The 56427-nt window shown below is 57.6% G+C and carries 54 protein-coding genes and 1 pseudogene (1 of these 55 only partly in view); 25 read left to right on the forward strand and 30 right to left on the reverse strand.

Going from position 1 to position 56427, the window contains the following annotated elements; genetic code table 11:
- The coding region (locus tag GIW48_RS18620) for a GNAT family N-acetyltransferase (RefSeq protein ID WP_236472965.1) at positions 1-444 on the reverse strand (444 nt) is incomplete at its 3' end.
- Between the two features lie 148 nt (positions 445-592).
- Here GIW48_RS18620 and GIW48_RS18625 point away from each other — a divergent pair.
- Genes GIW48_RS18625 through GIW48_RS18640 form a run of 4 tightly spaced genes read left to right on the forward strand, consistent with a single transcriptional unit; the run spans position 593 to position 3131 of the window.
- Positions 593-1012, forward strand: a complete 420-nt coding sequence (locus GIW48_RS18625; protein WP_099550465.1) for a YybH family protein — start codon at positions 593-595, stop codon at positions 1010-1012.
- A 42-nt stretch (positions 1013-1054) separates the two neighbouring features.
- On the forward strand, positions 1055-1399 hold the full coding sequence (locus tag GIW48_RS18630; RefSeq protein WP_017135434.1) for a YciI family protein: 345 nt from the start codon (positions 1055-1057) through the stop codon (positions 1397-1399).
- A gap of 35 nt (positions 1400-1434) precedes the next feature.
- Positions 1435-1911, forward strand: coding sequence for an SRPBCC family protein (locus GIW48_RS18635; protein ID WP_017135435.1), 477 nt, complete (start codon positions 1435-1437; stop codon positions 1909-1911).
- On the forward strand, positions 1908-3131 hold the full coding sequence (locus GIW48_RS18640) for an RNA polymerase sigma factor (RefSeq protein WP_236472964.1): 1224 nt from the start codon (positions 1908-1910) through the stop codon (positions 3129-3131). Before GIW48_RS18635 ends, GIW48_RS18640 begins: the two co-directional genes overlap by 4 nt.
- A gap of 123 nt (positions 3132-3254) precedes the next feature.
- Here the strand turns inward: GIW48_RS18640 and GIW48_RS18645 are convergent, their stop codons facing one another.
- On the reverse strand, positions 3255-4109 hold the full coding sequence (locus GIW48_RS18645; protein ID WP_099550467.1) for a LysR family transcriptional regulator: 855 nt from the start codon (positions 4107-4109) through the stop codon (positions 3255-3257).
- A gap of 88 nt (positions 4110-4197) precedes the next feature.
- On the opposite strand from GIW48_RS18645, the gene GIW48_RS18650 reads away from it, so the two are divergent.
- Entirely contained in the window at positions 4198-4638 is a 441-nt protein-coding gene (locus tag GIW48_RS18650) for a multidrug/biocide efflux PACE transporter (RefSeq protein WP_177033286.1), read from the forward strand.
- On the opposite strand, the gene GIW48_RS18655 is transcribed toward GIW48_RS18650, so the two are convergent.
- Both GIW48_RS18655 and GIW48_RS18660 read right to left on the reverse strand, forming a co-directional pair.
- Entirely contained in the window at positions 4625-5530 is a 906-nt protein-coding gene (locus GIW48_RS18655) for a LysR family transcriptional regulator (RefSeq protein WP_236462561.1), read from the reverse strand. The two genes, GIW48_RS18650 and GIW48_RS18655, sit on opposite strands and share 14 nt — an antisense overlap.
- Before the next feature lie 50 nt (positions 5531-5580).
- Positions 5581-6339: an SDR family NAD(P)-dependent oxidoreductase gene (locus GIW48_RS18660; RefSeq protein WP_236462564.1), complete on the reverse strand. Its 759-nt coding sequence runs from the start codon at positions 6337-6339 to the stop codon at positions 5581-5583.
- 106 nt (positions 6340-6445) lie between these two features.
- On the opposite strand from GIW48_RS18660, the gene GIW48_RS18665 reads away from it, so the two are divergent.
- Entirely contained in the window at positions 6446-7342 is an 897-nt protein-coding gene (locus GIW48_RS18665) for a LysR family transcriptional regulator (RefSeq protein WP_236462567.1), read from the forward strand.
- Here GIW48_RS18665 and GIW48_RS18670 read toward each other — a convergent pair.
- Entirely contained in the window at positions 7339-8256 is a 918-nt protein-coding gene (locus GIW48_RS18670) for a LysR family transcriptional regulator (RefSeq protein WP_017137886.1), read from the reverse strand. The two genes, GIW48_RS18665 and GIW48_RS18670, sit on opposite strands and share 4 nt — an antisense overlap.
- A gap of 222 nt (positions 8257-8478) precedes the next feature.
- Here GIW48_RS18670 and GIW48_RS18675 point away from each other — a divergent pair, with 222 nt between their 5' ends.
- The 3 genes from GIW48_RS18675 to GIW48_RS18685 all read left to right on the forward strand — a co-directional run bounded on the left by GIW48_RS18675 (position 8479) and on the right by GIW48_RS18685 (position 11157).
- Positions 8479-9237, forward strand: coding sequence for a 5-oxoprolinase subunit PxpA (locus GIW48_RS18675; RefSeq protein WP_017137885.1), 759 nt, complete (start codon positions 8479-8481; stop codon positions 9235-9237).
- A 70-nt stretch (positions 9238-9307) separates the two neighbouring features.
- Positions 9308-10186 carry a 5-oxoprolinase subunit B family protein gene (locus tag GIW48_RS18680; protein WP_236462570.1) on the forward strand — a complete coding sequence of 293 codons (879 nt, stop codon included), beginning with the start codon at positions 9308-9310 and terminating at the stop codon, positions 10184-10186.
- Positions 10183-11157: a biotin-dependent carboxyltransferase family protein gene (locus GIW48_RS18685; RefSeq protein ID WP_236462574.1), complete on the forward strand. Its 975-nt coding sequence runs from the start codon at positions 10183-10185 to the stop codon at positions 11155-11157. The genes GIW48_RS18680 and GIW48_RS18685 overlap by 4 nt, the downstream gene beginning before the upstream one ends.
- 123 nt (positions 11158-11280) lie before the next feature.
- Here the strand turns inward: GIW48_RS18685 and GIW48_RS18690 are convergent, their stop codons facing one another.
- From GIW48_RS18690 to GIW48_RS18705, 4 genes are all read right to left on the reverse strand, one after another.
- Positions 11281-12897, reverse strand: coding sequence for an inorganic phosphate transporter (locus tag GIW48_RS18690; RefSeq protein ID WP_017137882.1), 1617 nt, complete (start codon positions 12895-12897; stop codon positions 11281-11283).
- Between the two features lie 469 nt (positions 12898-13366).
- Positions 13367-14389 carry a transporter gene (locus GIW48_RS18695; RefSeq protein WP_017137881.1) on the reverse strand — a complete coding sequence of 341 codons (1023 nt, stop codon included), beginning with the start codon at positions 14387-14389 and terminating at the stop codon, positions 13367-13369.
- A 227-nt stretch (positions 14390-14616) separates the two neighbouring features.
- Complete coding sequence (locus tag GIW48_RS18700) at positions 14617-14922, reverse strand: PepSY domain-containing protein (protein ID WP_017137880.1); 306 nt, start codon at positions 14920-14922, stop codon at positions 14617-14619.
- Between the two features lie 96 nt (positions 14923-15018).
- Positions 15019-16146: a glycerophosphodiester phosphodiesterase gene (locus GIW48_RS18705; RefSeq protein WP_017137879.1), complete on the reverse strand. Its 1128-nt coding sequence runs from the start codon at positions 16144-16146 to the stop codon at positions 15019-15021.
- A 232-nt stretch (positions 16147-16378) separates the two neighbouring features.
- Between GIW48_RS18705 and GIW48_RS18710 the strand changes: the two genes are divergently transcribed.
- Positions 16379-16702, forward strand: coding sequence for a DUF2025 family protein (locus GIW48_RS18710; protein WP_017137878.1), 324 nt, complete (start codon positions 16379-16381; stop codon positions 16700-16702).
- Positions 16703-16908: 206 nt separating this feature from the next.
- Here the strand turns inward: GIW48_RS18710 and GIW48_RS18715 are convergent, their stop codons facing one another.
- Both GIW48_RS18715 and GIW48_RS18720 read right to left on the reverse strand, forming a co-directional pair.
- Entirely contained in the window at positions 16909-17229 is a 321-nt protein-coding gene (locus tag GIW48_RS18715) for an antibiotic biosynthesis monooxygenase family protein (RefSeq protein ID WP_236490676.1), read from the reverse strand.
- Positions 17226-17933: a CTP synthase C-terminal region-related (seleno)protein gene (locus GIW48_RS18720; protein WP_236462577.1), complete on the reverse strand. Its 708-nt coding sequence runs from the start codon at positions 17931-17933 to the stop codon at positions 17226-17228. The genes GIW48_RS18715 and GIW48_RS18720 overlap by 4 nt, the downstream gene beginning before the upstream one ends.
- An 80-nt stretch (positions 17934-18013) precedes the next feature.
- Between GIW48_RS18720 and GIW48_RS18725 the strand changes: the two genes are divergently transcribed.
- Complete coding sequence (locus GIW48_RS18725) at positions 18014-18892, forward strand: LysR family transcriptional regulator (RefSeq protein ID WP_236462581.1); 879 nt, start codon at positions 18014-18016, stop codon at positions 18890-18892.
- 204 nt (positions 18893-19096) lie between these two features.
- Here GIW48_RS18725 and GIW48_RS18730 read toward each other — a convergent pair whose 3' ends face one another.
- The 5 genes and pseudogenes from GIW48_RS18730 to GIW48_RS18745 form a co-directional block, all read right to left on the reverse strand.
- Positions 19097-19615: a DUF1003 domain-containing protein gene (locus GIW48_RS18730; RefSeq protein ID WP_099550475.1), complete on the reverse strand. Its 519-nt coding sequence runs from the start codon at positions 19613-19615 to the stop codon at positions 19097-19099.
- Positions 19616-19691: 76 nt separating this feature from the next.
- Positions 19692-20240, reverse strand: coding sequence for a methyl-accepting chemotaxis protein (locus GIW48_RS29960; RefSeq protein ID WP_442963558.1), 549 nt, complete (start codon positions 20238-20240; stop codon positions 19692-19694).
- Positions 20241-21050: pseudogene (locus tag GIW48_RS29965) on the reverse strand (PAS domain-containing protein); the annotation flags it as partial.
- Between the two features lie 224 nt (positions 21051-21274).
- A complete protein-coding gene (locus tag GIW48_RS18740) occupies positions 21275-22333 on the reverse strand; it encodes a diguanylate cyclase (protein ID WP_017137872.1) in 1059 nt (352 codons plus the stop codon).
- A 190-nt stretch (positions 22334-22523) separates the two neighbouring features.
- The gene (locus GIW48_RS18745; protein ID WP_099550477.1) at positions 22524-23150 is read right to left on the reverse strand and encodes a TetR/AcrR family transcriptional regulator; all 627 of its coding nucleotides are present in this window, start codon (positions 23148-23150) and stop codon (positions 22524-22526) included.
- Between the two features lie 140 nt (positions 23151-23290).
- Between GIW48_RS18745 and GIW48_RS18750 the strand changes: the two genes are divergently transcribed.
- From GIW48_RS18750 to GIW48_RS18765, 4 genes are all read left to right on the forward strand, one after another.
- Positions 23291-24349, forward strand: a complete 1059-nt coding sequence (locus GIW48_RS18750) for an MBL fold metallo-hydrolase (protein ID WP_236462822.1) — start codon at positions 23291-23293, stop codon at positions 24347-24349.
- A gap of 143 nt (positions 24350-24492) precedes the next feature.
- Positions 24493-25197, forward strand: coding sequence for a hypothetical protein (locus GIW48_RS18755; RefSeq protein WP_026013766.1), 705 nt, complete (start codon positions 24493-24495; stop codon positions 25195-25197).
- Between the two features lie 125 nt (positions 25198-25322).
- A complete protein-coding gene (locus tag GIW48_RS18760; protein ID WP_170039802.1) occupies positions 25323-26837 on the forward strand; it encodes an amidase family protein in 1515 nt (504 codons plus the stop codon).
- Positions 26838-26895: 58 nt separating this feature from the next.
- Positions 26896-27453 (forward strand): AAA family ATPase, encoded by a 558-nt coding sequence (locus GIW48_RS18765; RefSeq protein WP_170039804.1) that lies wholly within the window; start codon positions 26896-26898, stop codon positions 27451-27453.
- On the opposite strand, the gene GIW48_RS18770 is transcribed toward GIW48_RS18765, so the two are convergent.
- The 7 genes from GIW48_RS18770 to argH all read right to left on the reverse strand — a co-directional run bounded on the left by GIW48_RS18770 (position 27383) and on the right by argH (position 34452).
- Positions 27383-27763, reverse strand: a complete 381-nt coding sequence (locus tag GIW48_RS18770) for a hypothetical protein (protein WP_017137866.1) — start codon at positions 27761-27763, stop codon at positions 27383-27385. The genes GIW48_RS18765 and GIW48_RS18770 overlap by 71 nt on opposite strands.
- 105 nt (positions 27764-27868) lie before the next feature.
- On the reverse strand, positions 27869-28816 hold the full coding sequence (locus GIW48_RS18775) for a hypothetical protein (protein WP_236462825.1): 948 nt from the start codon (positions 28814-28816) through the stop codon (positions 27869-27871).
- A 155-nt stretch (positions 28817-28971) separates the two neighbouring features.
- The gene (locus GIW48_RS18780; protein ID WP_236462828.1) at positions 28972-30147 is read right to left on the reverse strand and encodes an MFS transporter; all 1176 of its coding nucleotides are present in this window, start codon (positions 30145-30147) and stop codon (positions 28972-28974) included.
- Positions 30148-30351: 204 nt separating this feature from the next.
- Positions 30352-31173, reverse strand: a complete 822-nt coding sequence (locus GIW48_RS18785) for an ABC transporter substrate-binding protein (protein ID WP_170039808.1) — start codon at positions 31171-31173, stop codon at positions 30352-30354.
- Between the two features lie 25 nt (positions 31174-31198).
- The gene (locus GIW48_RS18790; protein ID WP_017134648.1) at positions 31199-31963 is read right to left on the reverse strand and encodes an amino acid ABC transporter ATP-binding protein; all 765 of its coding nucleotides are present in this window, start codon (positions 31961-31963) and stop codon (positions 31199-31201) included.
- Between the two features lie 24 nt (positions 31964-31987).
- Positions 31988-32866: an amino acid ABC transporter permease gene (locus GIW48_RS18795; protein WP_105695533.1), complete on the reverse strand. Its 879-nt coding sequence runs from the start codon at positions 32864-32866 to the stop codon at positions 31988-31990.
- Between the two features lie 158 nt (positions 32867-33024).
- Positions 33025-34452, reverse strand: coding sequence for an argininosuccinate lyase (gene argH / locus GIW48_RS18800; protein WP_236463017.1), 1428 nt, complete (start codon positions 34450-34452; stop codon positions 33025-33027).
- Between the two features lie 193 nt (positions 34453-34645).
- Between argH and GIW48_RS18805 the strand changes: the two genes are divergently transcribed.
- From GIW48_RS18805 to vapC, 3 genes are all read left to right on the forward strand, one after another.
- The gene (locus GIW48_RS18805) at positions 34646-35605 is read left to right on the forward strand and encodes a LysR family transcriptional regulator (protein WP_169985061.1); all 960 of its coding nucleotides are present in this window, start codon (positions 34646-34648) and stop codon (positions 35603-35605) included.
- A 285-nt stretch (positions 35606-35890) separates the two neighbouring features.
- On the forward strand, positions 35891-36121 hold the full coding sequence (gene vapB / locus GIW48_RS18810) for a type II toxin-antitoxin system VapB family antitoxin (protein WP_017134652.1): 231 nt from the start codon (positions 35891-35893) through the stop codon (positions 36119-36121).
- The gene (gene vapC / locus GIW48_RS18815) at positions 36121-36519 is read left to right on the forward strand and encodes a type II toxin-antitoxin system tRNA(fMet)-specific endonuclease VapC (protein WP_017134653.1); all 399 of its coding nucleotides are present in this window, start codon (positions 36121-36123) and stop codon (positions 36517-36519) included. Before vapB ends, vapC begins: the two co-directional genes overlap by 1 nt.
- 126 nt (positions 36520-36645) lie before the next feature.
- On the opposite strand, the gene GIW48_RS18820 is transcribed toward vapC, so the two are convergent.
- The 6 genes from GIW48_RS18820 to GIW48_RS18845 form a co-directional block, all read right to left on the reverse strand.
- Positions 36646-37290 carry an HAD-IB family hydrolase gene (locus tag GIW48_RS18820; RefSeq protein WP_236472962.1) on the reverse strand — a complete coding sequence of 215 codons (645 nt, stop codon included), beginning with the start codon at positions 37288-37290 and terminating at the stop codon, positions 36646-36648.
- 272 nt (positions 37291-37562) lie between these two features.
- Positions 37563-38087 carry a BRO-N domain-containing protein gene (locus tag GIW48_RS18825; RefSeq protein ID WP_236463090.1) on the reverse strand — a complete coding sequence of 175 codons (525 nt, stop codon included), beginning with the start codon at positions 38085-38087 and terminating at the stop codon, positions 37563-37565.
- 537 nt (positions 38088-38624) lie between these two features.
- Positions 38625-40364 (reverse strand): TrmB family transcriptional regulator, encoded by a 1740-nt coding sequence (locus GIW48_RS18830; protein ID WP_236486579.1) that lies wholly within the window; start codon positions 40362-40364, stop codon positions 38625-38627.
- The gene (locus tag GIW48_RS18835) at positions 40361-43867 is read right to left on the reverse strand and encodes an AAA domain-containing protein (protein ID WP_236462135.1); all 3507 of its coding nucleotides are present in this window, start codon (positions 43865-43867) and stop codon (positions 40361-40363) included. The genes GIW48_RS18830 and GIW48_RS18835 overlap by 4 nt, the downstream gene beginning before the upstream one ends.
- 188 nt (positions 43868-44055) lie before the next feature.
- Positions 44056-45306 (reverse strand): ribonucleotide-diphosphate reductase subunit beta, encoded by a 1251-nt coding sequence (locus tag GIW48_RS18840; RefSeq protein WP_017134657.1) that lies wholly within the window; start codon positions 45304-45306, stop codon positions 44056-44058.
- Between the two features lie 577 nt (positions 45307-45883).
- On the reverse strand, positions 45884-46153 hold the full coding sequence (locus GIW48_RS18845; RefSeq protein ID WP_017138434.1) for a DUF2790 domain-containing protein: 270 nt from the start codon (positions 46151-46153) through the stop codon (positions 45884-45886).
- A gap of 397 nt (positions 46154-46550) precedes the next feature.
- On the opposite strand from GIW48_RS18845, the gene acs reads away from it, so the two are divergent.
- From acs to GIW48_RS18880, 7 genes are all read left to right on the forward strand, one after another.
- Positions 46551-48506 carry an acetate--CoA ligase gene (gene acs / locus GIW48_RS18850; RefSeq protein ID WP_056861684.1) on the forward strand — a complete coding sequence of 652 codons (1956 nt, stop codon included), beginning with the start codon at positions 46551-46553 and terminating at the stop codon, positions 48504-48506.
- A 769-nt stretch (positions 48507-49275) separates the two neighbouring features.
- Positions 49276-50061, forward strand: coding sequence for an ABC transporter substrate-binding protein (locus GIW48_RS18855; RefSeq protein ID WP_017138432.1), 786 nt, complete (start codon positions 49276-49278; stop codon positions 50059-50061).
- A 92-nt stretch (positions 50062-50153) separates the two neighbouring features.
- Complete coding sequence (locus GIW48_RS18860; RefSeq protein WP_017138431.1) at positions 50154-50843, forward strand: ABC transporter permease; 690 nt, start codon at positions 50154-50156, stop codon at positions 50841-50843.
- Positions 50840-51538 (forward strand): ABC transporter permease, encoded by a 699-nt coding sequence (locus GIW48_RS18865; protein WP_099548200.1) that lies wholly within the window; start codon positions 50840-50842, stop codon positions 51536-51538. Before GIW48_RS18860 ends, GIW48_RS18865 begins: the two co-directional genes overlap by 4 nt.
- 1 nt (position 51539) lies before the next feature.
- Positions 51540-52652: a succinylglutamate desuccinylase/aspartoacylase family protein gene (locus GIW48_RS18870; protein WP_236462132.1), complete on the forward strand. Its 1113-nt coding sequence runs from the start codon at positions 51540-51542 to the stop codon at positions 52650-52652.
- A 27-nt stretch (positions 52653-52679) separates the two neighbouring features.
- Positions 52680-53444 carry an ABC transporter ATP-binding protein gene (locus GIW48_RS18875; RefSeq protein WP_003214336.1) on the forward strand — a complete coding sequence of 255 codons (765 nt, stop codon included), beginning with the start codon at positions 52680-52682 and terminating at the stop codon, positions 53442-53444.
- A gap of 245 nt (positions 53445-53689) precedes the next feature.
- Entirely contained in the window at positions 53690-54670 is a 981-nt protein-coding gene (locus GIW48_RS18880; RefSeq protein WP_017138427.1) for a GlxA family transcriptional regulator, read from the forward strand.
- 7 nt (positions 54671-54677) lie between these two features.
- Here GIW48_RS18880 and GIW48_RS18885 read toward each other — a convergent pair whose 3' ends face one another.
- Positions 54678-56427, reverse strand: the 3' portion of a protein-coding gene (locus GIW48_RS18885; protein WP_236462130.1) for a dermonecrotic toxin domain-containing protein. 3287 nt of this gene lie beyond the right edge of the window; 1750 of the gene's 5037 nt are visible here — the last part of the coding sequence; the start codon falls outside the window, past its right edge; the stop codon is at positions 54678-54680.

A 56427-nucleotide genomic window follows, 5' to 3' on the forward strand; every position in this document is an offset into this window, starting at 1 on the left:
ATACGCCTCCCCGCTGTCCACCCACCCAGCCGCCAGATACAACCCCATCGCCGCCACATTGTCCGTGTCCACCGACAACTCCAGCGCCTTGATCTGCGGCCACGCCTGCAGGGCCGCCGCCGGCAATGCCTGCAAACACGCTTTGCCAAACCCGCGCCCTTGCTGGTGCCGGTCCACCTGTAACGCGTGCAGCGTGGCGCTGTGTTCATCGGCCCAATGGGGCAGGCAGGGTGGGCGTTTGAGCAGCAGGAAGGCCACGGGCATTTCGTCGGCCAGTAGTGCAAAGCCTTTGATTGCGCCGGGCTTGGGGTTGACCAGCAGGCTGTTGAGCGCGCAGTAGATATCGCCGGAATATGCCAGTTGCTCGGGGTGCACTTGCAGGGTGTCGAGCTGCTGTTTTTGCACAAGGCTCAGCGTCTCATAGGCGACGAGGCGGGTTTCCATCGGGGGCGCATCCGAAATCCTACAAAGAGGCGTGGATTCTAGCGGGTTTGGCGTAGGCGAAATTATTTTTCAGTGGCGTGTCGATTTCATTCAAGGCCATTCGACCAGGAGTGTCCTTTGTGATTTTCCAACCCCCAGGAGTATCGCCATGAGCACTGCAATCACCACCCTGATCGAGCAATGGAAACAAGCCGTACTTGATCGTGATATCGACAAAATTGTCAGCTATTACGCCGACGATATCGTCTCGTTCGACGCCGTCACTGCGCTGCAATTCAAGGGCAAGGCCGCCTACCGCGCCCATTGGGATGAATGCATGAAGCATTGCCCTGGCCCGGGCATTTTCGAATTTCATGAGCTGCATATCGTTGAGGCGCCCGACAGCGCGTTTGCCCACTGGCTGGCCCACTGCGGCGGCGCCGGGCCGGATGGCGTGGTGAAGGCGTGCTGGATGCGCGTGACTGCCGGCTACCAGCGCATCAACGGGCAGTGGAAGGTGGTGCATGAGCACTGGTCGGCGCCCTTCGACATGGAAAGCGGCACGGCATTGTTCGACCTGAAACCTTGACCGCCACGAACTATAGTCAGTAGTCCGAAAACGGAGACCGCCATGAAATACCTCTGCCTGATCTACAGCAACGAAGAGGTGTTGCACACCTCGCCCGACAGCCCGGCGGACCCGGAGTGTTTTGCCTACGCCGAGGCCATCCAGGCCAGCGGCCGAATGCTCGCCGCCGAGCCGTTGGAGTCGGTGAGCACCGCCACCACCGTGCGCATGCGCAATGGCAAGCTGTCGATCACCGACGGGCCGTTTGCCGAAACCAAGGAACAGCTCGCCGGGTTTTACCTGATCGAGGCCAAAGACCTGAACGAAGCGATCCAGGTGGCGGGCGGCATACCGGCAGCCCGGGTCGGCAGTGTGGAAGTGCGCCCCGTGCGTGAATTGAATCTCTGAACACAACAACCACAAGATTTTAAGGAGGTTTACCCATGAATACCCAACCCGCTGAATTTGAACTGTCCATCAGCCGTTTGATCGACGCACCGCCAAGCAAGGTGTTTCGCGCCTGGACCACGCCCGAGCTGTTACAGCAATGGTGGGGGCCACACGGCATGACCACGCCGGAGTGCGAAATGAACCTGTGGGTCGGTGGTCTGTTTCGTACCTTGATGCGCGCGCCGGATGGCGCCGAATACCCGACCTCCGGCGTATTCCTGGAAATCAAGGCGCCGAACCGGCTGGTGTTTACCGATGCCTTTGCGCCGGGCTGGGTACCGTCGGGCAAGCCGTTCATGACCGCCGAAGTGACCTTCGAAGCCGTCGACGGCAAGACCCAGTACACCGCCCGCGCCATGCATTGGAGCGAAGCTGACAAGCAGGCCCACGAAGCCATGGGTTTCCATGACGGCTGGGGCCAGAGCCTCGACCGCCTGGTGGCTTTGGTGACCCAGGGCATGCCCGATTGACCCCGCAGGTCGAGGCGATTTACCGCAGCGAATCACGCCGCGTACTGGCGACGCTGATTCGCCTGCTGGGTGATTTCGACATGGCTGAAGAGGCGCTGCACGAGGCGTTTTTTATTGCGCTGCAGCGCTGGCCGCAAGACGGCGTGCCGGATAACCCACGGGCCTGGCTGGTCTCCACCGGCCGCTTCAAAGCCATCGACCGCCTGCGCCGACAGGCACGTTTTACCCCGTTACTGCAGGAGCAGGCCGACGCGCTGGAAGCGGCTGACTGGAGTGAGGAAGACGTGGAAGACGACCGCCTGCGCCTGATCTTCACCTGCTGCCACCCGGCGTTGGCACCCGACGCCCAGGCGGCGCTGACCTTGCGTGAGATCTGCGACCTCACCACCGAAGAAATCGCCCGCGCCTTTCTGGCCACGCCCACCACCATCGCCCAGCGCATCGTGCGCGCCAAGGGCAAGATCCGCGAAGCAAAAATCCCCTACCAGGTGCCAACCCTGGACGCGTTGCCCGAGCGTCTGGACAGCGTGCTGCGCGTGGTTTACCTGGTGTTCAACGAAGGCTATTCGGCGTCCATGGGCGCCGACCTCACCCGCGAAGACCTGACCCGCGAAGCCATTCGTTTGGGGCGTTTGCTGCTGGAGTTGCTGCCAGAGCCGGAGGTCATGGGCTTGCTGGCGCTGATGCTGCTGCATGAGTCGCGCCGAGCAACGCGCACCTCGGCCGACGGTGAGTTGGTGTTATTGCATGAACAGAATCGCGCAGTGTGGGACGCCTCCTTGATTGCTGAAGGCTGCGCACTGGTGGAGCAGGCGTTGAACACACGGCGTTTTGGCCCGTATTGCCTGCAAGCGGCAATTGCGGCAGTGCATGCCGAAGCGCCCCAGGCAGAGGACACGGACTGGCTGCAGATTGTCGGGCTTTACGACGTGTTGCTGCGCGCAGTGCCGTCGCCGGTGATCGAGCTGAACCGCGCTGTGGCGGTGGCGATGGGGCAGGGGCCGTTGGCGGGGTTGCAGTTGGTGGAGGGCATTTTGCAGCGTGGGGAGTTGCGCGATTATCACTTGGCGCATTCGGCGCGCGGGGAGTTTTGTCGGCAGTTGGGGCGGGTTGAAGACGCGCGGGAAGCCTATGAAAAAGCCCTCTCACTCACCCAGCAAACCCCAGAAAAACGCTTCCTCGAACGCCGCCTCGCCGAACTCAAACTTCCCATACAGTGAAAATCAAAACTGTGGGAGCTGGCTTGCCTGCGATAGCGGTGTGTCAGCCGCCAAATTCTAGACTGGCTCACCGCCATCGCAGGCAAGCCAGCTCCCACCTGGAACCTCAGTGTCTGGACAGGATCACTCCAGCATCTTGCCCAGCAACCAACTCCCCGCCGGCCCCGGTGGGTGGTGCCTTGACCAGAGCGCATCCACCGCCACCGAACGTGGCCAACTACGGGCCTTGAGTTCGACCAAGTGGTCGCCACCAAAACGCTCCACCAACCAGCGCGGAATCGGTGCCCAGCCAAACCCCAGCTGTGCCATCTCCATCAACATCAAGTAACTGGGCGCTGACCACACCCGCCCGCTGGGGCGGGTTTCAGTCGGGTTGATGATGCTGGCCAGGCGCAATTCGCGGTGTTGCTGCAAGGTCTGCGCCGGGATGTTCTTCAGCTTGGCCAAGGGGTGCGTGGGCGCCGCGAACAGGGCAATTTCGGTACGTTCTTCGACCGGCGCGCCGGTCAGGTCGGGCGGGTAAGTGTCTTGTTTTTCGATAAACGCAATCTGCGCCCGGCCGCTTTGCACCAGGGCGATCAGGTCTTCGCATTCGGCGATCAGGCATTCCAGCTCAAGGTCCGGGTGGCGCTGTTCGAAGGCCTTGAGGGCGATTTCAAACCGGTCGGACTGGTAAGTATCGGACATGGCGATGGTCAGCTTGGGTTCCAAACCCTGTGACAACTGGCTCGCCGCCAACTCCAGGCGGCTGCTGGCCTCCAGCACCTGCTCGGCGCGTTGCAATAACACATGGCCGGCTGGCGTAAGCGTCGGCTTGCGGCTGCTGCGATCAAACAGCACCACATCCAGATCAATCTCCAGGCTCGCCACCGCCGCGCTGACGGTGGACTGGCTTTTACCCAGCTTGCGCGCCGCCGCCGAAAACGAGCCTTGGGTAGCCGCCTGCACAAACGCCTGCAGCACTTCATTGGAGGCCATGACTATCGCCTATATCGATGGTTATTAGTTATGAAGTATCGAGTCAAAGGGTAATCATGGCAACCATCGTCACTCAAGGAGCCGGGTCGTGAACCCTACCAAGTCGATTACTGAACGTGTTTGCCAGGCCATTGGTTTTGAAGGGCTGGCCTTATTGATCTGTACGCCGCTGCTGGTCTGGATCACCGGCCGGCCGGCCCTGGAAATGGGCGCGGTGACCCTGGGCATCAGCCTGTTGGCACTGAGCTGGAACGTCATTTTCAACAGCCTGTTCGACCGCCTCAAAGCCCGCCTGCAATTGACCAGCGGCGGCTGGACCCGCGTGGTGCATGCGCTGTTGTTCGAAGGCGGCCTGATCATCCTGGCGGTGCCGTTGATTGCCGCGTTGATGAAGATCAGCCTGCTGGAAGCCTTCATCCTCGACATCGGCGTGCTGTTGTTCTTCCTGCCGTACACCTATGTGTACCACTGGGGTTATGACGTGCTGCGGGAAAAAATCGTACAGCAACGGCTGCCTAGCCAAGCTTGAGCGAAGCGACAAACTCCAGAAATGCCCGCACCTTGGCGGCGGGCAAGTGCCGCGACGGGTAATAGGCGTACAACGGGAAACGCTCGTCCGGCCAGTCGGGGAACAGCTCCACCAGGCTGCCGGCCTGGATCGCCGAGTCCAGGCCGAGGTCGAGCATCTGCGCCACGGCATGCCCGTGTTCACACACGCTGTATAAGGTGCTGGCGTCGTTGACCACCAAGCGGCCGCTGGTGCGCACAATCACTTGCTCGCCGGGCCGGTGGAATTCCCAGGCAAACGGGCGACCGGTTTGCGAGTCGCGAAAATCCAGGCACATGTGCCCGGTTTCCAGGTCTTGCGGAATCGCTGGTCGGCCGTATTGTTCAAGGTAAGTGGGAGAGGCCACGGTGAGCACGCGCACTTCCATCAGTTTGCGGGCGATCAGCGAGGAGGACTGTGGGATGCCGAAGCGAATGGCCAAGTCAAAGCCGTCGGCCACCAGGTCGCCGAGTTGGTCACGGGTGTGCAGGTCGAGTTGCAGTTGCGGGTATTGGCGCATGAAGTCGCCGAGTACAGGGCCAAGTACCAGCCGCGAAAAATACGGGTCGATGTTCACCCGCAAACGCCCGCGCACGGTGAGGGCGCTGTCGGCCGCCGAATGGGCGGCCTCCTCCAGCCCGGCCAACAGCGGGGCGATTTGCTGGTAGAAACGTCGCCCTTCGTCGGTCAATTGCACCGAGCGGGTGGTGCGGTCGAACAGGCGAATGCCGAGGCGTTTTTCCAGGCGGGAAATCGCCCGGCTGACCCCCGAAGGCGTCATCTCCAGGCTGTTGGCGGCGCGGGCAAAGCTGCCGCTGTCGACTACGGCGGCCAATACGCCCATGCCGCCGGCCAAGCCTGGATCAAAACTCATCGGTGATTGCCCGTCAGTGATCTGAAGGCATTGATGCTAGCGCAGAATGCTTACAGAAACATGCCGCCCGAGGCTTCGATGCGCTGGCCGGTGATCCAGTTGCTGCCATCGGCCAGCAGAATCGAAATTGCACCGCCAATATCGTCCGGCAAACCGGCACGGCCCAGGGCGGTGTTGTCGGCCACCATCGCATTCACCTGTGGGTTATCGCGCACTGCGCCGCCGCTGAAGTCGGTGGCAATCGCGCCGGGTGCCAGGGTGTTGACGGTGATGCCACGCGGGCCGAGTTCTTTGGCCTGATAACGCGACAGCACTTCCACGGCGCCTTTCATCGACGCGTAGGCCGCGTAGCCCGGCAGGCTGAACCGCGCCAGGCCGCTGGAGATGTTGATGATGCGCCCGCCATCGCTGATCAGCGGCAGCAGTTTTTGGGTGAGGAAAAACGGCGCCTTGAAGTGAATGGCCACCAGTTTGTCGAACTGCTCTTCGGTGGTTTCGGCAAAGCTGGCGTGAGCGCCGATGCCCGCGTTGTTGATCAGGAAATTAAAATTTTGCTGGGCGAAAACGTCTTTGAGCACCGTAGCGATTTGCCCGACAAAAGCATCGAAGCTGCCGCTCTGGCTGACGTCCAGTTGCAGCATGGCGGCGCGGCCGCCCAGCGCTTCAACCTGTGCCACCACCGCTTGGGCCTCAGTGGCGGCGCTGTGGTAGGTGCCGATGATATCCACGCCTTGTGCGGCAAGGTGCAAAGCGGCGCTTTTGCCAAGGCCACGGCTGGCGCCGGTGATGAGTGCGATTTTACGAGTCATGCGGTAGTCCTCATGGGTGATCAGTGGGACTGAGTGTATTTGTCCGCCTATAACGTGATAAACAGGCTGATATCGGAATCACTGGCCGGATAAGGCGAACAATCCCATGAACAAACTTGAGCTACTGCGCACCTTCGTGCGCGTCACCGAGCTGTCGAGTTTCACCCAGGCCGGCGAGAGCCTGGGCCTGCCACGCTCCACCGTGTCCGAGCACGTGCAGGCGCTGGAAGCATTGCTGGGTGCGCGCCTGTTGCAGCGCACCACGCGCACCGTGCAAGCCACCCAGGACGGCCGCGTGTTGTATGAGCGCAGCAAGGATTTGCTCGCGCACATGGAAGAGCTCGAAGGCCTGTTTCGCCAGGATGAAGCGCAATTGGCCGGGCGCATTCGGGTGGATATGCCCAACGCCATGGCGCGCGGCCTGGTGATGCCGCAGCTGCCCTCGTTCATGGCGCGCCACCCGTTGGTGGAGATGGAAATCAGCAGTTCGGATCGCCAGGTCGACGTGATTGCTGAAGGCTTTGATTGCGTGGTGCGCGTGGGCGCGCAACCCGATCAAAGCGTGGTTGCGCGCAAGGTGTGCAGCATGCCGATGGTCAACTGCGTAAGCCCCGCGTACCTGCAACGTTATGGCGTGCCCGAAACCATTGCCGATCTGGCGCAGCATCAACTGGTGCACTACGTGCGCCCGCTCGGTGCGCGCTCGGCCGGGTTTGAATACCTGCTGGGTAACAAGGTGCAGCGCGTGGCCATGGCCGGGCGCGTGACCGTCAGCAGCACCGATGCCTACCAGGCGGCCTGTCTTGGCGGCTTGGGGATTATCCAGGTGCCGCTGCTCGGCATTCGCGATTTATTGGCCAGTGGCGAGTTGGTTTCGGTGTTGGCGGACTACCTCGCACCGCCGCTGGACGTCTCCATGCTCTACGCCGGCCAGCGGCATTTGCCGTTGCGGGTGCGGGTGTTCATGGAGTGGCTGGCCGCTACCTTGCAGGCGCGTATTTAACGCCGAGCCGACAACTGTTGCGGTGCCAGGAAGGCGTCGTGGAAGTAATCGCGGAACGCTTGCATCGCCGGGGTAAACGCGCGCTCGCGGTGCCAGGCCAGGCCGACGCTCATGGGCGTGACGGGGTCGGTGACGGTCAGGGTTTCGATGCGCTTGCCTTCCAGCGACCACGGCCGGTGCACCAGATCCGACAAAATCGCCACGCCGCTGCCATTGGCAACCATGCTGCGCACCGCCTCCACCGAACTGGTGCGCAGCCGCACGTTGGGCGTTTGCCCGGCCTGTTCCCAGTAGCGCATGGCACTGTGCTCAGCTTCGTCGACGGTCAGCAGGATGTAAGGCTCTTGCGCCACATCCGCCAGGCTCACGGCACCGCGCTCGCACAACGGGTGATGGCTGGGCAGCCACAGGCGGCGTTCGGAGTTGAACAGGATTTCCGAGACGATATCCGCGTGAGTCAGGTTGGCGGTGAGCACCACGGCCATGTCGAACTGGCCGTCGAGCAGGCCATGTTCAATGGCCTGGCGCTCCTGCTCGAAGACGTCGATGGTCACGTCCGGGTGCCAGTGTTGCATGCGTTGCAAGTGATGCGGCAGGAAGTAACCCAACACTGTGTAGCTGGCCGCTACCCGCAATACGCCGCTGGCGCGGTAGTCGGGCAGTGGGCTGTTGAGGGCGTCGTCCACGCTGCGCACGATCACATAGGCGCGGTTGAGAAAATGCCGCCCGGCGTCCGTGAGGTTCATGCCCTGGGCCGAGCGCACGAACAACTGCACGCCGAGCATCGCCTCCAGTTCCTTGATCGCGGTGGTCACCGCCGACTGGGAGATGTTCAGGTGAATGGCGGCCTGGGAAATCTGGCCGATTTCGGCGGTGGCGACGAAGTAGCGCACTTGGCGCAAGGTCAGGGACATGGCTTTCTCCGATCGTTCCCACGCTCTGCGTGGTAACGCCTCTTGTGACGCTCTGCGTCACGCTTTGGGACGCGGAGCGTCCTGGGCTGCATTCCCACGCGGAGCGTGGGAACGATCTTTGGGTATCTGATTTTCAGAAGATGGGTCATCTGATAATAGATCTTCCCAAGGGGTCAAGCCCCAGCCTACTTTCAGTCATCTTCTTTTGGCGGAGCGACCTCGATGCAGGCAGTGGATTTCAATTCGGACATGGGCGAAGGCTTCGGCCCCTGGACCATCGGCGATGGCGTCGACTTTGACCTGATGGCCTACATCAGCTCGGCCAATATCGCCACCGGCTTCCACGCCGGCGACCCCGGCACCATGCGCCGCACCGTCGAACGCGCCAAGCAACTGGGTGTGGGCATCGGCGCGCATCCGGGCTTTCGTGACTTGGTGGGGTTCGGCCGTCGGCACATCAACGCACCGGCCCAGGAACTGGTGGATGACATCCTCTACCAACTCGGCGCGCTGCGCGAAATCGCGCGTGCCCAAGGTTTGACATTGCAACATATCAAGCCCCACGGCGCGCTTTATATGCACCTGGCCCGCGACGAAGAAGCGGCGCGGCTGCTGGTGCAGAACCTGCAAATCATCGAGCCGACGCTGTTGCTGTATTGCATGCCCAACTCGGTGATCTGGCGCGTGGCCAAGGAACTGGGGCAACCGGTGGTGCGCGAGTTTTACGCCGACCGTGAGTACGATTTAAGCGGGTCCATTGTGTTTACCCGCAATGTGCGTGCACTGGACCCTGCAACCGTTGCGGCGCGCGTCCTGCGTGCTTGTCAGACTGGCCGGGTGCGAACCGTAGAAGGCGAAGACCTGTTGATCGAATTCGACTCCATCTGCCTGCACAGCGACACGCCCGGCGCGCTGGAACTGGTGGAAGCCACCCGCGAAGCCCTGGATCAGGCCGGGATTGAAGTCAGATCACCTCAATAAGCACCCCAATAAAAATATCGCAACAGCACTTTTTGCCTGCCTTTCTACAATGATTCCAAGAGGAACAGACATGGCTGAAACCACCCCCATCCGCTACAGCTTCGGCGGTGATGAACACCTGTTTGCCGAGGTCAGCGACAGCATGTCCCTGGAGGCCTTTTTCACAGGCATGGCCGTGACCCGCGCCGTGGAGCGCCTGGCGTTGGAGGGCGTGCTGGATGTGTGCCTGGCCAATGCATCGTTCCAGATTCGTTTCGACCCCGACCGTATCGCGCCGCATGTGCTGCTCGACGCCGTGCAAAGCGCCGAAGCCCAGGCCGTGGCCGAGCGCACCTTGCACACGCGCGTCATCGAAATCCCGGTGCTCTACAACGACCCCTGGACCCACGAAACCCTGATGCGCTTTCGCGACCGCCACCAAGACCCCAGCGGCACCGACCTGGAGTACGCCGCACGCATCAACGGCCTGGCCGATGTGGACGCGTTTATCGCCGCCCACAGTGGCGCGCCGTGGTTTGTGTCGATGGTCGGGTTTGTTGCGGGCTTGCCGTTCATGTTCCAGATGGTCGAGCGCGAGCGGCAATTGCAGGTGCCCAAGTACCTGCGTCCGCGCACCGACACGCCCAAACTGACCCTCGGCCATGGCGGCTGTTTCGGTTGCATTTACTCAGTGCGCGGCGCGGGTGGTTACCAGATGTTTGGCGTAACCCCGGCGCCGATCTACGACCCGACGCAGCAGTTGGCGTACCTCAAGGAACACATGGTGTTTTTCCGCCCGGGTGACATCGTGCAGTTCAAACCGATGGACCGCGACGCCTACGATTTGGCGGTGGCCGAAGTGGAGGCTGGGCGTTTTGATTTGCGTATCCGCCCGGTGGAATTTTCCCTGGATGCGTTTCTCGCCGACCCCATCGGCTACCCGAAAACCCTGCAGGAGGCGCTGGCATGATCAAGGTCCTCAAACCCGGCCTCGCCACTTCTGTGCAAGACCTTGGCCGTGAAGGTTATTACCACTTGGGCATTCCGCCTTCGGGCGCTCTGGACCAGTACGCATTGAGTGCGGCCAACCATTTGGTCGGCAACCCAGCCGGTGCGGCGGGCCTGGAGTGCACACTGATCGGCCCTGAACTGGAGTTTCGCCAGGACGCATTGGTGGCGCTCAGTGGTGCGCTGATGTCGCCGCGTCTGGACGGCGAAGTGGTGCATCAAGACACCGCCTTTCAGGTCCGCGCCGGGCAAGTGCTGCGCTTTGAGTTTCCCAAGGCTGGCGCGCGCACGTATCTGGCGGTGGCCGGTGGCATCGACGTGCCGCGGGTGCTCGGCAGCCGCTCGACGTACACCCTTGGTGCGCTCGGTGGGTTTGAAGGGCGACGCTTGCAGGAAGGCAATGAACTGCCGATCGGCGAGGCCAGCGGAACAGGCCGCTCGGGCAATAGCTTACCGATGGCCTTGCGCCGTTCGGTCGGTGGCGACGTGACCCTGCGCGTGGTGCCAGGGCTGTATTACGAGCGCCTGACGGATGCGGCAAAAAGCAGTTTTTTTGCTGAGCCGTGGACGGTGGGCTCCGAGGCGGATCGCATCGGCTATCGCTTCAAGGGCGGCAGCGCCTTGAGTTTTCAACCACGCGAACAACCGTTTGGTGCTGGCTCGGACCCCTCGAATATCGTCGACAGTTGCTACCCGATCGGTTCGATCCAGGTGCCGGCGGGGTTGGAGCCGATTGTGCTGCACCGCGATGCGGTGTCGGGTGGCGGCTACGCGATGATCGGCACAGTGATCAGTGCCGACCTCGACTTGATCGGGCAGATGCAGCCGAACCAGCGGGCGGGGTTTGTGGCGGTGACACTGGAGGAAGCACTGGAGGCGCGGCGGATCTACAAAAAGCGCTTGAAGGCCATGGCTGGATTGTTCAATCACTGACACACCCTAAAACCCATGTGGGAACAGGTTTGTGTGGGAGCTGGCTTGCCTGCGATGCAAGCGCCTCGGTCTGTCAGTTGAACCGAGGTGATGCCATCGCAGGCAAGCCAGCTCCCACCGAGGTCAGAACAGCTTGGTGAACAGCCAGTACAGGCTGCCCGACAGCAAAATCGCCGCCGGCAACGTCAGCACCCAGGCCATCAGCAGATTGCGGATGGTCTTCATCTGCAAGCCACCGCCATTGGCCACCATGGTGCCTGCCACACCCGACGACAACACATGGGTCGTCGACACCGGTAGCCCGAACATATCCGCGGCACCGATGGTCAGCATTGCCACTGTCTCGGCCGAAGCGCCTTGGGCGTAAGTCAGGTGGGTCTTGCCGATCTTCTCGCCCACCGTGACCACGATGCGCTTCCAGCCGACCATGGTGCCCAGCCCGAGCGCGATGGCCACGGCGATCTTCACCCACAGCGGGATAAAGCGTGTGGACGCGTCGATCTGGTCTTTGAACAGTTTCAGCTTGCCTTGGGTGTCGGCGTCGAAGTTGCCGACCTTGCCCTTGTCCATCAAGCGAATGGTTTCACTGGTCAGGTACATGTCGTTGCGCACGTTGCCGACGGCTTCAGCGGGGACTTTGGCCAGGGAGCCGTAGCCTTTTACTTCGTCACCAATCTGGCCGGCGAGGGCGGCGAGGGCCGGCACCAGTTCCGGGGTGGCTTCCTTGGTGCGCACATAGGTCGAGAGAATCGGCCGTGGGTCGCCCGGTAATACTTGTGGTGCGCTTTTCACCAGTGCCACTTGGGTCACTTCAGCCACCGCAGCAAACTGCAAGGACTGCTCGGCCGGCATGGTGCGGTTCAGCGCGTACGCCATCGGCAGCGTCCCCACCAGGATCAGCATGATCAGGCCCATGCCTTTTTGCCCGTCGTTGGAGCCGTGGGCGAACGACACACCGGTGCAGGTGGCGATCAACGCACCGCGAATCCACCATGGCGGCGGGGTGTCGCCCTTGGGGGCCTTGTACAGCGAGCGGTTTTTGACAAAGGCGCGCAGCGCCAGCAACAGCAGGGCGGCAAACGCAAAACCGATCAGCGGCGACAGCAGCAGGGCATAACCGATCTTGGTGGCTTGGCTCCAATCCACACCGCTGGTGCCATCACGGCCGTGCATCAGGGCGTTGGCGACGCCGACGCCGATGATCGAGCCGATCAGGGTGTGCGATGACGAGGCTGGCAAGCCCAGCCACCAGGTGCCGAGGTTCCACAGGATCGCCGCGATCAGCAGCGCAAAGATCATGGCGAAGCCGGCCGAGGAACCGACCTGCAAAATCAGCTCGACCGGCAGCAAGGCGATGATGCCGAACGCCACCGCGCCGCTGGACAGCAGCACGCCGAGGAAGTTGAAAAAGCCCGACCATACCACCGCAAAGTGCGGCGGCAACGAGTTGGTGTAGATCACCGTCGCCACGGCGTTGGCGGTGTCGTGGAAACCATTGACGAACTCAAAGCCCAGGGCAATCAACAGCGCCACGCCCAGCAGCAGGAACGGCGTCCAGGTGGTGACCACGGTGCCCAGTTCGGTCATGTCGTGCATCAGGCTGTAGGCGGTAAACAACAAGCCCATGGCGAGCACGGCGAAGAAAATGATCACCGTGAGCAGGCCGGGTTTTGTATCCAGCCGGGGTTTGGGGTCTGCGTGTGTGGCGGTGTTGGAAGCGGTCAGGGAAGGGGTGGCCATGCCGGAGCATCCAGTGTGGGGAGGATGGTCTTGATGATCATTGCAGAATGTTACAGAGATGCTGCGGTAGGTCAGTGTTTAAGGAATTGAGCCTACCGCTGATCTATAAAACACCAGAAGGCTAATGTCAGAGTGCAATCAATGTGGGAGCTGGCTTGCCTGCGATAGCCATAGGCATCTACACAACCGGTTAACACGAAGTCTGTGGCAGGTGGGTTGTTGTGGCGAGCAGGCTTGTCCTGCGTTGGGCTGCGGAGCGGCCCCAGTAAGGGCACCGCAATTTTCCTGAAAGTACTCAGTGTTTGGGTTTGGGGCCGCTTCGCAGCCCAACGCAGGACAAGCCTGCTCGCCACAGGAGAATGTGGCGGCCTTCAAAAGGCTGCGATAGCGGTGCATCAGGCAATGAACAGTTGGCTGGTAGATAGCCATCGCAGGCAAGCCAGCTCCCACAATTTGACTGTATTGCAATTCAATAGTCTTTGCGCTTACGGAACGCCCAGCGCCCGGCAATCAGGGTAAACGTCGCCACCAGCGCCACCAGGATCCAGAACCCTTCCGGGTCGGTGGAAAGCGGCACGCCGCCCACGTTCATGCCAAAAAAACCGGCGATGATATTGATCGGCAGCGCCAGCACCGTCACCACGGTGAGGGTAAACAGCGTGCGGTTGCTTTGTTCGTTGAGGTTCGCGGCGATTTCTTCCTGCAACAGCTTGATGCGTTCGCCCAGGGCCGTGAGGTCGTTGATGATCAGCGCAAACTCCTCGGTGGATTTGCGCAACTCCTTCACGTCTTCCTTTTGCAGCCACTGCGGCGGGCGGTTGAGCAGGCGCAGGAGCGAGCCCGGCTCCAGTGCCAGCAGACGTTGCAGGCGCACCAGCACCCGGCGTGCGGCACCCAGTTCGGCGCGGTTGGTGGACAGGCGCGAGGACAGTAACTGGTCTTCGATATGGTCGACGCTGATACTGGTCTTACGCACGATCTGCGTGAGCACCTCACCCTGGTCGCGCAACAGATGCACCAGCAGTTCCAGTGGCGAACGAAAGCGTTCACCGGCCTTCACCGACGAGCGCAATTTATCCACCGAGTGCAGCGGTTGCAGGCGCGCACTCACCAGCAAACGGCTGCGGGCGCAGACCCACAGCGTGGAGATATCCGACGAAACCATGCTGCTGAAGTTGAACACCACGTCGTTGACCACTGCGAGCAAGGCCGAGTCGACGTGTTCGATACGCGTGGAGCGCGAGCCTTCGTGCAGGGCTTCGAAAAACTCGTCGGGCAATGACAGGTTGGCCTGCATCCAGCGCTCGCAGGCGGCGTGGGCCAGGTTCAGGTGCAGCCACAGGAATTCTTCCGGGTCTTGCGGCGCTTTTAACGCGGCCAGCGCGGTCGCTGAATCAATTTGCTCGCCCTTTTCACCGGGCCGAAAACGAAAACCGTAAAGCAAGCCAAACAGATCGGGATCCTGGTGGCTGTGGTCGATGCTGTGGTTCATGGAGGCTCGCAGAGAAAGCGCCTGTAGGACGTTTCACAGGTTCGCGTGGGCGAATCATTGCAAGGCGGGATGACGATTTTGTGACAGTTTGAAAACTCGCTCAGCGGGTTTCCAGGCGCAGGCCTGCGCTTTGTCGGTGTAATTTGATCAACCCTCCGTGATGGCTGGCGAGCAGGCATAAAAAAACCGCGCCACTTTAAACGTGGCGCGGTTTTTTAAACGATGACTCAGGTGTCCAGTTTGTCTTCCAGCACGGCGCCGGTCTTGGCGTCGAGCTTCACTTCAAACCGTTTGCCGGCGGTGTCGGTCAAGTCAACTTCGTATACCAATACACCGTTTTTGTGGTCCAGCTCGGTGTCAGTGATGCTGGCACCGGCGTGTTTGGCCACGGCGGCGGCGTTGAGTTTTTCGAACGGCATCACGGCGCCGGACTTGAGCAAACCTTCAATGTGGTCCGGGCGAACATCCGCCTGGGCCAACCCGGCAGTCAGGGTCAAGGCGGTGGCGGCGAACAGGGCGGTCAGGGTTTTCATGGTGTGTGTCCTTTTTCGGTGAGCTGTTTAAGTGGCGCCAGATTAACCAGCGCAACTTAATTCATCCTTAATGGCGCAATGACACCCACCAATTACTCAGTAGCCGTTGTCCTTGAGCAGGTCCTGCACGCTCGACGAAGGCCAGCGCTTGTAGAACTTCAGCAGTTCGGCGGCGCGGTTGGTGAAGATGCCGTCAACGCCGGCTTTCATGACTTTTTCGAAGTCCACGGGCTCATCGACGGTGTAGACGTGCACCAGCAGGCCTTTGTCGTGGGTCAGCTTGTTCATCTCAGGCTTCACCAGGTCGGTGTAGCTCTGGTCGCCGTGGTTGGTCAGCTCGGCCGAAGGGCCGGTGCCGATGGCGCCGAGGCTCTTGGCTTCGTCCACCCACTTTTCGAACTCGGCGGCGTCTTTTGGCTCTTGCTTGGCGTAGTAGGCGGCCTTGGTGGTTTCGCCGGACTCAGCGAAGGTTTGTGCCGATTTAGGCTCGATGCTGCCTGGGCCAACCCACAACAGCAGGATTTTCGGGGTGTTGGGCATTTCTTTCTGCAGCTCTTTCAAGCTGTCTTTTTCAAACGTCTGCAGCACCACGCGGCCTTTGCCCTGGCCCACGCCGGTGTTGCTCTTGCCCAGCTTGGAACCGGCGGAGCTCAACCAGCCTTTATCAAGCAGCTTGTTTTTCAGGTCGGCTTCGATGCCCGGGAACTGCTTGGGCTCCTTGGTCTCGATGTACAGGCCTGGTTTGTGCTGCGGGTTGCCTTCGGCGATCTTGATGATCTCGTCCAGGCTCTGGATTTTCAGGCCAACAAACGCCGGGCGGGCACGGTCCGGGTAAGCGGCGTTGAACCAGCTGCCGGCGTCCAGGGTGCGCAGTTCGGCCCAGGTGAACTCGTTGGCCGGGGCGTCTTTGCGCTCGGGGAACTTGGTGGCCACGTCGGTGGTGCGTTGCAGGTTGTTGTCGTGCAGGGCGAACAGTACGCCGTCTTTACTGCGCTGCAGGTCCATTTCCAGGTAGTCGGCACCCAGGTCGCGGGCGAGCTTGTAGGACGCCGCGGTGGATTCGGGGGCGTCGTAGGATGCGCCACGGTGAGCAATGACAGCCGGGTACGGAATGCCTTCGTTTGTCGCCAATTCAGCCGGGCTGATCGGGTCGGCAGCCTGTGCCTGACCAAGGCCGAGCATCAGAGCGAGCAGCAGGGCGCTCTTGGTAAACGTGACAGGCATATGCGAAGTCCTTTCGTGGAGGTAACTTTGAGAAGGCGTCCTTTTTAACAATTGATTGCGAAAGGCGCTATCACCAAACCGACATTAAGGTACTCACGAGGCATTTTTGTGGGTTTTTTTGTGCTGTGTTGCAGTATTCTTGGCCAAAGCTGCCCCGTTAGAGGGCAGTAATTTCTGCCACGCGTGTAAACCATCTTTCCAGTCCCTGTGGGACTTTTCAGTGAGGTTTACCATGCGCATCACTTCCGAGCTTATCTGCCAGGCCGCCGACCAACTCCAGGGTTTTGTCGGCCTGAACCGTAAAACCGGCTACTACATCGTGCGTTTCAGCGAAGACGCCTTCGGCATGGACGTGGCCGATGACGGCATCATCCCCACTGCCGAATTTGTCTGGCTGCCGGCCGCCGACCACACCATGACCCTGTCGCGCGAGCGCCTGCAGTTGCTGCTGGACCAGAATATCGATGACCGTATCAACATCACCGAGCCGTTGCGCGTGTATATGCGCCGGGTGGAGATCCCGCAGATCAGTGCGTTGCGCAGTTTGGTGAGCTAGGTCCAGTCAAGTGGAGAGCAACCTGTGGGGCTTGCTCGCTAAGGCGGCCACCTGCTCGATCACCATTGTCCTGAGACACTTCGGTCTAATTGTGGGAGCTGGCTTGCCTGCGATGCAGACACCTTGGTGTATCAGGCACACAGAGTTGATGCTATCGCAGGCAAGCCAGCTCCCACAGGTTTTTGCAGGGGGCTTGAGGCTGTGTTTCAACGCTCGAAGGTGTAAGCCCGCTCGACCTTGCACACGCGGGTGTGAAACGCCGAATACCAACTGGCGCGGCCTTGCTCGCGCACTTGGCTGTGTTCGGTTTGTTGCTTCCAGGCCAAAATCGCCGCTTCGCTTTCCCAGTAGGAAACGGTGATGCCCAAGCCGTCTTCCCGCGCCGACTCAACACCCAGAAACCCCGGTTGTCCGCGCGCCAGTTCCAACATACGGTTGGCGGCCTGGCTATAACCTTGATCGCCTTCGGTACGCAACGAGCTGAAAATCACGGCGTAATGGGGCGGGGGGGGTGTGGTGGCGATCATACCGATTGCGCCTGGCAGGCTTTGAGCAGGGCAACCGCCAGTGGCGGCGTAATTCCTCTAAGTGCCGCGCGTTCGGGCTGAAACAGGGTGGCGACGAAAAACGGATGGCCCAGCAGTTCGACGGCACGCAGATCGCCCGCCGAATCGTGGCCACTGGGGATCAGGTCGCCCTCGAGTAATGCCTGGGCGAACTCGGGGTTGATGCCGTAGCTGCAACGGTAGCCTTCCTCCGTTTCCAGGCTGGCGTAAGCCTCGGCGATACGCGTGTAGGGCACCAGGCGGATGCTGCCGGTGGCTTCGACCAGGGAACACGCAAGCGGCGTGATAACCGCGCGCCTGGCCTCGGGTGCCAGTTCGCCATGCTCCGCATCCGCCCAGCCCAGCACGTTGCGGGCATATTCGATGACCGCGTGTTGAAAACCACCGCAGGTGCCCAGGAATGGGCGTTTTTGCTCGCGGGCAAAACGAATCGCCCGCAGTGCGCCGTCGGCATCACGGTAGGGGCTGGCGGGCACGCACCAGAAGCCGTCGAAGGCATGCAGTTCGGTGGCCGGGGTGATCGAGTCGGTCTCCAGCCAGTGCAACTGCACGTTCAGGCCCAAGGCGCCGGCAGCCTGTTGCAGCGCCACGGGGATGGCCTGGTGGGCCGTTACGTCGGGGTTGTAATCACCGATCAGGGCGAGGTGCAGGGTGGTGGTTTTCATCGTGTACGTCCCATGGCTTGTGGTGTCCTGGGGCGAACTATAGATTGGCGCTCACGCAATCAAAATTGGCGTTTGCCCACATGCTCAATGCAGCCACGCACTATCAGCTCGATTACCCGGACCTGTCGCTGATTCTCGCGCTGGTGCGTGGCGGCACCTTGGCGCGGGCGGCGGCGCTGCTGCGGGTGGATGTGTCCACGGTGTTCCGTGCCGTGCGACGGCTGGAGGCGGCCCTGGGCCAGACCCTGTTCGAAAAGAGCCGTGCCGGCTACCTACCCACCAGTTTGGCCAGCCACCTGGCGCAGCAGGCCGAACAGGCCGAGCAAGCGCTGGAAGCGGCGCGCATCGGGGTGGAGCAGGGTGGTGAAGTAATCAGCGGCACCGTGCGCCTGACCTGCACCGACTCGGTGCTACAGGGGTTGCTGCTACCGGCGCTGGCGCAGTTCATGCCGGCCTACCCGGCGTTGATCCTGGAGTTGAGCACGTCCAATGATTTTGCCAACCTCAGCCGCCGCGACGCGGACATTGCGCTGCGCCTGACCAAGACGCCGCCGGAGCATCTGGTTGGCCGCCGACTGGGCACCGTGGCCTATCAGGTGTGTGCCAGCGCCGGTTATGCCCGCCAAAACCAGGGGCGTGAGTTGTCCGAGCTGGCGTGGATCGCGCCGGATGACTTTTTGCCCGATCACTCCACCGTGGCCTGGCGGCGTGAGCACCTACCGGGTGTGCGTCCCAGTTATCGCTGTAACAGCATGTTATCCGTGGCCGAACTGGTACGCGCAGGGCTGGGCGTGGCGGCGCTGCCGGACTTTCTGTTGGAGGACGGTTTGCAACCACTCGGCCCCGCGCTGGCGGGGCGTGATACGGCGCTATGGCTGCTGACACGCCCGGACTGCCGGGCACTGCGCTCGGTGGTGACCTTGTTTGATGAGTTGGGGCGGCATATTCGGCTGCCTTGAGCATTGTGGCGAACGGGCTTGTTGTGGCGAGCGGGCTTGCCCCGCGTTGGGGCGCGCAGCGGCCCCAAAACCAGACGCCGCGGTTTTTGCTTTAAGTACCGCATCGACTTTACTGGGGCTGCTGCGCAGCCCAACGCGGGGCAAGCCCGCTCGCCACAACAAGCCCGCTTGCCAGCCCCAGGAGAGTTCCTCTGGGTAAACGTCTCAGGGTTTTCGCACAAACTGCTCATGCATTTCGCACGTCAACGTCTCGATACGCTCGGTCAGTTGCTTGGTCATTTCCGTCAGCCGGGTGTTCTGCTCCAGCAATTCCAGTAACTGTTTGGTGGTTTGCGCGGCCTGGGCCTGGCGTTCGGTATTGGCAATGGCCAGGGCTTCGCGGTGTTGCGCATCGGCGTCGGACTGGGCTTTGTCGCGGGCGGCCTGGCGTGTCTGGGCCAGCAGGATCAGCGGCGCGGCGTAAGCCGACTGCAGGCTGAACGCCAGGTTGAGCAGGATGAACGGGTACACGTCAAAATGCGTGACGCCGGTGATGTTGAGCACCACCCACACCACCACGATCGCGGTTTGCGCGCCGAGAAAGGTCGGCGTGCCAAAGAAGCGTGCGAAGGCTTCGGCCTTGAGGGCAAAGGTGTCGTTGCCAAAGGTCGGCGCCAGATGGGCGTGGCCGCGGTGGAAGCGCAGGTGATCGACAGGTACGGCGTCTGGCTTGTCGGGGGTCATGGCGGGCTCGAATCCTAAGCGTTAAGACAAGCTAGCACTATAGACCGCGCCCCCCGACACACACATGAAGAACCGGTCAGGTGTTGCCGCGCTCGTTGGCGAACGCGCTCACCGCTTGCACCGCCTCGGTGGTGCCTTCGCGAATCTGCAGGATCACCGTGCCTGCGCGGTTCGCCAGGTCGACCCCCAGCGCCGCGCGGTCGCGGGTGCTGTCCATGCTCTCGATGGCTTGGCGGGTCTCGTCCTGGATCATCGCGATCATGCTGGAGATTTCCGCCGTCGAGCCGCTGGTGCGGGCTGCCAGTTGCCGCACCTCGTCAGCCACCACGGCAAAACCACGGCCTTGCTCACCCGCGCGTGCCGCCTCGATGGCGGCGTTGAGGGCTAGCAGGTTGGTCTGGTCGGCGATCCCGCGAATGGTGTTGACGATGGCGGTGATCTGCTGCGAACGCTCACCCAGCTTGGCGATCAGTTGCGAGGAGGTGTCGATGTCGGCGGCGATTTCGCGCATGCCACTGGCGGTTTGCTGAATCACGTCGGCGCCTTTTTCGGCCACATCCCGGGTATTCAGGGAAATATGGTAAGCCTGGGCCGCGCTGGCGGCGTCGGCTGCGTGCTGTTGCACCCTGGCGGTGACGTCAGAGGCGAACTTGACCACTTTGCACAGGCGCCCGCTGGCGTCGTACACCGGGTTGTAGTTGGCTTCGAGCCACAGGGTCTGGCCGTGTTTATCAACGCGCTCGAACTGGCCGTTGAACAGTTCGCCCTGGTTCAAGCGTTTCCAGAACTCGGTATACGCCGCGCTGTTGGCCAGCTCCGGTGTGCAGAACATGCGGTGATGTTTGCCCTGGATCTGCGCCAGGCTGTAGCCCATGCGCTGCAGAAAATTGTCATTGGCGGTGATGATGGTGCCGTCGAGGTTGAATTCGATCACTGCCATGGCACGGTCGATGGCGCCCAGCTTGGCGTTGGCTTCGCTTTCGGCCTGCAGGCGCGGGGTGACATCCATGGCGTACTTCACCACTTTGATCACTTGGCCCGTGTCATCGCGCACCGGGTTATAGCTCGCTTCCAACCATACTGACTGGCCATTGCCGGCCAGCCGCTCAAAGGTGCCGGACTGGAAGTGGCCATTGCGCAAGTTCGTCCACAACTGGTTGTACTCGGCGCTGCGGGCGAACGCGGGTGTGCAGAACATCCGGTGTGACTGGCCCAGGATCTGCTCGGCGCGGTAGCCCATGGTCTTGAGGAAGTTGTCATTGGCACGCAGCACGCTGCCTTGCAGGTCAAACTCGATAACGGCCATGGAGCGCTCAATCGCGTCGAGAAGGCTGGCCTGCTGGGCATTGGTGTATTGCAGGGTACTGATGGTTTTTTTATGGGCGTTAAATAGCATGTTCGAGGGCTCGGGGAAGCACGCGTCAGAGGTATCCATGAATAGGCGCCTGACCCCGTATGGCCCTGGGCCTTACGGTTGACTTGCTCATTGTCAGCTTCCTGGTGCTGACAGAGGGGGCGGAACAAGGGGTTCAGAGTGATCAGCCTGCCAAGAAGTTCGCCGTTAGGGCAGGACCATTTTTGGGCAGGCGACCAGTGGCGGCATTATGCTATCGCTGCGAGGCGCGGGCGGAAGATTCAGACGAGGTGTTATCGGACAACTCAAGCGGAATGGGCGACCACGTAATCGCTGACATTCACCCGGTTACGCCCGGTTTCCTTGGCTGTGTACAGCGCACGGTCCGCCGCGTTGAGCCACATCGCGGCATCGCTGAACAGTGGCTGGAAGTCGGCCAGGCCAATGCTCAGGCTCACGCGCAACTCCGGGATCTGGGCATTACGATAGTTGCCGAATGTTTCGCGCATGCGTTCCATGACTTTTGCGGCTTCTTCCAGCGGCATTTGCGGCAAAATCACACAGAACTCATCGCCGCCATAGCGGCCGGCCAAGTCGTTTTCCCGCAGGTGCAGGCGCAACTCTTGGCTGAGTTGGCGCAACACCGCATCACCGACGATATGGCCGTAGGTGTCATTGATCTGCTTGAAGTGGTCGATGTCGATCAGCGCGATAGTGGCGTGGCTGCTTTGCTGCTGGCACTTATGGAACTTGAGGTTCAACAGGTCTTTCCACGAGCCATGGTTGAGCAGGCCGGTGAGGCTGTCGATACGGCTCAGGGCGCTGAGGGCGCGTTTGTGTTCCGAGAGCTTGATCGCCAGTTGGTAGCAGACCATACCGATGGCCATCGGGTAGAGCGTCAGCATCGGCAGGCAGGTGTAGACCTGGCTGAGGCTGACATTGGGGTTGAACTTGACCCCGAACAAACCCCACGCCACCGCGGTACCTGCCGCTTGCGCCAGCAGCCCGCGCAGAAACAGGCGTTTGCCGCCGGCCGCGACATTGTTCATGGTCATCATCGACAGCACGGTCACGGCCGTCAGGGGCGTGAACTGGGTGGCGGCGGCCCAGAAACCACCGAACAACGAGTCATAGAGCAGGTTGCGCTGTTCAGCCTGATAGGGAAACTGCGAACGGGTCGAGAGTTGATACGCCACATGCGCCCAGGCATAGCCATTGAACAGCAGGAACGCCCACACCCAGCCCGGCATCGCCAGGGGGTAAAGGGCGCCGGCCACACTGATACAACCGATACCCAGGCCGATGATCCTTGGCTTGTAGATACGTCTGGCAAATGAAAGCCCTTTGCCTCGTCTGTTTTCCATAGTGTTCCGGGTCAGCTCTGTTTTGCGGGTACGACAACGTGCGTCAGCGGGTAGAACCGTTGATCGGATATTAACGGTGAATATTGTCAGTTATTCGCGTGGGAATAATCAGTGTCCTTCCAGGCCATTTGCGCAGCACAGCGTGGGAATACGCCAAAAGCGACCTGGAATGTCGCGTCTGTAACAGGGTTTACTGCGGCCTTGGTGTGCGCACTTCGTAACCGGCCAGGAACAGGTCGATGGCTGACTCGATCACGCTGGCCTGGCAGGCGGCGTCGAGCACAGGTTGGCCCAGGGTGATCTGCGGCCAGAACGCGAATGCCTTGAGCAGGCTTTGTATCTGGTGGGCGGCGAAGGCGGGGTCGGTGCAGGACAGCCGGCCGTCTTCCTGCGCGGCGCGCACCCACTGGGTGAAGCCTTCTTCGCGCTTGCTCAGGCGGTTGACCATGTCTTGTGCGCGTTCCGGCGAATGGATGGTGGCGGCAATCGCGACACGGGCCAGGTCGAGGAAGTTGGCGTCCGACATCATCAGCATCTTGGCCTCCAGTAGCCCGCGCAATTGCTCGCGCAGCGGGCGGTCGCTGGCGTAGCTCACGTCCAGTTGGGCAACGCTGCTGGCCCACAACTGGTGGAGGATTTCGGCAAACAACTCTTCCTTGCTGGGGAAGTGGTTGTACACCGTGCGCTTGGAAACGCTGGCGGTGGCGGCGATTTTGTCCATGCTGGTGACCTCGAATCCATTCGCGCGAAACTCGGTAATAGCGGCAGCCACAATGGCTTCGCGTTTACGATCGGTGAGGCGCAGAGGTGCAGTCATGGTCGGCTCTAAGGCTCTAAAAGGAAATTACACTCGGTAGTTTACTTGCTCAGGGTTTTGTTGCAATCTAGAAACTACACTGTGCAGTGTAGTTAGTCTTCGCAGTGTCTTTTATGAGCCGACCCCGGAGTCACTCTGCAATGGCCACGATTTCAACCCGTCTCGACCCCGCGCCGGCTGCGCCAAAGGCTGCCGAGCATACGCCAGGGCAATTCAGCAACGATGCTCCAGTGCAGCAGGGTGGTTTTGGCAAAACCTTGCGCATTTTCTGGAACATGCTGTTCAACAAACCACGCAGCACACGCCCGGTAGGCAAGATCCCGGTGCAACCGCTGACGCGTGAGCAGTTGTTGGCAGCACCCGATCACAGTGTGTTTCGCCTGGGGCATTCCACTGTGCTGCTGAAAATGCGCGGCAAGTTCTGGGTCACTGACCCGGTATTTGCCGAACGTGCCTCGCCTTTCAGTTGGGCTGGGCCAAAGCGCTTTCATCAGCCGCCGATCAGCCTTGAAGAGTTACCACCTCTGGAAGCGGTGATTCTTTCCCACAATCACTACGACCATCTTGACCGCAACGCGGTGATCCAACTGGCCGACAAGACCCGCTATTTTCTTGCGCCGCTGGGCGTGGGCGACACGCTGGTCAAGTGGGGTGTGGATGCCAGCAAAGTCCGGCAACTGGATTGGTGGGCAGGCACCGAAGTCGAGGGCATCCGGTTTATCGCCACACCGGCCCAGCATTTTTCCGGGCGTGGCCTGTTTGATGGCAACCAGACCTTGTGGTGTTCCTGGGTGATGATCGACGGCGCGCGGCGGATCTTTTTCAGCGGCGACACCGGTTATTTCGACGGCTTCACACGCATCGGTGAACAATACGGCCCGTTTGATCTGACGCTGATGGAAACAGGTGCTTACAACGTCGACTGGCCCCATGTGCATATGCAGCCTGAGCAAACCCTGCAAGCACACATCGACCTCAATGGCCGTTGGCTGCTACCGATCCACAACGGCACTTTCGACCTGGCCTTCCACGCCTGGCACGAACCGTTTGACCGCATCATGGCCCTGGCCTGGGAGCGCAACGTGGCGATTACCACGCCGGCGATGGGGCAGGCGTTCAGCCTTAGCCAGCCGGAGCGCGGGCATGCGTGGTGGCTGGAGGTGGAAAATCAAGGTGTAAAAGAACACGCAGCGGGTTGAAACGTTGCCGCCTGGAAAAAGGATTTTCAGGGTGTTTCAGGACTGCGACAAACGCCAGATGAGAGTGCGATGATCCCGCGCAATCAATTGTCGGAGGTCGGGTTTTGATGGAAAAAAACTGTAGGGAGCATTGGCGATCAGGGATGCCGTGTCGCCCAGGGCTTTCCTTGCCGGTGACGGAGGAGGCGGGCAGCGTGGAGCCCGCGGCCGAGTCCGTTTATGCTAAACCCGAGAATCTGAGCCGCGCAGGTATCGTCTTCGGCGCGGCGCAAGTGGTTGGCGCGGCGCCCATTCCTGGCTACAACGCGCCGGCCCTACCGGCAAGACCTGCGCGGGATCCCGCGTTATCACTCGCAGCTTTAAGCGGTATCGACCCTACTGGGCCGGTCATGGTGGAAGTCCCCCTGGTACTGAACAACACCAGCTTCACCGCTTCACAGATGCTATCGGGTTGGCGTATCGGGTTCGCTGACCGCTATGTGCAAGGCGGTCATCGCGAGGCCGTCGAACACAGCGAAGCCTTGTGTGCAGCCTTCGACCTTCTGCGCCAGGCCGGTGCGCACTTGGTGCCAGTGGACGCGCGTCGTGAAGACAGCAGCCTGCAATTTTCCCTGCAAAGCAATGAAATCGACGACCTCATGACCGCGCATCGCCTGGATGCGCTGGTTTCTGGCAGCGAGAGCGTGGCGTTTCATCGTGCCTGCATCAGCGGCTATCCGTCGCTTTGCGAACCGTTGGGAGATGGGGCGAAACTGTGGTTTTACGGCGCACAATGGTCGCGTGATGCATTGCCGCTGTTGTTGCATGCCTATCGCCAGGTCAGCGCCTGCGCGTCAAAGAACTCGTAACAACTACAGGAAGTGCTGAACCCTCCTACGATGTGAGCAGAGACTGCCTGAGGGTCTTTAACACCTGGGGTTTTTAGAATGGCGGACTTGATCCCGCATGAATTCTGAACTCAGGAGAGACCTTTATGACGGTTGCTTACGGCATCTATTCGATGATCCGCCAGGCTGCGCAAACCTTGCCGGCGCAGACCTCGCCTGTAGTAGAAACGCCAATGGCTGCAAAGCCCGTGGCGCCAGAGACTGCATACGCAAGCGTTCGCGAGCTGGGCGAACAAATGGCTCGGCCGCACGGGCTTACGGCGGTTGATCTGGTGAACTTCCTGCAAGAGCGTATTCGCACGCTGGACCCTCAACTGTGCTCCGTCATCGAACTCAACCCTGAGGCACTCGAGGTCGCGCGCGAACTGGACCGTGAACGCGCCAGTGGCAAGGTGCGCGGCCCGTTGCATGGCGTACCCATTTTGCTCAAGGACACCATCGAAACGACTGGCATGCAAACCAGTGCAGGTGCGTTTGGTCTTGTGGGGGCGGCTGCCGGCAAGAATGCTGCTCTTGTCGATTACCTCATCCAGCAAGGGGTGGTGATCCTGGGTAAAACCAACATGAGCGAACTGGCCGGCTTTCGCGGTGGCCCCGATGGCTGGAGTAGTCGGGGAGGGCAAACCCTTAACCCTCACCGTGCGGGTGCCGACGTCGGTGGCTCCAGTTCGGGGTCTGCCGCAGCGATAGCGGCCGGGCTGGCACCCCTGGCGGTCGGTGCAGAAACCAATGGTTCGATCATCGTACCGGCGGCGCTCAATGGTGTGGTGGGGCTCAAACCCAGCGTTGGCTTGTTGGATCGCAACGGGATTATTCCCGCCAGCCGCCGACAAGACACACCCGGCCCCATGGCTCGTTCGGTGTATGACGTTGCGTTGATGCTCAATGCCATGTCCGGCAGTGACCCTGGCGATCCCGAAAGCCTGGGCGCCCCTCAAGGCATCGACTACACCAAACTGCTGGTGCCAGGCGCGTTGAAGGGCAAGCGTATCGGTTATCCCGCGACCTTTACGTTCAACGGTGAAAGTTTGCCGGTGGACAACAGCCCGCAATTTAGCAAGACACTGCAAGTACTTCGTGAGCAAGGCGCTACGTTGTTACCGATCAACCTGCGGCTGGCAGATGCTTCACGCTACGACGAACTGTTGCTCTCGGATGTAAGGGAAGAACTGAATGCCTACTTGGCCAAGCGTCCGGGCCTGCCGGTCACATCATTGGCCGAGTTGATAACATTCAATGAAACCCGTGATGGTACTGAGACGGATCACCAATCTGTACTCAAGAAGGTCAACGCAGCCACTCTCACACCGCAGCAACGCAAAACGCTGTGGGACGCGCTTATCCAGGATTTTCGCAGCAGCGTGGATGACCCGATCAAGGAGAAAAACCTGCATGCCATAGTGTCGGACTACGATACCAACAGTTACTTCGGGGTTGCCGCAGCAGGTTACCCAGGGGTCACCGTACCTTCTGGGACGAGTGAGGACGGCCTGCCTACCAGTGCCTACTTCTTCGGTACTCGCTGGTCGGAACCCACCTTGCTGGCAGTGGCTTATGGGTACGAGCAGGCGGCCCAAGCCGGTGTAAAACCCGAGCTTTAAATGACGCGCTGCGTGCTGCAAATCTCGCGTATTACACTCAAAGCCATGGAGAGCAAGCATGGCCTACAAAATACACATTATCGGCGCTGCAGGTGCCGGTACCTCGACCTTGGGCCAGGCTCTGGCCAAACGCTTGGGCGTCGCCTATTTCGACTCTGACTATTTCTACTGGCAACAAACGTCAGAGCCTTTCACGGTCGCCCGGCCCAAGGATGAACGCATCCGCCTGTTGCAGGAACAGAGTGCCGGCCTTGAGGGCTGGGTACTGTCCGGCTCACTGTGCGGCTGGGGCGATGCGATGATCGCGCAGTTCACCCATGTAGTGTTCCTGCGGTTGGACCCACATGTGCGCCTGCACCGCTTGCAACTGCGCGAAGTGCAACGCTACGGCGAACAGATCCTGGAGGGCGGCAGCCGCCACGCCAACAGCATCGCATTCCTGGCCTGGGCCGCCCGTTACGACGGCGGCAACCACAGCCTACGCAGCCTGCGTCGGCATGAAAGCTGGTTGAAACCGCTGACCTGCCCGGTGCTTCGGTTGGACTCTACGCACCATTCGGCTGAGGCGTTGGTGAGTCATTTGATGCCGCTGCTGAGCCCATCAACCGCGAGATGAGGCCAGGTGCCGCGAGCTCGGCAGGGGCGGCTGCAAACTTGCGTGCGCTCATCCCCCAGCCCGGGGCAAACCCTGGAAAAAACACCAGGCCTTCAGCCTCCAGCCGGAACGCGAGGGCTAACCGAGCTTCATCCTCCACCTCACCCAGGCTTTCAAAACGCTGAACCACCTCCACCGCCAGCCCGGCCTGGCGGGCCAGGTCTTCACGACTCCAGCCCAGCATCACGCGGGCCTGTGCGCTGTGTTTGGCGGTAAATTGGTGCAGGACGATCTGCTGTTCTACGAAAGAGCTCATTGCCAGAGAGGACATGGGGTTTCTCCAGGTTCGACGGGGGAAGGCAAACTATACTGTGTTTTTGTACAGTTGTTTGCGCCGTTCATCAACTGGATTTTTTGATGGCTGCCAAGCGAGCCATTACTCCAACCCCGGTGCCTCGCGAATGATTAAGTGGTCCAGGTTCTCGATATTGGCGCTGAACACCCCGAATGTCTGCTCGGGGTTCTTCTTGCTCGGCACCTGTTTGAGCTCCGGCGTCACGCCGTAAAAGAAGCAATACAAGGCCCGTTCGCTGCTCGCTGCCGCCTTGATCTGCTCCAGGAATGCGGTGCGCTTGCGGTAGTTTTCGATGAGTTTTTTACTCAGGTAGACGTTCACCGAGTAGGGCTTTTTGTCGAGCCACACCTTTTTTTCGAAGTCGATGCGAAAGCTGCTGGTGTAATCCTTGATCGCTTTGATCTTGCCCCAGTAGATCAGGCCTTTGTTGTCTTGCAGGTATTCGATCTTCTTGAAAAACGTCCAGTAGGTCGCGGTGTGCTCACCCACCTTCAGCGGCATGGACTTGAGCTTGTCCTTGTCGTCGATATTCGACACATAGCACTCGACCGGGTGTGCGAAGACGCTGGTTTTGTCCGGGGTTGTGTCGCTGCTGATGTGGGATGAACGGGTACTTGTCGAAGGCGCCTTCGCCGAATCTTGTGGGGCGCTTCCCTCGCTGCCGACAAGCGCAGTGTTGCGCTCGTATTGACGCCGCGTCAGTACAAATTCGGATGGGAAGTTGTCCTCGCGCTCGTCGTCGCTTTCACCCGTTGCAGACTTGTGCGTGCTGGCATAGCGGCAGCCGTCGATATGCCGGGTGCTGGTCTTGTTCTTGAAGTGGGGCGTGCGCTGATAATTGACGTTTTTCGCGTTGAACGTGCTCAGCGTATTGCCCGTTTCGAACGCCGCGCGGCATTCATCGTTGGGGCACAGGAAGCTGTCCTTGTCGGAGTCGAAGTCGGCGGTTTCGTCGAAATTCAGGTCTCGAACGTCGTAGATCGACAGCTTGTCGTCGAGACTCAGGCTGTAGGCCGTGTCGAATTTCATGGGGCTCGGGTCCGTGAGATGAATGGCTGGATACTACGCAAATACCAGATATTACGGAGAGCAAAATGTGGGAGCTGGCTTGCCTGCGATAGCGCCGTGCCAGTTTGAACATCCTAACCTGACACACCGCTATCGCAGGCAAGCCAGCTCCCACCTTAGATAAGCGGTGCGCCAGCTACACGGCGGCCGCTCAAGAAACACAAAGTGCCGCCCATCGCAGTCAGTGCACCCAACGCATAGAACATGCTGGTCGGTGCAGCGTTGATCAGCAAATAGCCGCAAATAACCGGGCTCATCGCTCCGCCAAACGCCGCCAGGTTTTGTGCGCCGTAATAACTGCCGCGCAATGCGTCGGGGGCGATGGTGTCGATAAACAGGAATTCCGACGGGTAAATGATCATCTCGCCCAGGGTAAACACGAACATCGCCAGGCACCACGTGAGCAGACTGTGAGCCTGGCTGAAACCGACCAGCCCGGCTATGAACAGCAACGTGCCCAGCACGATCCAGTAACGCAACTGTTCGCGCTTGAGAAACCGGCCAATCTGGTACTGCATCACAATCACCGTAATGGCGTTGCAGGCCAGCACTGCCGACAGAATCTTCAGCGCCTCGGCGGGTTTGTAGGCCACCAGCAAAAACTGCGACAGATACAGGGTGTAGCGCCCGTGGACAATGGTGCTCAACAGGCTGCCACTGGTGAACAGGATCAGTGTGCGGTCACTGCGCAAGGTGCGCAGCGTGCTGAGGAAGCTCAAGGGTTTGTGGCTGTCATCGCGTTGGGTCGGTGGGATGCCGATCATCAGGAACAGGCTGCCAAACGCAATGGCGCTGGCGATCAAGAACGGCGCCAGTTGCATATGCCCGGCAATCACTACACCGATCATCGGCCCAGTGGCGTAGCCAACGTTGGTCAGGGTGTAACGCAGGGAAAACACCTTGGCGCGATCACCCACCGGCAGGTTCTCGCTGATGATGGCTTTGGAGCCAATCAGGAACAGTGCCGAGGCGGCTTCGGTAATGACCAGGGTCAGGGTGGTGAGATAGAGGTTGCTGGCAAACGTCAGCAATAGAAAACCGATGGAGCTGGAGAGCATGGCCAGGATCAGCAGCTTGCGCTTTTCCAGGCGGTCGATGATGTAGCCGCCATACAGGCCCAGCAACGTGGCGATAAACACGGCAATGCCCATCAACAGGCCGATGTCCTGCTGGTTGAGGCCCAGTCGGGTACTCAAGAGCAAGGCCAGCAATGGGCTGGTCATGGCGCGGCTGACCACGATGGTCACCGAGCAGATCATCAGGCGGCGAATTACCAGGGAATAGGTGGCCACGGTGGGGGCGAGCGTCCTTGTTATTGCTTCAAGACAACACAGATAAAGTGTGAAAACAAAGCCAATGTGAACACAGAACCAATGTGAACACAGAGCTAATGTGGGAGCTGGCTTGCCTGCGATAGCGGTGGGTCAGCTTGAATATTTCTTACTGGCCCACCGCTATCGCAGGCAAGCCAGCTCCCACATTTTTAGATCCTGTGTTTATTGGCCGGCATTGATGCTGATTTTTTCCACCGCACCCTGCTCCAGATCCCACTTCTTGAGGATCTTGCCGTAGGTGCCATCCTCAATCATGCCCTGCAGCGCTTCACTGATCGCCGTCACCAGCTCAGTGTTGCTCTTCTCAATCCCCAGCCCCGTAAACTGCTTGGAAATCGCCAGGCCCACCGGCTTGTACTTACCCTTGTCCAGCGCCATCAGATAAGGAATGGTCTCGCTGCCCTGCATCGCCGCATCCAGACGGTTCTGCTGCAACTGCGCGCGCGCATCTGCCGAGCCTTCGGTGCCGATCACCACAATGGCTGGCTTACCGGCCGCTTCGCAGTTTTCCTTGCTCCATGCGGCAATCTCCGACGGCCAGGTGGTACGGCGGCTTGTGCCGACTTTTTTACCGCACAGGTCAGTCAATGCCTGAAGGTCTTCACGCTTGGCCAGGGTGTACAGCTGCGGGCCACTGGTGAAGTAGTCGATGAAGGTCACGGCCTTTTGGCGTTCGGCGGTGTCGCTCATGCCCGACAGCACAATGTCGACGCGCTTGGTGGTCAGGCCGCTGAGCATCTGCTCGAAGCCGGTTTCCTGCCATTTGATCTTCACACCCAGGCGCTCAGCCAGGGCATTGCCCAGGTCAAAGTCCAGGCCGGTGAGTTTATTGGTGGCGGTGTCCTTGAAATCCATCGGCGGGTAGTTCGGCACGATGGCCGCGCTGATCTCGCCTTTTTCCTTGATTGCTGCCGGCAATGCCGCGAATACACAGGTGGAGGCCATCAGGCCTGCGAGCAACGTGGGGATAAACAATTTTTTCATGGGGGCGTTCTCGTTAGTTTTTTAGTTAAGTGCGAACGGCAGAAATAAAGCTTTGGGTACGCGGGTTTTGTGGGCTTATTAGAATTTCTTCGGGGCTGCCGGCTTCCACAATCTGGCCAGCGTCCATAAACACCATGCGGTTGGAGACTTCGCGGGCGAAGCCCAACTCATGGGTGACCACGATCATGGTCATGCCGGTGGTGGCCAAATCACGCATCACCGACAGCACTTCTCCCACAAGCTCCGGGTCGAGGGCTGACGTGGGTTCGTCGAATAACATCAACTTGGGGCGCATCGCCAAGGCGCGAGCAATAGCCACACGTTGTTGCTGGCCGCCGGACAATTCCACCGGGTATGCATTGCGCTTGTCCGCCAGACCCACGCGGGCCAGCAACTCCAGCGCATCTTCGATGGCTTCCTTGGGCGAGCGCTTGAGCACCTGCACCGGGCCTTCGATGATGTTCTGCAACACGGTCATATGCGGGAACAAATTGAAACGCTGGAACACCATGCCGGTGGCCAGGCGCTGGCGGGCAATCTGCGATTCATTCATCTCATGCAGCTTGTTGCCGACCACCCGGTAGCCGACCAGCTCGCCGTCGACCCACAGGCCGCCCTTGTCGATTTTTTCCAACTGGTTGACGCAACGCAGCAGGGTGCTTTTACCCGAGCCGGACGGGCCGATGATGCACATCACTTCGCCTTGCTCGACCTCGATATTGATGTCGCGCAGCGCGTGATACTGGTCGTAATACTTGTTCAGGTTGACGGCCTTGACGATGCTTCTCATGGGGCAAATCTCCTCAACCCAAACTTACGAACGCTTGCCGGCGCCGCGGGCAAAACGACGCTCGAGGCGGCTCTGACCAAATGAAAGAACAGTCACCACCGCCAGGTACCAGATGCCGGCCACAATCAGCAGCTCCATGACCCGCGCGTTGGCGTAGTAGATGTTTTGCGCGTTGTGCAGCAGCTCCGAGTACTGGATCACACTCGCCAGGCTGGTCATTTTCACCATGCTGATGAACTCGTTGCCTACCGGTGGAATGATTACACGCATGGCCTGCGGCAGAATCACCCTACGCAATGCTTGCAGGCTCGGCATACCGATGGATTTGGCGGCTTCATACTGGCCCGTGTCGACCGAGAGCAAACCGGCGCGCACCACTTCGGCGGTGTACGCGCCCTGGTTGATGCTCAGGCCAAGCAGGGCGGCCACGAACGGCGTCATCAGGTCGACGGTGTCGATGCTGAACACGCCGGGAATCGCGATCACCGGGAAAATCAGCGCCAGGTTGAACCACAGCAGCAACTGCAAAATCAGCGGCGTACCGCGGAACAGCCAGGTGTAAGTGATGGCCACATAACGCAGGATCGGGTTGGCCGACATGCGCATGATCGCTGTGATCACCCCGATCACCACACCCAGCGCCATCGCCAAAATCGACATGACAATGGTATTCACCAGCCCCCAGAGGATGGCCTCAGACGTGAGGAACTGGCCGATGTAGGACCATTCGATCTGGCCATTGGCAAATGCGCGCAACAGCGCGGCCAATGCGATCACGATCAACGTGGCAAAAAACATCCGCCCGTAATACCGCCGCGGCACATGCTCGTACTGCGTGATATCGAACTGGTTCTCGGACAACTTGCGCTCGGCTTCCAAGCGCTCCGCCGGGGTTTGGTTCATGGTGCTACTCCAAAAAATATAGGTGTTGCACGATCGTTCCCACGCTCTGCGTGGGAATGCATCCCGTGACGCTCCGCGTCACCATTGCGCAGAATTGGAGCCATGCAACGGGACGCGGAGCGTCCTGGGCGGCATTCCCACGCAGAGCGTGGGAACGATCAGATTCGGAATCCGGTGTAACTCTCAGCCCATTTTTGCTGAGCCGCCAACGCCACCTTCAACCGCCCAATCTGCTCCCGCACCCGCTCCGGCGCCGTCCCACCCCAGCCACTGCGCGCCGCAATCGCGGCCTCCAGGGTCAGGCACTCACGCACTTCAGGCAGCAGCCGCGCATCCACCTGCGCCAACATCGCCGGCGAGGCTTCCCACAACTCAATCTCATGCTGCTCACAGGCCTGCACCAACGCGCCGGTAATCTCATGCGCCTCTTTAAACGGCACGCCACGGGTGGCCAACCAATCCGCCACCTCGGTCGCCAAGGTGAAGCCCATCGGCGCCTGACGTCGCAGCTCCTCGACCTGCACCTTCATGGTCGCCACCATCCCGGCCATCGCCGGCAGCACCAGCAGCAAGGTGTCGACGCTGTCCAACACGCTGTGTTTGTCTTCACTCAAATCGCGGTTGTACGACAGCGGCAAGGATTTAAGCGTCGACATCAACCCGGTCAGGTTGCCAATCAAACGCCCAGCCTTGCCCCGCGCCAGTTCGGCAATGTCCGGGTTCTTTTTCTGCGGCATGATCGAGCTGCCGGTGGCGTAGGCATCGTCCAGCACCACCCAGCGAAACTGGCGCGACGACCACAGGCAAAACTCCTCCGACAGCCGCGAAATATTCACCCCGAGCATGCCCGCCACAAACAGAAACTCCGCCACATGGTCACGGCTGGCCACGGCATCAATGGAGTTTTCGCACGGCCCGGTGTAACCCATTTCCTTGGCCGAATGTTCGGGCTGGCGCGCAATTGCGGAACCGGCCATTGCCGCCGCACCCAACGGCGACAACGCCGTGCGCGCATCCCAATCCACCAACCGTTGCACATCACGCAGCATCGACTGCGCATGGGCGAGCAAGTGATGGGCAAACACAATCGGTTGCGCCTGCTGCAAATGGGTAAAGCCCGGGCAAATGCTGTCGACGTGCTGCTCAGCCTGCTCCACCAGCGCCTGCTGCAAACCCAACACCTCGGTGGTGATGGTGCGCGCATGGTCGCGCAGGAAAAGGCGCAGGTCATTGGCCGTTTGATCGTTACGCGAACGCCCGGCGCGCAACTTGCCGCCCAAGGCGCCCAGGCGCTCGGTCAATACGCGTTCGATAAAGGTGTGTACGTCCTCGTCATCCAGGGTCGGATGCAGGCGCCCGGCGGCGAAATCGTCACCGATACGGTCCAGGGCCTCAAGGGTACGCAAGGTCTCCGACTCATCCAGCAAACCGGCGCGCTGCAACTCACGGGCATGGGCACGCGAACCAGCGAGGTCGTAGGGCGTCAGGCGGAAATAGCGCTCAGGGCAACGCGACAACGCGGCCAAAGCAGCAGACGGGCCGGTCTTGAAACGCGCGCCCCAAAGGCGGTCGGTGGGCTGGGACATCGGTATTCCTCACGCTTGTTTTTAGAAGAGTCGGAGGCAGTAAAAATAAGATTTCAACTAGACTGAACCAGCGTCTGACGCGCCGTATTCAAGGTTGCCAAGGGCGGATGTTTATGTTCATTATCGCCGCCTGGCTATGTTCAAGGATTGGGTTGAAGCCTGTTGAATATGGCACTTGAGGTCAACGCGTATTATGGAAACCCCACTTTCCACTTCTGGAAACATGCCGCCAAAACCCGGCACACGACCGCCGCTGCAACTGAGCGGGCTGGACTTCAAACTGCTGCGCGTGTTCATGGCCGTGGTCGAAGCCGGCGGCTTCAGTGCCGCGCAAAACGAGCTGAATGTGGGCCTGGCGGCCATCAGCAAACAGATCTCCGACCTTGAAATTCGCATCGGCATGCGCCTGTGTACACGGGGCAGGGAAGGCTTTGGCCTGACCGAAGAAGGCAAGTTGGTGTATCAAGCATCCATCGAGCTATTTACCTCGGTGGACAGTTTTCGCGACAAGCTTAGTTCGGCGCAAAACGAGCTTATTGGTGACCTTAGTGTCGGTGTAATTGATAACACCGTGTCCGACGTTAATTCGCCGCTAATTACCGCGTTAGGGAAACTACACAGCGAATCGCCAAAAATTAGATTGCGCCTACATGCCTCGCAACTCGACGAAGTTGAACGCGGCGTGGTGGAAGGGCGGCTGATCGTCGGTATCGTGCCGGTGTACCAGCGCCGTGAAGAATTCGACTACTTCCCCCTCTACGAAGAAAAAGCCCACGCTTACTGCGCCGTAGGACACCCGCTGTTCAACGCGAGTGACATCACCCCAGACGTGCTGCGCCAATACGAAGTGGTCAACCACCGGTACGCGATCCATCGCGACAAAGCCAACTTCGTCACCTACGACAGTCAGTCTGCCTCGGCCTCACAGGTGGAAGCCGTCGCCATCCTGATCCTCACCGGGCGCTTCTTAGGCTTTTTGCCGGAACACTACGCCGCGCCATTGATAAGGGACGGGCGCCTGCGCGCACTGTGCCCGGAACAGGTTCACCTGAGCACCGCGTTCAACCTGATCCTGCGCCACAACGCGCCGAGAAGCCCGATGGTGAAAGCCTTTGCAACAGCGCTGGGCGTGGACCTGAAGACGCCGGCCTAAGCCTCAACAATGTTCAAATGTGGGAGCTCTCGAGCCCCAGCGAGGCAGCGAACGGATCGACTCGGTCAACCTGCCAAACCCATTTACCTGCATCACCTCTCAGTAAGCCATTAACGTTTTTGGCGCGAAGAGTGAATTTTTTATCAAATTCAAATGCTCTTTGGTGTTTTCGTGAATGCAGGGTATGACCAGCGGTTCGACCCGTAACGAAATGTATATCCCGTTGACATATCCAGGCTGTGGTGTAGCGTTGCGATATTAAACGATCACTAGAGGTAGGCCATCATGGACCAAGGTTCTGTATTCCAAAGCAACCGCAGCCAAGCGGTACGTTTGCCAAAAGCTGCTGCCATGCCGGACGATGTAAAGCGCGTAGATGTTATCTCTATCGGAAGAGCCAGAATCATCACCCCAGCCGGTGAGTCATGGGACAGCTGGTTTGATGGCGAGGGGGTCACGCCTGACTTCATGACCGACCGCGAGCAACCAGCGGAACAAGAGCGGGAATCTTTTTAATGCTCAAGTTCATGCTAGATACCAACATTTGCATCTTCACCATCAAAAACAAACCCCAACAGGTGCGTGAAACCTTCAAAAGGCACCATGGCCAACTGGGTATTAGTACAGTGACCCTGATGGAGTTGATTTACGGTGCTGAAAAATCAGCTAACCCGGAGCGAAACCTCGCCGACGTAGAAGGGTTTGCTGCGCGCCTGGAGGTTTTAAAATACGACCAAGACGCCGCGATACATACTGGGCAGCTTCGCGCAGAGCTGGCTAGAGCGGGTACTCCGATAGGTCCCTATGACCAGATGATCGCCGGGCATGCCCGTTCGCAGGGTCTGATTTTGGTCACGAATAATCGACGCGAGTTCGACCGCGTGCCAGGATTGCGGGTAGAAGATTGGGTGTGAGCTGACCTCTTGGCACCCATGCTAAGTGCGTCCAGCCTGACGCCGATCAACCTGTGGGAGCTCTCGAGCCCCAGCGAGGCAGCGATAGGATCGCCTCGGTCCACCCGCCGACCCCACCCACCCGCATCACCGCTGCAACTTGGCGCGCTTCTTCTTCGAATGAAAATGCCGAAAATGCGCATCCTGCGCCGCCGCCAACAACTCCCGATCCCCACGCGTATCGCCCCAGGCCCGTAGCCGATACTCGCCCAAATCCCCATACACCGCCTCAAGCCGCAGCACCTTGTTCTCACAACGGCAATTATTCCCCGTGAGCTTGCCCGTCAACACGCCGTCGACCACCTCAAGCTCAGTGCCAATCAACTTGATGCCCAGCCGATTCGCAAACGGCTGCAACACCAACGCCGGCGACGCCGAACACAGCGTCACCACCGCCCCGGACTTCACCTCATCTTCCACCGACTGCAAGCCCTTGGGGCGCATCAACTTGGTCCAATAGCGCTGACAATACGCCTCAGCCTGCTGCTGCACCCACGCCTTCTCCACGCCCGTCATAAAGGTGCGGATCAACTGCGCCTTCAACTCATCCCGGCTGATTTGCTGCAGCAAAAAACGCAGCCCCGGCACGACGAGTTTGACCATCCGGCCGTAAAACTCGCCGGGGCCAAAGGCGAATTTGAGGAAGGGCACGAAACTGTCGTGGTGGGTGAGGGTGCCGTCGAAGTCAAAGACGGAGAGTACTTTGGCGTCGATGGGGCCGGCTTCGAGCATGTCTGGGTTCACGGGTGGTCCTTGATCGTTTGAAGCGGTTCTCATAACCGTGTGACTGGTGCCCACTGCATGGGTTCAGGCGGATAACGGCTATACAGTTCAGATCAGCCAGATAGTGATCTTGTGCTTTTACTGGCTATGATCAAGGGAGTTTACCCGGTCGGGCATAGGAATGAACGTCGTGAGGCATCCGGCATTGTTACAGCGCGGATTGGGAAATGTGTGTTGGTGATCCGTCCGAGCGTTGGCCCGGACGGGATATCTTCGGGATTTCAGCGTGTGGAATGGCCTGATGGCTGGAAAAACTCTGCCATCTTTTGAAACCAAGTCTTGCTCGGTGACGCCCGTCGGCGAGTCCTGTTGAGCAATAGATATGGCATATCACGTAACCGAATCCAGCCTTCATCCTGCCAATGCAGAAGGCTCAACGACATTTCGGGCCAATCCAGCAAGCTCAGCATCGGGCGGTCTGTAGATCGTGGTTGATGCTTGTCACGTAATGTCGGCACCACTTGATGGGTCAACCATTCACGCAACAGGCGATGCCCTGGTGAGTAGTGGTACACCAGCAATGCATATACGCCGGATTCGCTGATCATCAGCATGTTCTCAGGCTGACCGTGATAGCAGATATCCAGTGTCTGCCGCTGATCCTCATCGAGCTTGCTCACCATTCGCTCAGCCAGATAAAGCCCCATCAGGCGACCAAGGTCGCGAGCACAGAACCATGGTTGGTTCTCCAGCAGCAGGGCATGCATTTGCAGGTTTTGGCGGGTGAAGACGGTAGGTTCATACATGGCACACCTCCGGATTGGAGGGTGTTGGAGAAATGGTGCGGGTACTGCGAATGACCTTCGCAGATGATGCAAAGTATCCAGGCATTTCCGTTACCTCTGGTTGCTTTCTTAGGGCAGGCGTTATGGGTGTCGGGAGCTAAGAAACCCACCAGAGACGGGCCGGACATATTCCCCTTTCGGGTCTTGTATTCGCCCACTCCCGACATAACGGGGATTTTTTCACAGGCGTAGAGAAACCGCTGGCGAAAAAAAGCCGCATGGCTGTCGGGTGCGGAGAACCGCTCTGGTTGAGGCGTTTCTTAGGCGCCGAGTTGAGAGGGTAAAGAGGGGATCTCTGTGGGTCAAGCCCCTAAATTGGTTAAATTAATTTTTAAGGAAATTCCCTCACTCGCGAACCTAAAGTTTTCCTGCTTAAATAGAGAAGCCACAGAATCTATGGCTTCTCCAGTCGACAATATATGAATAAGGTTTTTAAAATAATACTGCGATTTTAAGTTCTAGAGTGTGCTCTCGGGCGGTACAGTCGCAATAAATAGTTTATTTTAATGAGCTTTGATAGTCTAATATAACGCTTTGTGCTTTTGTTCCTATATCTCTGCTCTCGATATAAACGCCAACTTCGTGTAGCGAGTCAGGATGAATTTCAGTGGTTGAAAGCCAGTTCAAACTAGAAACGATTAAATTGTTATAATCCCAGGCTATGATTTTTGCATGGAGGCCTGGTCTATTTACCGCGCTGAGATTAAGACCCATAGCACTTAGGTTTGTGCCTAGTTCTCTAATTTCCCGTTTAGTAAAACCTCCGCTGTTCATTCCATATAATAAATTTATTTTTATATTCGGATTGTTTTGTATTGAGGCGGATAATGGGGCGATTATTGTCGGTTTGGACGCTGCGCTTAGTTTGTTGCTTGTTATTAAAAGTTCAGACTCTACGTTGTCGCGGATGTTTAGGATCATATCGGCATGTTGCGAACCGGTCAAAATTGTTACTTTTGAATTTTGAGGTTTTGCATCTATTGTCGTATATGTCTGCATTTCCGATGCGGCTCGGAGAAGCTCGTTTGTATTTGCGTTCCAGTGATTTTGGGTGATAAGCCGAATGAAAATATTAGTTAGATGGTTGTTTATGGTTGCATCATTTATTAACGTCGTACCTTCGAAGCTGTTAAAAGGAGATGAAAGCCAGTTGCACGAACCAACGGCGGATACAAAAGTTCCATCGGGACCCGAGTCAGAGATTATTAGTTTTGAATGAGATCCTGTAGAGCGAGGAGAGATATAAATAGACTGATTTAATTTTTCTGTTTCTAGAGTCCTGCGTATTTCGGTGACCGATTTCAAGGTTGTGGAGTCGTCGCTCTCTTCTTGTCCCCAATAAATAAAAATTTTTACACCGCGAGCGGATGCAGATCGGAACAATGGAAGTAATATATCGAAGCACTGCTCACGTATAAAGGTTGAATGGATGAAGATCCTAGAAATCGACTTTTCAAGAATATGTGTGAGATAATTCTTGTGGCTTTCTGCGCCTAATAAGATATCGATATCCGATTCGTTAATATTGAAGGAATTTTGGGTGTTTTTCTTCGGGGGCGTAAAAGTTGGTTCTATGGTGTCATGGCTATCAGGGAATTGTCTAACATGTCTTGCTGCGGTTAGAATGCTAACTTCCAATTCTTTGGGCATAGAAGATGGTTGGTTTTCAATTTTTTCATTGATCACGGTGAAAACGGCATATCCACTAAAAGGACGACTTATTATTCCATCAATTCCAACTATTTTTTCGTCATCATGGAGGAATAGTGAGGCTAGTTCATCTGGGTTGTAAGGTGGTGGGTTTATAGGTTTGTTAAGTTTTACCACGTTGTTCAGATTTTTGATTCGGTTGTGGTCATAGAATTGGATTTCGTGATTTTTAAATGTTGTGCCAGAAATTTCATCAATAATAAAGTTTATATTTTTGTTTAATCTTATTACTGAGTTTGGGAGATCTGTTCGGTCGGCAGCAATTCGGCCAGGCAATGTAGCAGAAAATTTAATCGTGGGATGGGAGCTTGTGATCTCTATCCATCCTGCTCTCATCAGCCTAGATAAGCATTCAATTATTATGCTCTTTGGGATACAGGAGGCTTTCTCTAGTTCAGTCGCGGTATAATCATTGTGCGATAGAGATTCCAATATTAGATGTTCTAGCTCACTCCATTGACGACCTTTGTCATAATAGATTCTAGATCTGTTTTTTATAGATGGCACCGCAACTTTTACTGCTTTCATATTTTCCATCCCTGGATAGTCTCATATTTGATGATTGCAATATTTTTCTTTTCGTCTGTGCGAATTAAAGTAAGAAGTTTTTGAATGGACTCTACTTTGTCTTTGTCATCCTCACTGCGAGCCTGAGATAAGCTGGATTCTAAAAAGTCTATGCTTCCAATAATAATAAGTCTGTTTCTAGCTCTGCTTAAAAGTACGTTGGTTCGTCTTGTGTCGGTTAAAAAACCTAGAGAAGACTTTATGGTTGGTGCGCTATTGTTTCGAACAAGAGAAATAATAACTATATCCGCTTCATTTCCTTGGAATGAATCTACGGTAAAGCAAGGTGAGCTAGTTCCAGATATCAAAAAGTTATCAGATAGATGTTTCATTAATTCTGGCTGTGACTCTAAGTGATCACTTATTTTTTTAACTTGTCTCCTGTAGGGTGAAAGGATAGCAATTGATTCCTTTTGCTCTTTCGCGTTATGAAGATTTTCTAAGACTATTTGAACCGCATCCATTTCGTCTTCGTTTGTATATCGAGGTGTGTTCTCACCAATTTTTTTACCCAAGGTCGTTTGCAGCCAAGGCATATCAATCCAAATGATTGGCGGCTGAGGAGTAGTCGAGGGTTTGTGGAAATTTGTTAAAGGAGGAGTGTTGGCACAATGCCGGATTCTCTCCGGTGAAGTCTCTAAGTCTCCGTTGTAAAAGCACTGCGAAACTATTTCTGCTATAGCGGGGTGCATGCGGTGTTGGATGTACAGTGGAGATGCGATTTTATTTTTTGAGTTCGGGTTGTCACGTTGAAATTCAAGTTCGTCTTCTATAAGTTGTTCAAATAAAAATAGCTTGCCAATACTTTTTCTACAGACTTCTGGGAAGTTTACTGTCTCATCAATGTCAGTTTCCTGCGTTGCCTCTGGTATGTTGAAAAGGTCGTTTGCAGTGTTATCTAGCAGCTCTGAACTTATAAGTGGACGTGCGAGCGTTAGCGCTTCTTTAAGGGAATTACTGTTGAGCAATATTGCTCTTGTTTTTTCCGAGTTGAATGGGGGGAGTTGCTTGTGATCACCAATCATTAGGCGTCGGTATGATAGTAGTAATGGGGATACTAGCTCTCCTCCGGTAGCCTTTCCAGCCTCCTCAATAATGGTCCAGTCAAATTGCGCTCTTTCTTCAATCAAACGCTCTAATTCGGAAGAGTTAGTAGTTGCAAATACAAAATTTGCAGATCTTAATAGTAGTCCTTCAAAGGTTCTTGTTGCCGCAGTATGTCTTGGGATATCTGTGGCTGTAGAGGAGTTGGCAGATTGGTACTGTGATTTAAGTGAGATTATTTTTTCTTGAATATGGGTAGAAGCTTTGCTAAAGATTTGACTAGACGCCAGTTTTATTAGAATGTCTGCAGACTCTTTTTTAAGGTCAGGTATTCCATCCTCGGTATCATTTTTGCCACATCGTATAATTAGCGGTTTTTCAGTTGTTAGGAATAGTTCTTTAACTTGTTCTAATAAATGATTTGTGGCGCTGTTACTCTGCGCAGTTAGTAGGAAGCGATCCGTAGGTTCTTCGAAATGCCGACGTCTTACGAGTTCTTTAATTAGCTTTGTCTTCCCAACGCCTGGTGGGCCTTGCACTAAGAAGAGAGGTACAGTTGAAATTAATTTTTTCAATGCTTGTTGCTTCGATGTATCTAGACTCTGATAGAACGAGTCGTCAAAAATATCATCGTGACTATTTTTTATTTTTCCCCTCGGATTGATTAACATTTGGAGCAGCTCATCGTGTTCAGCAAGTGCTTTCAACGATTTAGCCCGGCGCATGAATTGTGTAAGGTTCCCCTTTTGCTCCGAGGATACCAAATAGTAATCACCGTCTTTTGGAATCGAAGAGTCTCCAGAGAACGAATATGAGTCAGATTTTACTTCGTTTACAAAATGCCAGTTTGTATCGTTGCGTCGATTTTTTCCGAGGAATAGCGAATCGGCAATTAACCATGCTGAACTTTTTTCCTCACTATTTAAAATGTCCGATAGCCTAGACGCTGGCGTGTCTTTTATATCGAGGAATTTTGTGAGTGCCTCAATTCGATCGTCTGCCCTTGAAGACACAGTTATTATGATGTTGTCATCTTCAGTAGATGTCGAACTAGTTATCTGTATGGGGTGACAATCGATTATTGAGAAAAGATAATCTATGATTTGTATAAGCCAGAACTCTTGTACGTGACTTGTTTGTTCGGTTTTTAATCCTTTGCGTTTTGGCCGCTGTATGAGTGGTCGCCATGTGTTTATTCTGGCTCTGGGCTTCGCATATTCTCGTCTAGCTTTGGCTAGGCTAAGGAACTCTAAGCTATTTGTCCCGATGGCTGTTGTCTGTGTGCTTTCTTTTATTATTGGTCGTTGTTGCTCTGCCTTTTCGCAATAGGCAATAGACCAGTTTGATCTTGATCTATCTGACGGAGATTCGTAATCTTTTATAAAGTACGTTAATTGCTCTCCGACGATAAAGGCATTTCCGTTGTCAGAAATAATCAATGTCGGTGAGTAGAGATCATTTTCAAGAAAGAGTAGCTGATCTTCAATCGCATCTGACTCAATCTTATTGTTTGATACTTTTTTGATTATATGTGATAGCTTCCCATTTTCACCGAGTGAAAATGCGATCTTGAGTTTTTGATTTCCACTATTTTGGCGGGAGAGTAGCCGTCCTTCAATTTCGTTTATACTTTTTTCGATATCTTCTTGACTGATTTTTGGAGAGGGCTTTACCTGAAGAAGCTCTCTTATTAGAACAATTTCTTCTGTTGTTACTGCTCCTGAAACGTCTGAATGTGAGAGGCTGTGATCCGATATTCGTTGCAAATTTAAATTTAAACCTTTGGCTGCTATTCTCCCAAGGCCTTTCCAGTCGTCAATAAAAGAGTAGGATACACCGGATTCGCTTACTTGAGAGGTTCTAGAGCTTAACCGCATCGACCACTCAAACCCTGTTAGCTCGAAATCTTCTTGGTTGAGATGACTTTCTGTAAGTATGGCCCACTCGTCAACCTTGCGATGTAGCATACCTTGAGAGTGCAGTATATTAATTCCTAGGGCTGCTCTTTTTATATTTGCCCAGAATATTATTCTGTCTTGCTCGTTAGGGGGGGCGTTTTGGGTATTGTTTAGATGTTTGGCTAAAAAAGTTTTCTGTCCAGGGCTAATTACGATGTAAAATGCTGATTCATCTTCAAATGTTTCTTTCAGCTCTGAAATATATTCCGAGGCCCCCGGATAGCCTGCAAGTCTATGAAGTTGGCGTAATTCGTTGCGCCAAATTTCCCGCAGGTCTGAGTCGTCGGCGCTTTTGTCTCTATCCCAGATTTTTATAATTACATAGTTTCCGTCAATATCCGTACCATCTTTTATTTTCGGTATGCCTTTTCTTTTATCTGCTTTTTGGACGAAGCCGGTATTTAGAAAATAACTTTTTAGAAAAGAGGATTTTTTCTTTGGAAGTGTGAGTGTGCTAGCCATATGCTTTCCATGCTGGTGGGATACAAAAGACGCATATATTTCACGCCTAAGTCCTTATAGCATGGCCTTGAGCTATCATCAATACGTACTGCTTTGATGAAGTAGGATTTGGTGTGATGAAAAGTATTTGGAGTTTGCCGGCGTAAAAAAACCCGAATTATTCGGGTTTTTATAAAACCGTTAATTGATTAATCCCAGCTCAACGCCCCACCCGTCTGATACTCAATAACCCGAGTCTCAAAGAAATTCTTCTCTTTCTTCAAGTCCATAATCTCGCTCATCCAAGGGAACGGATTCGTGGTCCCCGGATACTCTTCCTTCAACCCAATCTGCGACAACCGACGGTTAGCGATGAACTTCAGATAATCCTCCATCATCGCCGCATTCATGCCCAACACCCCACGCGGCATGGTATCCCGCGCGTACTCAATCTCCAGCTGCGTCCCCTGCAAAATCATCTGGGTCGCTTCTTCCTTCATCTCGGCATCCCACAAATGTGGGTTTTCGATTTTGATCTGGTTGATCACATCGATACCGAAGTTCAGGTGCATCGACTCGTCGCGCAGGATGTACTGGAACTGTTCCGCCACGCCGGTCATTTTATTGCGACGGCCCATGGACAGGATCTGGGTGAAGCCGCAGTAGAAGAAGATGCCTTCCAGGACGCAGTAGTAGGCGACCAGGTTGCGCAGCAGTTCTTTGTCGGTTTCGACGGTGCCGGTTTCGAATTTCGGATCGGAGATCGAACGGGTGTATTTGAGGCCCCAGGCTGCCTTTTTGGCGACCGATGGGATCTCGTGGTACATGTTGAAGATCTCGCCTTCATCCATGGCCAGCGATTCGATGCAGTATTGGTAGGCGTGGGTGTGGATCGCTTCTTCGAAGGCCTGGCGCAGGATGTACTGGCGGCACTCCGGGTTGGTGATCAGGCGGTACACGGCCAGCACCAGGTTGTTCGCGACCAACGAATCGGCAGTGGAGAAGAAGCCGAGGTTGCGCATGACGATGCGGCGTTCGTCGTCGGTGAGGCCTTCGGGGTTTTTCCACAGGGCGATGTCGGCGGTCATGTTGACCTCTTGCGGCATCCAGTGGTTGGCGCAGCCGTCGAGGTACTTTTGCCAGGCCCAGTCGTACTTGAACGGCACGAGTTGGTTGAGGTCGGCGCGGCAGTTGATCATGCGCTTTTCGTCAACGGCGACGCGGGCGGCGGAGCCTTCCAGCTCGGCGAGGCCTTCGGCGACGTCGAGTTTGTCCAAGGCGGCCTTGGCGCGCACGATGGCGGCGGAGTCATTGGCGGTGACGGCGCGGGCTTCGATGGCGGCGGCAGCGCCGGCACCGTCGAGGCGGTCCATGTTGGCTTCGGTGGCGTGGCCGGCGTTGGCGCCTTTGGCGGCTACTTCGCCTTCTTCTTCTTTGTCGAATTCGTCCCAGCTCAGCATGACGTGTCGTCTCCTGCGTGAGGGCTCAAAGGTGCCCGTGTGAAACCGGATGGTTGGGTGTTCACACGGCCCTGAGGCCGCGGTGGATCTTAAGGAATCGTTTGTTGCAACAGCTCGCGCAGGCAAATAAACGGAATAGGGTTACGGGTTCTGCTTGAGGCTTGAGGTGCGCAGCGACAGGTGCGTGCTTGCGCGAAGGCCTCAGGTCTGGCTCTTCATCCTAGTGTAAAGGGATATTGCAGGCCCGATTTACCCGCGCATTATAGGGAAAAAATCGGCTTTGTGTTGCGGCCGATGGTCACGATGGAGGGCCAAAATGCTGTGGTTTTCGGCCAGAGCGTGTGTTTGCAAGGCTTTGCTGGGGTAGGAATTTTTTGACGGGCGGTGGGATAGTTTTTGTAGGGCTGTGGGAGGGGGAATTGAGGAGGGCTGTAGGGGATGTGTTTGGCTGGGATCGCCATCGCAGGCAAGCCAGCTCCCACATTGGGGTGGCGGTGGGCCAGAGGGCGGTCCTTGGCCGCAAGAACGATTTCTTGCGGCGACCAAGATCCGGGTTTAAATCTTACTGAAAAAGTTATTACCCGTTAGAGCAACCATTGCCCATCACTTGATAATTAAGAATATGACGCTGACCTTGCGAGTCTTCATATTCCATTTGTACCGGTACAACGTTGCAGACATCAGGGATGTTGCTCATGGACAATACTTTGGCCACATCCAAGTGTGTGCTGTAGGTGTAATCTTCAACAATCGGGGCGTTCTGGCCGGCCAGCTCGGTCGGGGCCTCATCGGCCAGGGCGGCGGTGGCGCACAAGCTGCTGAGGGCCATAACTACGAGAGCTTTCATTACTGTATTTACCTTCTTCAGGGCGAAAGGGGTCACGGGGCCCTTATGAGGCCGCGTGTGTAACTTAAGAGTTGGGAAGTTCGGATTAACGTTGCCTTCGTGGGGGCTGTTACGGTGTTAATCACGTTGCCTTGTTGGCGGAGTTGATTTTAGGCCTGTGGGTTTTATTCATATACCCGTGCTTTTGATAAACACTATTGGCGGTTTTTGTAACAATCCCGTGGTAAAGGTTTTTTCATCAGGCGCCAAAGCCGCGCAGGCCTTGGGCCAGAGCCCTGAAAGGGCATAGCAGGGCATTTTGTAGGGGCTTGTTACTACCATCGTCGAATGGTTCTATGGGGGCGCCCCGGCTACAACAGGGCATACAAAAACAACTATTGTCACCGAGGTAAGAAAGATGAGTGCGGCTTCCCTGTACCCCGTTCGCCCCGAAGTAGCAGCCAACACGCTGACCGACGAGGCGACCTACAAGGCCATGTACCAGCAGTCGGTGGTCAACCCCGATGGCTTCTGGCGCGAGCAAGCCAAGCGCCTTGACTGGGTCAAGCCTTTCACTGCGGTCAAGCAGACCTCTTTCGACGACCACCATGTCGACATCAAATGGTTTGCCGACGGCACCCTCAACGTTTCCTACAACTGCCTGGACCGCCACCTCGCCGAGCGTGGTGATCAGGCTGCGATCATCTGGGAGGGCGATGACCCTTCCGAAAGCCGCACCATCACCTACCGCGAGCTGCATGAAGAAGTCTGCAAGTTCGCCAACGCCCTGCGCGGCCAGGATGTGCATCGCGGCGACGTGGTGACTATCTATATGCCGATGATCCCCGAAGCCGTGGTCGCCATGTTGGCCTGTACCCGCATCGGTGCGATTCACTCCGTGGTGTTTGGCGGTTTTTCACCGGAAGCCCTGGCCGGTCGCATTATCGACTGTAAGTCGAAGGTGGTGATCACCGCCGACGAAGGCATTCGCGCCGGTAAGAAAATTCCGCTGAAGGCCAACGTCGACGACGCGCTGACCAACCCGGAAACCAGCAGCATCCAGAAAGTCATTGTGTGCAAGCGCACCAATGGCAACATCAAGTGGAACCAGCATCGCGACATCTGGTACGAAGACCTGATGAAAGTGGCGGGCACTGTGTGCGCGCCTAAGGAGATGGGCGCCGAAGAAGCGCTGTTCATCCTTTACACCTCGGGCTCCACCGGCAAGCCTAAAGGCGTGCAGCACACCACTGGCGGCTACTTGTTGTACGCAGCCCTGACTCACGAGCGTGTGTTCGACTACCGCCCAGGCGAAATCTATTGGTGCACCGCCGACGTGGGTTGGGTCACCGGTCACACCTATATCGTCTACGGCCCGTTGGCCAATGGCGCGACCACGCTGTTGTTTGAGGGCGTGCCGAACTACCCGGATATCACGCGGGTGGGCAAGATCGTCGACAAGCACAAGGTCAATATCCTCTACACCGCGCCGACCGCGATCCGCGCGATGATGGCCTCGGGCACTGCTGCCTGCGAAGGTGTGGATGGCAGCAGCCTGCGTCTGCTCGGGTCGGTGGGTGAGCCGATCAACCCGGAAGCCTGGGATTGGTACTACAAGAATGTCGGCCAATCCCGTTGCCCGATTGTCGATACCTGGTGGCAGACCGAAACCGGCGCCACCCTGATGAGCCCGCTGCCGGGTGCCCACGCGCTCAAGCCGGGCTCGGCGGCACGCCCGTTCTTTGGTGTGGTGCCGGCGCTGGTGGACAACCTCGGTAACATCATCGAGGGCGCTGCCGAAGGCAACCTGGTGATCCTCGATTCATGGCCGGGCCAGGCGCGCACGCTGTATGGCGACCATGACCGTTTTGTCGACACTTACTTCAAGACCTTCCGTGGCATGTATTTCACCGGCGACGGTGCGCGTCGCGATGAAGACGGCTACTGGTGGATCACTGGGCGTGTGGACGACGTGTTGAACGTGTCCGGCCACCGCATGGGCACCGCCGAGATTGAAAGCGCGATGGTTGCGCATCCTAAAGTCGCCGAAGCGGCGGTGGTGGGTGTACCGCATGACATCAAGGGGCAGGGCATCTATGTGTATGTCACGCTCAAGAATGGCGAAGAGCCTAACGAAGCGCTGCGCCTGGAGCTGAAAAACTGGGTGCGCAAAGAGATCGGGCCGATTGCCTCGCCGGATGTGATCCAGTGGGCGCCTGGCTTGCCGAAAACGCGTTCGGGGAAAATCATGCGCCGGATTCTGCGCAAGATTGCTACGGCTGAGTATGACGGGTTGGGGGATATCTCCACCCTGGCCGACCCAGGTGTGGTGGCGCATTTGATTGAGACGCACAAGACCATGAACGTCGCGTAAGGCGGGCCGGGTCAGATAAAGCCCCATTCGGCGTGAGCCGGGTGGGGCTTTTTTGTGGGGTTTGATTTCGATAGCACTGGCGAAACCGGATCACTGTGGGAGCTGGCTTGCCCGCGATGAGGGCGTATCAGGCACAGGTGGGTTAGCTGACAGGCCGCTATCGCAGGCAAGCCAGTTCCCACATTTGGAATGTGTTTCATGGCCGGAGTCTGATCGTTCCCACGCTCCGCGTCTGCTCTGGAGGCGTGACGCAGAGCGTCACAGGATGCATCCCCACGCGGAGCGTGGGAACGATCAGTGTGTAGGCCAATAAATATCGGTTTCTTTCGTAGGAGGTTTCTGAATGTTACCGTCCAGCCTAAATGTGTAACCCCACGCCCAATCCTGAGGCAATGTGCTACGCCTTCGCCCCGAAAACCCGCGTTTTAGACACCCTCAGAAATAAGATTAAACGCCAGACTTGCCGTGCTAGAAGGGTTTGCGAATAATAGGCCCGCAATTTGCAGCATCAACAGGTTTAATATCTTTTGTCTCTGCATAAAATCCAGAGGCTGTCAATGTGCTGGAACCGCTTTCTCAGTGCTTCTGTAAATTGTTGTCGCATTGAGGAAATATCGGCTTCCGGCCTGTCGTTAGAATGCCGATCACTCGCTCGTCGTCTCCTGTATCAATTCAGGGTAGGACGCAGCACCGCTATTCGGTTTCACTTAAGTCGCATCGTGGGCCACGGCTCATTCTGCTTTTTGCCCTATACCGATGGAGTCCCAAGATGAAGAAACTTGTGCTGTTGGGCGCCCTGGCGCTGTCCGTGCTGTCCATGCAGGCCTTCGCTGATGAAAAGCCCCTGAAGATTGGTATCGAAGCGGCTTACCCTCCGTTTGCCTCGAAGGCGCCGGATGGCAGCATCGTTGGTTTTGACTACGACATCGGTAACGCGCTGTGCGCAGAGATGAAGGTCAAGTGCGTATGGGTCGAGCAGGAATTCGACGGCCTGATCCCTGCGCTCAAAGTGCGCAAGATCGATGCGATCCTGTCGTCCATGTCCATCACTGAAGACCGCAAGAAGTCTGTGGACTTCACTAACCGCTACTACCTGAGCCCAGCGCAACTGGTGATGAAGGAAGGCACCACCGTCAGCGACAGCCTGGATGAACTCAAAGGCAAGAAAATCGGCGTGCAACGCGGTTCGATCCACGATCGTTTCGCCAAGGAAGTCCTGGCCCCTAAAGGCGTCACGGTTGTGCCTTACAGCTCGCAGAACGAAATCTACCTGGACGTGGAAGCCGGTCGCCTCGATGGCACCGTGGCTGACGCTACCCTGCTGCAAGACGGCTTCCTGAAAACCCCGGCCGGTAAAGGCTACGCGTTCGTGGGCCCACAGTTCACCGACGCCAAGTACTTCGGTGACGGCATCGGTATCGCTGTGCGTAAAGGCGACAAGGCCGAGCTGGACAAGATCAACGCTGCGATTGCCGCGATCCGTGCCAACGGCGAATACAAGAAAATCCAGGACAAGTACTTCGACTTCGATATTTACGGCGCTGACCCTAAGTAACTCGTCGCAGCTGTCTGTCCTAAATGGCGCAAGCAACAGAAGATTCTGAAGTTTGCGCCATTTTTTCATCCCCCTTTTCGAGGACCTGAATCATGTTGAACGGCTACGGGGCTGTCATCCTCGATGGCGCATGGTTGACGCTTCAGCTCGCCTTGTCGTCCATGGCCTTGGCCATTGTTCTGGGTCTGATCGGGGTCGCGTTACGCCTGTCGCCGGTGCGCTGGTTGGCTTGGCTGGGTGACTTGTACTCCACGGTGATCCGCGGGATCCCCGACCTGGTGCTGATTCTGCTGATTTTCTACGGCGGCCAGGACTTGTTAAACCGCGTCGCGCCGATGCTCGGCTATGACGACTATATCGACTTGAACCCCTTGGCCGCCGGTATCGGCACCCTGGGTTTCATCTTTGGCGCCTACCTCTCGGAAACCTTCCGTGGCGCCTTCATGGCCATTCCCAAGGGCCAGGCCGAGGCCGGCCTTGCGTATGGCATGAGCAGTTTCCAGGTGTTTTTCCGGGTGATGGTGCCGCAGATGATCCGGCTGGCGATCCCTGGTTTCACCAACAACTGGCTGGTACTCACCAAGGCCACCGCGCTGATCTCGGTGGTGGGCCTGCAAGACATGATGTTCAAGGCCAAGCAGGCGGCAGACGCCACCCGCGAGCCTTTTACCTTCTTCCTCGCAGTGGCGGCGATGTACCTGGTGATCACCAGCGTGTCGTTGCTGGCCCTGCGTTATCTTGAGAAGCGCTACTCGGTAGGCGTAAGGGCGGCTGATCTATGATCTTCGACTACAACGTCATCTGGGAAGCCATGCCGCTGTACCTTGGCGGCCTGGTAACCACCCTGAAACTGTTGGCCATCTCGCTGTTCTTTGGCCTGCTCGCCGCCTTGCCGCTGGGCTTGATGCGCGTGTCCAAGCAGCCGGTCATCAACGGTGCGGCCTGGCTCTACACCTACGTGATCCGCGGCACGCCGATGCTGGTGCAGCTGTTTTTGATCTACTACGGCCTGGCGCAATTCGAAGCCGTGCGCGAAAGCTTCCTGTGGCCGCTGCTGTCGAGCGCCACGTTCTGCGCATGCCTGGCGTTTGCGATCAACACCAGCGCCTACACCGCCGAAATCATCGCCGGTAGCCTCAAGGCCACGCCGAACGGGGAGATCGAGGCGGCCAAGGCCATGGGCATGTCGCGCTACAAGCTGTACCGCCGCATCCTGCTGCCGTCGGCCTTGCGCCGCGCGCTGCCGCAGTACAGCAACGAAGTGATCATGATGCTGCAGACCACCAGTCTGGCGTCCATCGTCACCTTGATCGACATCACCGGTGCTGCACGCACCGTGAACGCCCAGTATTACTTGCCGTTCGAAGCCTATATTACCGCCGGCGTGTTCTACCTGTGCCTGACCTTTATCCTTGTGCGCCTGTTCAAGTTGGCCGAGCGCCGCTGGCTGAGCTACCTGGCTCCACGGAAGCATTGATATGGAACGTATCGATCACCTGTTGCCCTGGGGCCACCTGGGCTGCGAGCGCCAACTGAGCGTGTTTCGTTTTGGCAGTGGCGAGCGCAAGGCCTATATCCAGGCCAGCCTGCACGCCGACGAATTGCCGGGGATGCGCGCGGCGTGGGAGCTGAAAAAGCGCCTCACCGAACTGGAACAGCAAGGCGCCCTCAACGGGGTGATCGAGCTGGTGCCGGTGGCCAACCCGATGGGCTTGGGCCAATTGATGCAAGGCAGCCACCAGGGGCGTTTCGAGGTGGGTAGCGGTAAGAATTTCAACCGTGATTTCGTCGAGCTGAGCGCGCCGGTTGCCGAGTTGCTCAAGGGCAAGCTGGGCGATGACCCGCACGCGAATGTGCGCATGATCCGCCAGGCGATGACCGACGCACTCAATGCATTGCCCGCGCCGAGCAGCCAGCTGCAAGGCATGCAGCGCATCTTGCTGAGCCACGCCTGCACCGCCGATATCGTCCTGGACCTGCATTGCGACGCCGAAGCCGCGTTGCACATGTATGCGTTGCCCCAGCACTGGCCGCAGTGGCGCTCGTTGTCGGCGCACCTGGGTGTGAAAGTCGGCCTGCTGGCGGAAGACTCGGGCGGCAGTTCGTTTGATGAAGCCTGCTCGCTGCCGTGGTTGCGTCTGTCACAGGCGTTCCCCGAAGCACAGGTTCCGCTGGCGTGCCTGGCGACTACCCTGGAATTGGGCGGCCAGGCCGACACCGGCCGTGATGAAGCGATTTTCCACGCCGAAGGCATCCTCGCGTTCCTCGCCGAGCAAGGCTTGATCACCGGCCAATGGCCGGCGCCGCAATACGACGCGTGCGAAGGCTTGCCCTTCGAAGGCACCGAGTTGCTGTTTGCGCCCCATGCCGGGGTGATCAGTTACCTGCGTAAAGCCGGTGACCGGGTAGAAGCGGGCGATGAGATTTTTGAAGTGATTGACCCTCTGACCGACCGCGTCAGCATTGTTTGCGCGGGGACGTCCGGGGTGTTGTTTGCCGTTGAACGGCTACGTTATGCCCAAGCGGGTTTCTGGCTGGCCAAGGTGGCGGGGCGCGAAGCGCTGCGCCACGGGCGCTTGCTCAACGACTGACCACCTGTTTTTGTGAGAACCGACCGCATGTACAAACTTGAAGTCCAAGACCTGCATAAACGCTATGGCAGTCATGAAGTGCTCAAAGGCGTGTCCCTGGCCGCCGCGGCCGGTGATGTGATCAGCATCATCGGTTCCAGTGGTTCGGGCAAAAGTACCTTTTTGCGCTGCATCAACCTGCTGGAGCAACCCCACGCCGGCAAGATTCTGCTCAATAACGAAGAGCTGAAACTGGTGGCCAACAAGGACGGCGCCATGAAGGCCGCCGACCCGAAACAGCTGCAGCGCATGCGTTCGCGCCTGTCCATGGTGTTCCAGCATTTCAACCTGTGGTCGCACATGACTGCGCTTGAAAACGTGATGGAAGCGCCGGTGCACGTGCTGGGCATGTCGAAAAAAGACGCGCGTGAAAAGGCCGAGCACTACCTGGCCAAAGTTGGTGTGGGCCATCGTAAGGATGCGTTCCCCGGCCACATGTCCGGCGGCGAGCAGCAGCGCGTGGCCATCGCCCGCGCCCTGGCAATGGAGCCGGAGGTGATGCTGTTCGACGAACCGACCTCGGCCCTCGACCCGGAGCTGGTCGGCGAAGTGCTCAAGGTGATGCAGGACCTGGCCCAGGAAGGCCGCACCATGGTGGTGGTGACCCACGAAATGGGCTTTGCCCGTGAAGTCTCGAACCAACTGGTGTTTTTGCACAAAGGCATCGTCGAAGAACGTGGCAACCCGCGTGAAGTGCTGGTGAACCCGCAGTCCGAGCGGTTGCAGCAGTTTCTTTCCGGTAGCTTGAAATAATCAAGACTGCTTTTGTGCACTCAAATAGTGCATATTTCGCAGCCTTGAGGTCGCCTCGTTCCCTGTGGGAGCTGGCTTGCCTGCGATAGCGATATATCAGTAACCAGTGTGGCAACTGACCCACCGCCATCGCAGGCAAGCCAGCTCCCACATTGGTTCTCCATATGTTTTGAGATTTGTGTTCGTTTACCGGCTAGCATTGGCCCTTGTCTTCATTACTGTTACTCGCTTCGGATAGCCCCTAAATGACCGCCCATAAAATTGGTTTCCTGATTTGGCCCAGCACAAAAGCACTCACGCTTGCGCTGGCTGAGGAGGCTTTGCGCGTTGCTCAACGGGTGCATCCGGACGTTGTGTACGAACTGTCGTTCTTGCAGGCCGAGCCGCGCACCGAAGGTGCCTGGCAATTACCGGGCGAACCGTGGGCCGGCAAGCTTGAAGGCTTTCAGAAGCTGTTCCTGCTGGCGGACGAGCCACCTACCGTCATTGCGTCCCAACTCAGTACTGCACTCAAGCAGTTGGTGCGCGCCGGGTGCGTGATCGGCGGGTTGTCGGCCGGTGTGTATCCCTTGGCTCAGTTGGGTTTGCTCGACGGCTACCGCGCCGCCGTGCACTGGCGCTGGCAGGACGACTTCGCCGAGCGCTTCCCCAAGGTGATCGCCACCAGCCATCTGTTTGACTGGGACCGCGACCGCCTGACCGCCTGTGGCGGCATGTCGGTACTCGACCTGTTGCTGGCGGTGTTGGCCCGTGATCATGGCGCCGAACTGGCGGGTGCGGTCTCCGAAGAGTTGGTGGTGGAGCGCATCCGCGAAGGCGGCGAACGCCAGCGCATCCCCCTGCAAAACCGCCTGGGCTCCAGCCATCCGAAGCTGACCCAGGCCGTGCTGCTGATGGAAGCCAATATCGAAGAGCCGCTGACCACCGACGAAATCGCCCAGCATGTGTGCGTGTCGCGACGACAACTCGAGCGCATCTTCAAGCAATACCTCAACCGCGTTCCCAGCCAGTATTACCTGGAACTGCGCCTGAACAAGGCCCGCCAGATGCTCATGCAAACCAGCAAGTCGATCATCCAGATCGGCCTGTCGTGCGGCTTCTCCTCGGGGCCGCACTTCTCCAGCGCTTACCGCAACTTCTTTGGCGCCACCCCGCGTGAAGACCGTAACCAGCGGCGTAGCAGCAGCCCGTTTGAATTGTCGTCGGTGCCGTCCGAGCGTGGTTGAGTGGCTTTTATTGTTCGGTTTCTTCTTCTGATACGTCGGTTGACGACGCTGGGCTGAGTTGCGCGCGCTGCCTGACCTCCGGGATGCCAAAGTCCACTGCGGTGCGGTTGTAATACGGCACCAGCAGGGCGATCGTTTCAGGCGAGAACGTATTGCCGCCCAGAACGAAACCATCGGCCCTGTCCGGCGCCACCTCAAGCAGGTCGGTGGGAAGTTCGGTTATCCGGTTGTTTCTCAGGTCCAGTTGATCGAGGGATGGCAGGTTGAACGTCCCGTTGGGTACCTCGGTAAGGCCGGCATTTTCGATGATCAGGGTGGATAACCCGGACATCTTGCTGACGTCGGGCGTGATGCCCAGGGGGTTACCACTGAGGTCCAGGTACTCAAGGTTTTGCAGGTCGCTCAAGGCGTCGGCGCTGGTTGCGGTCAACCGCATACGGCTATGGGACAGGATCAGTGTCTTGAGCTTGGTCAGCTTGAACACATCGGCGGGAATGTCCGGCAGGGCATAACGATGAATATGCAGGGTTTCCAGGTTGGGAAAACGCACAAGAAAGCCTTCGGGAATTGAGGTGGCTTGCTCTGCGCTCAACTCCAGTTTCGACACATGTTTAAAGTCCATATTCAGCACCGGTAAATCGCCGAGTAAAGGCAGTTTCAGCGCCATTTCATGATCGGTGGTCGGCGGCTCCTGGCTTGAATCCAGACCGGTCTCCCGTCGCCAGCTTTCCTCCAGCAAGGCCTTGAGCTGGTGGCGAAGCAGTTGCTGTTGCGCTCGTACGCCTTCGTCCATGGGCGTGTCTATGAACGGGTACCGTTCAGGTATATCCAATGCCCACTCCTGCAAGTCTGTTTGCAGTCGCTCGTAGTCGGTTTTCAAGCGCAGGAGTGCGGGCATTGAGTCATTCAGCTCACCGGGCAACCTGAAGATAAAGTTATTCGCCTCGTCCTCAGTGAAGGTGGGGTAAAGCTCATGAACCAAGCGACGCTCGAATGGGTTGGCGTCTGCGCCGAAGTGTTCGCCGGTTCTCTGGCAGTAACGTTTGATCTTTTCCAGGGTGGCGCGTGAAAGGGGGTTGCCCGACAAATCAAACGCTCTAGCCCGTTCGGCGGGCAGGCTGAACAGCGCGTCGGGTAGCCTGCTCAGGTAGTTGCCGCTGAGGTCGGCGCTCGTGAGCTGAGGGCGATTGATCAGGTGTTCGGGGAATAGCGAAATATGCGTCTGGCTAAGGTTCAGCGTCTGCAGCTCAGGCATTTGCCCAAGGTTGGGAGAAAGTGACAGCTGGTAGTTGCGGGAAAGGTCCAGGCTTCTCAATTGGCTCAAAGTGGCAAGCTGTGCACGGCTTTGTGTGGTCAGGTTAAGGTTGCAATTGCTCAGCGTCAGCCGATTGAGCTGGGTGCGCGCCATGACTTCGGGAGGCAGTGTGTTGAGTGCTATGTCGCTGATATCCAGCGTGCGCAGGTTGGGGAAGTGGGCCAAAAAGGCGGGTACGCCTTGGGTGGTGGGATAACCCTTCAATCTCAGGTTGCAGATGTGGTCGAAGTTGGCACTGATGGTGGGCAGTTCGCTTTGCAAGGGGGCGTCGAGGTGCAATTGGCGGCCAAGAGAAAACTCGCTGTCCTCCGGGGTCTCGTGCCGCCAGGCACGGAGCAATTGGTGGGTCCAGATCCAGCGATTAAGTTTCTCTTCGGCAACGGTTGAGGAGAAAAGCGGTACTTCGGTGTTGAGGAAGGTTTGAGAGAGGTTGGAGCGCCAG

The sequence above is a fragment of the Pseudomonas sp. PA-6-3C genome, from assembly GCF_021605825.1.
Classification (GTDB): Bacteria; Pseudomonadota; Gammaproteobacteria; order Pseudomonadales; family Pseudomonadaceae; genus Aquipseudomonas; species Aquipseudomonas edaphica.

Excerpts from the sequence above, each read along its gene's own strand:
- GIW48_RS18625 (WP_099550465.1), top strand. The coding sequence starts at position 593 with ATGAGCACTGCAATCACCACCCTGATCGAGCAATGGAAACAAGCCGTA.
- GIW48_RS18630 (WP_017135434.1), top strand. The coding sequence starts at position 1,055 with ATGAAATACCTCTGCCTGATCTACAGCAACGAAGAGGTGTTGCACACC.
- GIW48_RS18635 (WP_017135435.1), top strand. The coding sequence starts at position 1,435 with ATGAATACCCAACCCGCTGAATTTGAACTGTCCATCAGCCGTTTGATC.
- GIW48_RS18645 (WP_099550467.1), bottom strand. The coding sequence starts at position 4,109 with ATGGCCTCCAATGAAGTGCTGCAGGCGTTTGTGCAGGCGGCTACCCAA.
- GIW48_RS18655 (WP_236462561.1), bottom strand. The coding sequence starts at position 5,530 with ATGAGTTTTGATCCAGGCTTGGCCGGCGGCATGGGCGTATTGGCCGCC.
- GIW48_RS18660 (WP_236462564.1), bottom strand. The coding sequence starts at position 6,339 with ATGACTCGTAAAATCGCACTCATCACCGGCGCCAGCCGTGGCCTTGGC.
- GIW48_RS18665 (WP_236462567.1), top strand. The coding sequence starts at position 6,446 with ATGAACAAACTTGAGCTACTGCGCACCTTCGTGCGCGTCACCGAGCTG.
- GIW48_RS18670 (WP_017137886.1), bottom strand. The coding sequence starts at position 8,256 with ATGTCCCTGACCTTGCGCCAAGTGCGCTACTTCGTCGCCACCGCCGAA.
- GIW48_RS18675 (WP_017137885.1), top strand. The coding sequence starts at position 8,479 with ATGCAGGCAGTGGATTTCAATTCGGACATGGGCGAAGGCTTCGGCCCC.
- GIW48_RS18680 (WP_236462570.1), top strand. The coding sequence starts at position 9,308 with ATGGCTGAAACCACCCCCATCCGCTACAGCTTCGGCGGTGATGAACAC.
- GIW48_RS18685 (WP_236462574.1), top strand. The coding sequence starts at position 10,183 with ATGATCAAGGTCCTCAAACCCGGCCTCGCCACTTCTGTGCAAGACCTT.
- GIW48_RS18690 (WP_017137882.1), bottom strand. The coding sequence starts at position 12,897 with ATGGCCACCCCTTCCCTGACCGCTTCCAACACCGCCACACACGCAGAC.
- GIW48_RS18695 (WP_017137881.1), bottom strand. The coding sequence starts at position 14,389 with ATGAACCACAGCATCGACCACAGCCACCAGGATCCCGATCTGTTTGGC.
- GIW48_RS18700 (WP_017137880.1), bottom strand. The coding sequence starts at position 14,922 with ATGAAAACCCTGACCGCCCTGTTCGCCGCCACCGCCTTGACCCTGACT.
- GIW48_RS18705 (WP_017137879.1), bottom strand. The coding sequence starts at position 16,146 with ATGCCTGTCACGTTTACCAAGAGCGCCCTGCTGCTCGCTCTGATGCTC.
- GIW48_RS18710 (WP_017137878.1), top strand. The coding sequence starts at position 16,379 with ATGCGCATCACTTCCGAGCTTATCTGCCAGGCCGCCGACCAACTCCAG.
- GIW48_RS18715 (WP_236490676.1), bottom strand. The coding sequence starts at position 17,229 with ATGATCGCCACCACACCCCCCCCGCCCCATTACGCCGTGATTTTCAGC.
- GIW48_RS18720 (WP_236462577.1), bottom strand. The coding sequence starts at position 17,933 with ATGAAAACCACCACCCTGCACCTCGCCCTGATCGGTGATTACAACCCC.
- GIW48_RS18725 (WP_236462581.1), top strand. The coding sequence starts at position 18,014 with ATGCTCAATGCAGCCACGCACTATCAGCTCGATTACCCGGACCTGTCG.
- GIW48_RS18730 (WP_099550475.1), bottom strand. The coding sequence starts at position 19,615 with ATGACCCCCGACAAGCCAGACGCCGTACCTGTCGATCACCTGCGCTTC.
- GIW48_RS18740 (WP_017137872.1), bottom strand. The coding sequence starts at position 22,333 with ATGGAAAACAGACGAGGCAAAGGGCTTTCATTTGCCAGACGTATCTAC.
- GIW48_RS18745 (WP_099550477.1), bottom strand. The coding sequence starts at position 23,150 with ATGACTGCACCTCTGCGCCTCACCGATCGTAAACGCGAAGCCATTGTG.
- GIW48_RS18750 (WP_236462822.1), top strand. The coding sequence starts at position 23,291 with ATGGCCACGATTTCAACCCGTCTCGACCCCGCGCCGGCTGCGCCAAAG.
- GIW48_RS18755 (WP_026013766.1), top strand. The coding sequence starts at position 24,493 with ATGCCGTGTCGCCCAGGGCTTTCCTTGCCGGTGACGGAGGAGGCGGGC.
- GIW48_RS18760 (WP_170039802.1), top strand. The coding sequence starts at position 25,323 with ATGACGGTTGCTTACGGCATCTATTCGATGATCCGCCAGGCTGCGCAA.
- GIW48_RS18765 (WP_170039804.1), top strand. The coding sequence starts at position 26,896 with ATGGCCTACAAAATACACATTATCGGCGCTGCAGGTGCCGGTACCTCG.
- GIW48_RS18770 (WP_017137866.1), bottom strand. The coding sequence starts at position 27,763 with ATGTCCTCTCTGGCAATGAGCTCTTTCGTAGAACAGCAGATCGTCCTG.
- GIW48_RS18775 (WP_236462825.1), bottom strand. The coding sequence starts at position 28,816 with ATGAAATTCGACACGGCCTACAGCCTGAGTCTCGACGACAAGCTGTCG.
- GIW48_RS18785 (WP_170039808.1), bottom strand. The coding sequence starts at position 31,173 with ATGAAAAAATTGTTTATCCCCACGTTGCTCGCAGGCCTGATGGCCTCC.
- GIW48_RS18790 (WP_017134648.1), bottom strand. The coding sequence starts at position 31,963 with ATGAGAAGCATCGTCAAGGCCGTCAACCTGAACAAGTATTACGACCAG.
- GIW48_RS18795 (WP_105695533.1), bottom strand. The coding sequence starts at position 32,866 with ATGAACCAAACCCCGGCGGAGCGCTTGGAAGCCGAGCGCAAGTTGTCC.
- argH (WP_236463017.1), bottom strand. The coding sequence starts at position 34,452 with ATGTCCCAGCCCACCGACCGCCTTTGGGGCGCGCGTTTCAAGACCGGC.
- GIW48_RS18805 (WP_169985061.1), top strand. The coding sequence starts at position 34,646 with ATGGAAACCCCACTTTCCACTTCTGGAAACATGCCGCCAAAACCCGGC.
- vapB (WP_017134652.1), top strand. The coding sequence starts at position 35,891 with ATGGACCAAGGTTCTGTATTCCAAAGCAACCGCAGCCAAGCGGTACGT.
- vapC (WP_017134653.1), top strand. The coding sequence starts at position 36,121 with ATGCTCAAGTTCATGCTAGATACCAACATTTGCATCTTCACCATCAAA.
- GIW48_RS18820 (WP_236472962.1), bottom strand. The coding sequence starts at position 37,290 with ATGCTCGAAGCCGGCCCCATCGACGCCAAAGTACTCTCCGTCTTTGAC.
- GIW48_RS18825 (WP_236463090.1), bottom strand. The coding sequence starts at position 38,087 with ATGTATGAACCTACCGTCTTCACCCGCCAAAACCTGCAAATGCATGCC.
- GIW48_RS18830 (WP_236486579.1), bottom strand. The coding sequence starts at position 40,364 with ATGAAAGCAGTAAAAGTTGCGGTGCCATCTATAAAAAACAGATCTAGA.
- GIW48_RS18835 (WP_236462135.1), bottom strand. The coding sequence starts at position 43,867 with ATGGCTAGCACACTCACACTTCCAAAGAAAAAATCCTCTTTTCTAAAA.
- GIW48_RS18840 (WP_017134657.1), bottom strand. The coding sequence starts at position 45,306 with ATGCTGAGCTGGGACGAATTCGACAAAGAAGAAGAAGGCGAAGTAGCC.
- GIW48_RS18845 (WP_017138434.1), bottom strand. The coding sequence starts at position 46,153 with ATGAAAGCTCTCGTAGTTATGGCCCTCAGCAGCTTGTGCGCCACCGCC.
- acs (WP_056861684.1), top strand. The coding sequence starts at position 46,551 with ATGAGTGCGGCTTCCCTGTACCCCGTTCGCCCCGAAGTAGCAGCCAAC.
- GIW48_RS18855 (WP_017138432.1), top strand. The coding sequence starts at position 49,276 with ATGAAGAAACTTGTGCTGTTGGGCGCCCTGGCGCTGTCCGTGCTGTCC.
- GIW48_RS18860 (WP_017138431.1), top strand. The coding sequence starts at position 50,154 with ATGTTGAACGGCTACGGGGCTGTCATCCTCGATGGCGCATGGTTGACG.
- GIW48_RS18865 (WP_099548200.1), top strand. The coding sequence starts at position 50,840 with ATGATCTTCGACTACAACGTCATCTGGGAAGCCATGCCGCTGTACCTT.
- GIW48_RS18870 (WP_236462132.1), top strand. The coding sequence starts at position 51,540 with ATGGAACGTATCGATCACCTGTTGCCCTGGGGCCACCTGGGCTGCGAG.
- GIW48_RS18875 (WP_003214336.1), top strand. The coding sequence starts at position 52,680 with ATGTACAAACTTGAAGTCCAAGACCTGCATAAACGCTATGGCAGTCAT.
- GIW48_RS18880 (WP_017138427.1), top strand. The coding sequence starts at position 53,690 with ATGACCGCCCATAAAATTGGTTTCCTGATTTGGCCCAGCACAAAAGCA.